Source organism: Streptomyces sp. WM6386 (genome assembly GCF_000972385.1).
Classification (GTDB): domain Bacteria; phylum Actinomycetota; class Actinomycetes; order Streptomycetales; family Streptomycetaceae; genus Streptomyces.
In genome coordinates, this window is sequence record NZ_JXTE01000073.1 from 1 (window position 1) to 41,240 (window position 41,240).

Genomic DNA, 41,240 nt, shown 5'->3' on the forward strand with positions numbered 1-41,240 from the left:
ACCCAACCCGCACCCGCCTACGGCAGCTCCCACCGCCCCTGCCGCGGCAGCCCCAACTCCACCGCCACCGCCGAGTCGCAGAACTCCCGCACCGCGCTCGTCCGCGCCACCACGCGCCCCCGATGCACGACGATCCGGCTGTACGCCAGCGACAGCGCCCCCGCGAGCCGATCCCCGCGCACCGCCAGCAACTCGGCCGGAAACCCCGCTTCCACGCGCACCTCGGGCAGCCCCAGCACGGCCCGAGCGGAGGTACTCACCGCGTCGTAGGCGTCCTCGGGGCGCAGGCCGTAGCGCGAGGCCAGCAGATAGGCGGCCTCCAGCGGGTCCCCGCGGCCCACCGGGTTCGACACGTCCCGTAGTGCGCCGCTGCCGGCCGCCACCCGCACCCCGGCCGCCCGCAGCAGCCGTACCGGAGCCGTACCGCGCCGCTCCACGCCCCCGCAGCCGCCCTGCGGCAGGCACACCACGGTCACCCCGGCCGCGGCGAGCTGGTCGGCGGTGCGGGAGGCGATCTCGGAGGGCAGCCGGCCCAGGAAGCCGCACGGGCCGATGGTCACCCCGGGACGCAGTCCGCCGGCCATCGCCGCGAGGCGGGCGAGGCGGGCCGGGTCGGTGCCGTCGGTGTGCAGATCGACGGGGCAGCCCTGCTCGGCGGCGACATCCAGCACCGCCTGCACATACCCCGTCGGATCGGGATCGAGGTCCGGGCAGCCGCCCACCACCGAGGCGCCCATCTTCACCGCGTCCCGCAGCATCGCGAGCCCCTCCGCCCCGGCCGCCCCGGTCAGCACCCGCGGCATCGCCACCGCGGTCAGCTCGGTGAGCCCGCGAAGCGAACGCCGCGCCTGCAGTACGGCGGCCAGCGCGCCCAGCCCCTGGACGTCGCCCACGCGCACGTGTGCCCGCAGCGCGGTCGCCCCGTGTCCGAGCTGGAGCAGGGCCGCCTCGGTGGCCCGGCGCTGGACGTCCTGGGGGTCGTAGGAGACCGGGCCGCCCTCGTCGGCCGACAGGGCCGTGTCGCCATGGGTGTGCGGCTCGACCGGAGCCGGGAGCAGCAGATAGCCGTTGAGGTCCACCCGCGCACCGCACGCGCGCGTGCCGTCCGCCGCCAGACTGCCCGCCGTGCCGACCGCCTCGATGCGCCCGCCGCCCAGCCGTACGTCCACGGTCCGGCCGTCGGTCAGCCGTGCCCCGCACAGCAGGAGTGAGGTGGTGTCGGCCGGGTCCGACGAGGACGAGGAGTGGGGCGGCTGCGGCTGGCTGTCGGGCATCGCGCTCCAGGGGCTCAAGGCTCGTGGCTCGGGGCTGCGGACGGGGACGCAAGATCACGCAGAGTGAGTCGAGCCTAGGGCGGTGATCCGCTCGCGGCGGGGAGGAGCGCAATAGTCGTACCGGTGTGGTTCGTCGTACGGGAGAGGCCTCAGGGGCCGGTGGGAGGGACCCTGGACAAGTCGCCCGACAGGTGGCCGGACAGCCTTCCGGACGGGCCGCGGACGGGCCATGGACGAGGGCCGGAAACGGATTTGGGTGAACGGCGGCCGAGCGTGTAATGTCTTCATCGCTCGCCCCAATAGCTCAGTCGGTAGAGCGTCTCCATGGTAAGGAGAAGGTCTACGGTTCGATTCCGTATTGGGGCTCTGGTGTGAGAGGTTCTCGTCGCAAGGTGGGAACCGATCGCATCACAGCGGTGTAGCTCAGTCGGTAGAGCAAGCGGCTCATAATCGCTGTGTCACCGGTTCAAGTCCGGTCACCGCTACTGACAGTAGCCGATTGCGGGGTCGGTCCTTCGATCGGCTACTCTTTCATGCGTTAATCGTCCCATCCGTTCGTCAAGGAGCACTCCTGTGGCTGCCACCGACGTCCGCCCGAAGATCACGCTGGCCTGCGTGGAGTGCAAGGAGCGGAACTACATCACCAAGAAGAACCGGCGTAACAACCCGGACCGACTGGAGATGAAGAAGCACTGCCCGCGTTGCAACGCGCACACCGCGCACCGCGAAACGCGATAAATCAGGCTCGTACGCGAGGCCGTCCCCTGTACTCCAGGGGGCGGCCTCGCGTCGTTTTGGTCACTTCAGCGAACGTTCGTTATCGACACCAGGAGGTGCCGAGCCCATGGCGCTCGACCAGTCCTTCGTGGGGCGGAGCTACCCGCCCACCGACCCCTATGAGGTGGGCCGGGAGAAGATCCGCGAGTTCGCGGAGGCCGTGGGGGACGCCAACCCGGCGTACACCGACCCGGACGCCGCCAAGGCGCTCGGCCACCCCGATGTGATCGCCCCGCCGACTTTTGTGTTCGCCATCACATTCAAGGCCGCCGGACAGGTCGTGGCGGATCCGCAACTGGGTCTGGACTACAGCCGCGTCGTGCACGGCGACCAGAAGTTCGCCTACACCCGCCCGGTCCGCGCCGGTGACCGTCTCTCGGTCACCTCGACCATCGAGGCGATCAAGTCCATGGCGGGCAACGACATCGTGGACATCCGGGGCGAGGTTCACGACGAGGCCGGCGAGCACGTCGTGACGGCCTGGACGAAGCTGGTCGCGCGCGCGGCAGAGGGGGCGTGACGAAGATGACGGCGAAGATCGCATACGACGACGTCGAGGTCGGCACCGAACTGCCCGCCCAGACCTTTCCCGTGAGCCGCGCCACTCTCGTCCAGTACGCGGGCGCCTCCGGTGACTTCAATCCGATCCACTGGAACGAGAAGTTCGCCAAGGAGGTCGGGCTGCCCGACGTCATCGCGCACGGCATGTTCACCATGGCCGAGGCGATCCGCGTGGTGACGGACTGGGTCGGCGACCCGGCCGCCGTCGCCGAGTACGGCGTCCGCTTCACCAGGCCCGTCGTCGTCCCCAACGACGACCAGGGCGCCGTCATCGAGGTCAGCGGCAAGGTTGCGGCCAAGCTCGACGACAACACGGTCCGCGTGGACCTCACGGCGACCAGCGCCGGGCAGAAGGTGCTGGGGATGTCCCGGGCGGTCGTACGACTGGCCTGACCTGCGTGTGTTGTAAGGGGCGTTCTCCATGGTGGGGCGCCCCTTACTTGCTCTCTGTCGCACCCTCTTGACGTAGTTAGTGATTGAGTACTAACTTACTCGTCATGGTCAGGATGAGCGCAGAGGAGAGGCGCGAGAGCGTGATCCGCGCGGCGACGATCGAGTTCGCCCGCGGCGGTTACCACGGCACTTCGACCGAGGTGATCGCCAAGCGGGTCGGGGTCTCGCAGCCGTATCTCTTCCGGCTCTTCCCTGGCAAGAAGGCGATCTTCCTGGCGGCCGCCCAGCGGTGCATGGAGGACACGATCCGTACGTTCGCGGAGGCAGCCGAGGGTCTGGAGGGCGACGAGGCCCTGCATTCCATGGCCAATGCGTACACCAAGGTCATCGCGGAGCGGCCGGAGCTGCTGATGATGCAGATGCAGGCGTACGTCGCGGTGGCGGCCGCCGAGCAGGAGGGCGACCACGAGTTCGGCACGGATGTGCGCGACGGCTGGATGCGGCTGTGGGACACGGTCCACCTGCCGCTGGGTGCCGATGTCGACGACACGACGACCTTCATGGCGTACGGCATGCTCGTCAACTGCCTGGTCGCCATGGGGTTTCCGCCCGGGCACCGGGTGTGGGAAGGGCTGTATCCGTCGGCGCGGATCAAGGGCCGACTGGAGCACTGAGCGGGACGGGCGTCATCGGCGCCTTTTTTCTTGAGCGTGAAAGTTAGTAATCAATAACTATCCAGGGAGCTCTGGGGGAGCGATGTCACAGCCAGCCGCACAGAAGACACCACGTGGGGGAGCCGTCTGGGCCCTCGTCATCACCAGCGTCGCCGGGTTCATGGCGGCCCTCGACAACCTCGTCGTCACCACCGCCCTGCCCTCCATCCGCGAGGACCTCGGCGGCGGACTGCACGACCTGGAGTGGACGGTGAGCGCCTACACCCTCACCTTCGCCGTTCTGTTGATGTTCGGCGCGGCTCTGGGCGACCGCTTCGGCCGCCGCCGGCTCTTCCTCGCCGGACTGGCGGTCTTCACCGGGGCGTCCGCCGCGGCGGCGCTGGCCCCCGGCATCGACAGCCTCATCGTGGCCCGCGCGGTCCAGGGTGTGGGCGCGGCCGTCATGATGCCGCTGACCCTCACCCTCCTGACGGCGGCCGTGCCGGCGGCCAAGCGCGGGATGGCGTACGGCATCTGGGGCGCCGTCAACGGACTGGCGGTGGCCTCCGGCCCCCTGATCGGCGGCAGCCTGACCGAACACATCTCCTGGCAGTGGATCTTCTGGCTGAACGTCCCGCTGGGCGTCGCTCTCCTCCCCCTCGCCCGCCTGCGCCTCGCGGAGTCCTACGGCACCGGCGCGCCCCTCGACATCCCCGGCACCCTCCTCGCCAGCGGCGGCCTCTTCGGCATCGTCTACGGCCTGGTGCGCGGTCCCGCGGACGGCTGGACGGACAACCTGGTCCTGACGTCCCTGTTCGCCGGTACGGCGCTCGTCGTCGGCTTCGTCCTCTACAGCGCCCGTGCCAAGAACCCCATGCTGCCGATGCGGCTGTTCCGCTCCCGGGCCTTCGCCGGCATCAACGCGGCCAGCCTTCTGATGTTCCTCGGCATGTTCGGGTCGATCTTCCTGCTCAGTCAGTACATGCAGGGTGTTCTCGGGTACTCGCCGACCGAGGCGGGGCTGCGGATGCTGCCCTGGACCGGTATGCCGATGCTGGTCGCGCCGATCGCGGGCATCCTCTCCGACCGGATAGGCGGCCGGCCCGTCGTCGCCACCGGCCTCTTCCTCCAGGCGGCAGGCCTCGCCTACCTGGCATACGTCATCACGGTGGACGCCTCCTACTCGATCCAGCTGCCCGGCCTGATCATCAGCGGCATCGGCATGGCCCTCTTCTTCGCTCCCGCCTCCAACCTGGTCATGTCCAGCGTGCGTGGGTCCGAACAGGGTGTCGCGTCCGGTGCGAACAACGCGTTTCGCGAGGTCGGTGGGGCCCTCGGTATCGCGATCATGGGGTCGATCTTCTCGGCCCAGGGTGGCTATGAGACGGGCCAGTCCTTCGTGGACGGTCTGCGGCCCGCGCTGATGACGGGGGCGGCGGTGGTGGGGCTCGCGGGTGTCGCGGCTCTGCTGATCCCGTCGAGGCGCTCCGCGCGGGTTGCGGTGGGTGCGGTGGCGGAGGAGCGGGCGCCGGTGCTGGAGGGCGTCGCCGGCTGACCTCGCACCACGAGACGGCTCTGCCCTGCGGGGCGGGGCCGTCCGTGTGTGCCCCCAACGCCGTGGCGCGCCTGGGATGTCTTCGCCCCCGCCGCCCCTACCCGTTCCCATCCCCCAGGGGCTGCCGCCCCTTCGACCCCGCCTCCAGGGGGCGCCGCCCCCTGGACCCCCGTCGGCCCGAAGGGCCTCGTCCTCAAACGCCGGACGGGCTGAAGGCGCGGGTTGGTGAGCGATCGGGACGGCAGGCACTCGTCGTCGGATGCCGGGCGGGCTGAAGGACGCGGGACCGGGAGGTGAGCCCCGTCCTCTGACACCCGCTTCCTACGACCCCAGGCGGGACGCGCCCCGCGCTTGCGCAACGGCGAGGAGGGGACGTACCGGGGGGTGCCCGCCCGCAGCGTCGGGCGACCGACCAACGGCACAGCCCCAGAGGACAGGACCGCCCGACCGAGGACGGACACCCCCGGTGAGGCACCGACCCCCGACGGCGAGCAGTGCGCAACGCGAACCCCCACCGGACCGCAACGGGCCGCCGCAGGCATCCACCCACTCGCCGTCAGAGGCGTCTCGTACTCTTGAGCCCGTGCAGGAACGACACCACGCCCCCCTCGCCCCGCTGACCACCTTTCGCCTGGGCGGTCCCGCCGCTCGGCTGATCACGGCGACCACCGACGCCGACGTGATCGCGGCCGTGCGCGAGGCCGACGACAGCGGTACGCCGCTCCTGCTCATCGGCGGCGGATCGAACCTCGTCATCGGCGACCAGGGCTTCGACGGCACCGCCCTGGTCATCGCGACCAAGGGCTTCGAGCTCACCGGCACCCACCTCGAACTCGCCGCCGGCGAGGTCTGGACCGACGCCGTCGCCCGCACCGTGGAGGCAGGACTCGCCGGCATCGAGTGCCTCGCCGGCATCCCCGGCTCCGCGGGCGCGACCCCGATCCAGAACGTCGGTGCCTACGGCCAGGAGGTCTCCGCCACGATCACCGAGGTGATCGCCTACGACCGCCGGACCCGCGAAGCGGTCACCGTCAGCAACGCCGACTGCGGCTTCACCTACCGCCACAGCCGCTTCAAGGCCGACCCCGAGCGATACGTCGTCCTGCGCGTCGCCTTCGAGCTCGAGGACGCCGACGGACTCTCGGCGCCGATCAAGTACGCCGAGACCGCCCGCGCCCTCGGCGTCGAACCCGGCGACCGCGTCCCCCTCGCCGCCGCCCGCGAGACCGTACTGAAGCTGCGCGCGGGCAAGGGCATGGTGCTGGACCCGGAGGACCACGACACCTGGTCGGCGGGCTCCTTCTTCACCAACCCGATCCTCACCGAGGAGCAGTTCACCGCGTTCCACGCGCGCGTGAAGGCCCACCTCGGCGACACCGCCGAGCCGCCCGCCTACCCGGCAGGCGAGGGCCACACCAAGACCTCCGCGGCCTGGCTCATCGACAGGGCGGGCTTCACCAAGGGCTACGGCACCGGCCCCGCCCGCATCTCCACGAAGCACACCCTCGCCCTCACCAACCGCGGCGAGGCCACCACGGAGGACCTCCTCACCCTGGCCCGCGAGGTCGTCGCCGGCGTCCACGAGACCTTCGGCATCACGCTGGTCAACGAGCCGGTGACGGTCGGCGTCAGCCTGTAGGCGGCACGGCTCCGCAGAAATCCCCGTTGCGGGGGGCCTGACCGAGCCGCCACCCTCGTCCCATGAGAGATCCCGCATGCGGCTGAGGCTGCGCCAGTTCAGGCCCCGGACCGGTCCGCACGAATACCGGATCGTCCAGCCGCGACACCCGCTGCGCCATACCTCGCTGACCGCTCCCGACCCCATCGGCCTGCTGCTCGGCGACCACGACGGACTCAACCGGCTGGCCGGACTGTTCTCCTTCGCCGCCTACTCCCGCCACACGATCGTCCATGTCCCGCTGCGCGACGGAGTCCCGCCCGACGAGGGATGGGGCGAGCGGGTCGACCTCGTCCTGGCCCACCACCATCTCGGCATGCGTGCGAGCCAGTGGCCCGAGCTGCGCCGCAAGCTCACTCACGGCACCCCGCTGACCGTAGGCACCGACGAGGCCCGCACCACGCGGGACGCGGAGTCCTGGCGTGCCCGCCAGTCGCACGCGGACGCCCGGGACGAGCTGCGGCACACCACCCACGCCCGGACGTTCTTCCTGTTCGGCACCAGGGACGTCTTCGCCCAGACGGCCACCGAGTTCGCCTATGCGGCGGGCTGGGGGCCGCGGCAGAAGCGTGTCGCCGACGGGCACATGGCGTTCATGACGGCCCTCACCCTGGCCGAGCCGCCCAACAGCGGCGGGCACCCCCTGGAGCTGGACATCTGTTACAAGCCGTATCCGCCCTACGCCCACTTCAGGCGGCCGGGCGAGCCAGCCACTCGTCCACCCCGGCCAGCATCCGCGCCTTGACGCCCTCGGGCGCCGCGGAAGCCCGGACCGACTGCCGGGCCAGCTCCGCCAACTCCCGGTCCGTGAAGCCGTGGTGCTGCCGCGCGATCTCGTACTGGGCGGCCAGCCGCGACCCGAAGAGCAGCGGGTCGTCGGCGCCGAGCGCCATCGGAACCCCCGCCTCGAACAGTGTGCGCAGCGGCACGTCCTCGGGCTTCTCGTAGACGCCCAGCGCCACGTTGGAGGCCGGGCAGACCTCGCACGTCACGCCCCGGTCGGCGAGCCGCTTCAGCAGCCGGGGGTCCTCCGCGGCCCGCACCCCGTGCCCGATCCGGTGCGCGTCCAGGTCGTCGAGACAGTCCCGCACGGACGACGGCCCGGTCAGCTCACCCCCGTGCGGCGCCGACAACAACCCCCCTTCCCGCGCGATGGCGAACGCCCGGTCGAAGTCCCGGGCCATGCCCCGCCGCTCGTCGTTGGACAGCCCGAACCCGACGACCCCCCGGTCCGCGTACCGCACCGCGAGGCGCGCCAGCGTCCGCGCGTCCAGCGGATGCTTCATCCGGTTCGCGGCCACCAGCACCCGCATCCCGAGCCCGGTCTCCCGCGAGGTCGTCTCCACCGCGTCGAGGATGACCTCCAGCGCCGGGATCAGACCGCCCAGCCGAGGGGCGTACGACGTCGGATCGACCTGGATCTCCAGCCACTGCGAGCCGTCGCGCACATCCTCCTCGGCGGCCTCCCGCACCAGCCGCTGGATGTCCTCGGGCCGCCTGAGGCACGACCGCGCGGCGTCGTACAGCCGCTGGAACCGGAACCAGCCCCGCTCGTCCGTGGCCCGCAGCCTCGGCGGCTCACCGCTGGTCAGCGCCTCGGTCAGCGCGTCAGGCAGTCGTACGCCGTACTTGTCGGCCAGCTCCAGCACGGTGGTGGGCCGCATCGACCCGGTGAAGTGCAGGTGCAGATGGGCTTTCGGCAGCTCAGAGACATCACGTACACGCTCCATTCCAGGATCCTGCCGTACGTCCCTGCCGTCCCGGTAGCGCTTTCCCCGAACGTGGTCTTGCTCGCACAAACGAAGGAGGCCATCACCTACCGGCATCGGTAGGTGATGGCCTCCTCGAAGGCGGACGTCAGTCCCGCGCCTCCGCCAGCAGCTTCTGGATCCGCGAGACACCCTCGACGAGATCCTCGTCGCCCAGGGCGTACGACAGCCGCAGATAGCCCGGCGTACCGAACGCCTCACCCGGCACGACCGCGACCTCGGACTCCTCCAGGATCAGCGCGGCCAGCTCGACCGTGTCCTGCGGGCGCTTGCCGCGGATCTCCTTGCCGAGCAGACCCTTGACCGACGGGTAGGCGTAGAAGGCGCCCTCGGGCTCCGGGCAGAGCACGCCGTCGATCTCGTTGAGCATCCGCACGATCGTCTTGCGACGGCGGTCGAAGGCCTCCTTCATCTCCTCGACGGCCGACAGGTCGCCGGAGACCGCGGCGAGGGCCGCCACCTGGGCGACGTTGGAGACGTTGGACGTGGCATGCGACTGGAGGTTCGTCGCGGCCTTGACCACGTCCTTCGGGCCGATGACCCAGCCCACGCGCCAGCCGGTCATCGCGTACGTCTTCGCGACACCGTTGACCACGATCGTCTTGTCGGCCAGCTCCGGCACGACCACCGGCAGGGAGTGGAACTCCGCGTCGCCGTAGACCAGGTGCTCGTAGATCTCGTCGGTCAGGACCCACAGGCCCTTCTCGGCGGCCCAGCGGCCGATCTCCTCGACCTGCGCGCGGGTGTAGACGGCGCCGGTCGGGTTGGAGGGGGAGACGAAGAGCAGGACCTTCGTGTTCTCCGTACGGGCCGCCTCCAGCTGCTCCACGGTGACGCGGTAGCCGGTGGTCTCGTCCGCGACGACGTCGACCGGGACACCGCCCGCGAGGCGGATCGACTCCGGATACGTCGTCCAGTACGGGGCCGGGACGATGACCTCGTCGCCCGGGTCGAGGATCGCGGCGAAGGCCTCGTAGATGGCCTGCTTGCCGCCGTTGGTCACCAGGACCTGGGAGGCGTCGACCTCGTAGCCGGAGTCGCGCAGCGTCTTCGCGGCGATCGCGGCCTTCAGCTCGGGCAGGCCGCCGGCCGGCGTGTAGCGGTGGTACTTCGGGTTCGAGCAGGCCTCGATGGCGGCCTGGACGATGTAGTCCGGGGTCGGGAAGTCGGGCTCACCGGCGCCGAAGCCGATCACCGGACGCCCGGCGGCCTTGAGGGCCTTGGCCTTGGCGTCCACGGCGAGGGTGGCGGACTCGGAGATCGCGCCGACTCGGGCGGAGACCCGGCGCGCGGTGGGAGGGGTTGCAGCGCTCATGGGGCCCATCGTTCCAGACCGGAAACGCCAGTGGCACACGGGTTTCACAGACTGAACACGCACTGAACAACCGTCCGGATTCGCGCGGTGGCCTGGGTGATCTTCGGCCGCCGTGCTGACGATCTTCCGTCGCCAAAGCCCCTACGGGCGCTTTCTGTTCGACGGGGGCCTTCGGAACACGTACACTCTCACCTCGTTGGCCTCACAACGGCCGCACTCATCCGGTGCACACCGAGCACCCGGGCGGATGCGGTACGTTTGGGGAGAACCACAAAGGGTCGTAGCTCAATTGGTAGAGCACCGGTCTCCAAAACCGGCGGTTGGGGGTTCAAGTCCCTCCGGCCCTGCTACACACACCGCCAGGATGTGTACGCATGTACGTACAGGTAATGCACCGCCGTGCGGCTCAGACCGGGCGCGGCACGGCCACGACCCGGGAACAGGTGAGGACGAATGGCGGACGCCGTGGGCTCCATCGACACGCCTGATGCCCAGGATGAGGCGTCAGAGTCGAAGAAGACCCGCAAGGGCGGTAAGCGTGCCAAGAAGGGCCCGCTGAAGCGTCTTGCCCTCTTCTACCGGCAGATCGTCGCGGAGCTTCGCAAGGTCGTCTGGCCTTCGCGGAGCCAGCTGACCACCTATACGACCGTGGTGATCGTCTTCGTGATCGTCATGATCGGCCTGGTCACCGTGATTGACTATGGACTCGACCACGCCGCCAAGTACGTTTTCGGCTGAGCAACGTTGCGAAGGGCGCCGCGGTTACCGGCGCCCCTTTCGCATGTTCCACCCCTATGTATCCAGGAAGAAGCAGCCACCGTGTCTGACCAGAACCTGAACGACGCCATCGAGCCGGACGAGTCCGTGGAAGACGAGCTCGACATCCTCGAGGGCGCGGACGAGGACCTGGACGAGGTCGAGGCTGCCGACGCCGAGGCGGGCGAGCCCGCCGAGGAAGCCGCTCTCCACGTCGAGGACGAGTCCGACGAAGACGCCGAGGCCGAGTCCGGCGGCGACGTCGAGGCCGTCGAGGACGAGGAAGAGGACGCCGAGGAGGAGCCGGCCGAGCCGGTCGACCCCGTCGTCGCCCTGCGCGAGGAACTGCGCACCCTCCCCGGCGAGTGGTACGTCATCCACACCTACGCCGGGTACGAGAACCGCGTGAAGACCAACCTGGAGCAGCGCGCCGTCTCGCTCAACGTCGAGGACTACATCTTCGCGGCCGAGGTGCCCCAGGAAGAGGTCGTCCAGATCAAGAACGGCGACCGCAAGACGATCCGTCAGAACAAGCTCCCCGGCTACGTGCTGGTGCGCATGGACCTGACGAACGAGTCCTGGGGCGTCGTCCGCAACACTCCCGGCGTCACCGGCTTCGTGGGCAACGCCTACGACCCGTACCCGCTGACCCTGGACGAGATCGTCAAGATGCTCGCCCCGGAGGCCGAGGAGAAGGCCGCCCGCGAGGCCGCCGAGGCCGAGGGCAAGCCTGCTCCGCAGCGCAAGGTCGAGGTCCAGGTGCTGGACTTCGAGGTCGGCGACTCGGTCACCGTCACCGACGGCCCGTTCGCCACGCTGCAGGCCACGATCAACGAGATCAACGCCGACTCGAAGAAGGTCAAGGGTCTCGTCGAGATCTTCGGCCGCGAGACGCCGGTCGAGCTCTCCTTCGACCAGATCCAGAAGAACTAGCTTCGTCTGGAGCACAAGCCTCCGATCAGGTCAGACAGGCTTTCGCAGCCGGTCTGACCTGCTCGGTTTTTGGCTGCACACAGATACCCGTTATCGTTGTGCGGTATGCCTCCATCCGGATCATCCGGACCGGACGGCTGAAAACTCTCACTAGGACCCGGAGAGAGCAATGCCTCCCAAGAAGAAGAAGGTCACGGGGCTCATCAAGCTCCAGATCAACGCCGGTGCGGCCAACCCCGCGCCGCCGGTCGGCCCCGCGCTCGGCCAGCACGGCGTCAACATCATGGAGTTCTGCAAGGCCTACAACGCCGCGACCGAGTCGCAGCGTGGCTGGGTGATCCCGGTGGAGATCACGGTCTACGAGGACCGCTCCTTCACCTTCATCACCAAGACGCCGCCGGCCGCGAAGATGATCCTCAAGGCCGCGGGTGTCGAGAAGGGCTCTGGCGAGCCGCACAAGACCAAGGTCGCCAAGATCACCGAGGCGCAGGTCCGCGAGATCGCCACGACCAAGCTTCCCGACCTGAACGCCAACGACCTGGACGCCGCGTCGAAGATCATCGCCGGCACCGCCCGCTCCATGGGCATCACGGTCGAGGGCTGAACCCCAGCCTCGTAGCACCTTCGTAGCACCGTGGCAGGGCCTGCTCGGCCCCTACCACGACTCCTCAAGACACACAGGAGCAGTAGTGAGCAAGCGCAGCAAGTCCCTCCGCGCTGCGGACGCCAAGATCGACCGGGAGAAGCTCTACGCCCCGCTCGAGGCCGTCCGTCTCGCCAAGGAGACCTCCACGACCAAGTTCGACGGCACCGTCGAGGTCGCCTTCCGTCTGGGTGTCGACCCGCGTAAGGCCGACCAGATGGTCCGTGGCACCGTGAACCTTCCGCACGGCACCGGTAAGACCGCCCGGGTCCTGGTCTTCGCGACCGGCGACCGTGCCGAGGCCGCGCGTGCCGCGGGCGCCGACATCGTCGGCGCCGACGAACTCATCGACGAGGTTTCGAAGGGCCGCCTGGACTTCGACGCCGTCGTCGCCACCCCGGACCTCATGGGCAAGGTCGGCCGCCTCGGCCGCGTGCTCGGTCCGCGTGGTCTGATGCCGAACCCGAAGACCGGCACCGTCACCCCCGACGTGACCAAGGCCGTGACCGAGATCAAGGGCGGCAAGATCGAGTTCCGCGTCGACAAGCACTCGAACCTGCACTTCATCATCGGCAAGACGTCCTTCGACGACGAGAAGCTGGTGGAGAACTACGGCGCCGCGCTGGAGGAGATCCTCCGTCTGAAGCCGTCCGCCGCCAAGGGCCGTTACATCAAGAAGGCCGCGGTCTCCACCACCATTGGTCCCGGCATCCCCGTCGACCCGAACCGCACCCGCAACCTCCTCGTCGAGGAGGACCCGGCCGCCGTCTGATCCTTACGGCAGTCGCGTCGCGATACGCGTTCTTGACGCGGGCCCCGCAACCTTTCGAGGTGCGGGGCCCGTCTCATTTCCCGGTACGTGTGTCAGTGCTCCGCGCTAACGTGCGGATACAGCAACCGCATTGGGGTGGGACGAATGAAGAGCACGACCATGCGCCGGACGGCTCTGGCGATCGCGACAGCGACCGCGCTGACCGGCCTGGCTGCCTGTACGTCCTCGGGTGACTCGGGAGGCTCCGGCAAGGACGACAAGGCGTCCGGCAAGGACACGAGCAACCTCAGCCCCGTAGCGGCCCTACGCTCCGCCGAGAAGTCCACCGACGCCGCCGACTCCGCCAAGGTCGAGTCCACGACCACCATGGGCACGATGATGTCCATGAACGCCGACGGAGCCCTCGGCTGGGGTGACGGCATCACCGGCACCATGACCATCGAGTACACCGGCGGCACCATGGCCGACACCATGCGCCAGCTGGGCACCACGTCGATGGAGGCCCGCTATCTGCCCGACGCCTACTACGCGAGGATGGGCGACAAGTTCGCCGAGCAGGCCGGCGGCAAGCACTGGATCCGGTACGACTACGACGACCTCGCGGACCTCGGCGGCGGCTCCGGTGCCTACCTCAGGGACCAGATGCAGAACACCACGCCCAACCAGTCGGTGAAGCTGCTGCTGGCCTCGGGGGACGTGAAGAAGGTCGGCGCGGAGAAGGTCCGCGGCCAGGAGACCACGCACTACTCGGGCACCGTCGACGTCGCCGACCTCGCAGGCAAGAACTCCAGCCTCAGCGCGAGCCAGCTCGCCGACCTCAAGAAGCAGCTCGAACAGGCGGGCGTGACCACGCAGCAGGTCGACATCTGGGTCGACGACCAGGATCTGCTGGTCAAGAAGGTCGAGAAGGGCAAGATGGCCACCGGGGACCTGACCCAGACCGCCTACTACAGCGACTACGGCGTGAAGATCTCCGCCGAGGCGCCCGCGGCCGGCGACACCCAGGACTTCAAGGAGCTGCTGGAGAAGCAGGGCGGTACCGTCGCCGGCACCACGTCCTGACAGGGGCTGGAAACCTGGGGGACGGGGGTGTCCCACGGGGGATATGGTCCTGGTCGAACTTTCCACAGACATCACTCGGTCCAGGGGGGACTCATGAGCATGTCCATACGCGGCTCGGTACGCCGTAGAGGCGCGGGGGCCGTCGCGGCGGCCATGCTGCTGACGGGTGCCGTGGCCTGCGGCGGCGGGGGAGAGAAGAACGACGCCACGGGCACGGGAGCGAAGACGGGCAAGAAACGTTCCGTCACGCAGGTCATCACCGCGGCGTACAAGAAGACGGCCGAGGCCAAGTCCGCCCGGGTCAACATGACCATGTCGGTGCCGGGCGCGGACGGCGGCGAGATGACCATGAGCGGGATCATGGGCTGGGACCCGACCCTCATGGACATGACGATGAAGGGCTCCGCTCTCGCCGCGGACGCGGACATGCCCAAGAACGCCCGCATCATCTGGCAGAACGACGTCGTGTACGTCGACGCGGGCGCTGCCGCCGCCAAGGAGATGGACGGCAAGCGCTGGATGAAGCTCGACCTCGGGGCCATGGCCGAGGAGGCCGAGAAGTCCGGGGACGACGAGCTCACCAAGGAGCTGACCGGCGGCCTGGAGGACATGAACCAGGACCCCGCCCAGCAGCTGGCGATGCTCCTCGACTCGCCCAACCTCAAGCACGTGGGCAGCGAGAAGATCGACGGGGCCGACACCGAGCACTACAAGGGGACCCTCACGGTCGAGGAGATGATGGCGACCAACAAGTCGCTGGACGTCCTGGAGCCCAAGGAGCGCAAGGAGCTCCTGGCCGGCATGAAGAAGGCCGGCATCAAGGGCTACGACACCGAGGTCTGGGTCAACGAGGACGACCTCCCGGTCCGCATGGACGTCGGCATCAGCAGCCCGCAGGGCACCGTCGAGATGAGCATGAAGCTCTCCGACTACGGTGCGAAGGCCGAGGTCGAGGTGCCGCCGGCCAACGAGACCTTCGACCTGATGGAGATGTTCAAGGAGCTCGCGGGGAGCGGCGATCTCGGCGGGAGCTGAGCACCGTAGGACCCGATTTGCCTGACGACGACGGGGTCACGTACTCTCCTACAGAAGCCAAAGACCGCTGGTCGTTGCCGTGCTCTCGCAAGAGGGTTCGGTGGCCGAAGGATCCGCTGAAAATCGCGGACGACCCGCGCAGGTGACCGTGGATGTGCTCCCGGAGTTCGCTGCTCGACAGCGTGCGAGTGCCGGTCGAGCTACGCCCCGTGCGCCTGCGCCGGGGCGTTTCGTTTTCTGTAGCCCCTTCTGAGCGGTCCTCATCACCCGGAAGGAGGCCACGCTTATGGCAAGGCCCGACAAGGCTGCCGCGGTAGCCGAGCTCGCGGACCAGTTCCGTAGCTCGAACGCCGCTGTGCTGACCGAGTACCGGGGTCTCACCGTGGCGCAGCTCAAGACGCTGCGTCGTTCGCTCGGTGACGACGCCCAGTACGCCGTGGTGAAGAACACGCTGACCAAGATCGCGGCCAACGAGGCCGGGATCTCCTCGCTCGACGACCTGTTCAACGGTCCGACGGCGGTTGCCTTCATCTCCGGTGACCCGGTGACGTCGGCGAAGGGTCTTCGTGACTTCGCCAAGGACAACCCGAACCTCATCATCAAGGGCGGTGTCCTTGACGGTAAGGCGCTGTCCGCCGATGAGATCAAGAAGCTCGCGGACCTCGAGTCCCGCGAGGTTCTGCTCAGCAAGCTGGCTGGTGCGTTCAAGGGCAAGCAGTCCCAGGCTGCCTCGCTCTTCCAGGCGCTCCCCTCGAAGTTCGTCCGCACCGCGGAGGCGCTTCGTGCCAAGAAGGCCGAGCAGGGCGGTGCCGAGTAATTCGGCTCGCGCATTGACCGCCGCCTGAGAGGCGACGGTCGCAGCGGGCCGAACGTACGCCCGCCTCACATGTACATCCGGCACCAGCCGAATTAGTGGAAGGATCGCCCACATGGCGACGAAGCTGTCCCAGGAAGAGCTGCTCGAGCAGTTCGAGTCCCTCACCCTCATCGAGCTCTCCGAGTTCGTGAAGGCGTTCGAGGAGAAGTTCGACGTCACCGCCGCCGCCGCGGTCGCCGCTGCCCCGGTCGGCCCCACCGCCGTTGCCGACGCCCCGGAGGAGCAGGACGAGTTCGACGTCATCCTCACGGGTGCCGGCGAGAAGAAGATCCAGGTCATCAAGGTCGTGCGTGAGCTGACCTCGCTGGGTCTCAAGGAGGCCAAGGACCTCGTGGACGGCGCCCCGAAGCCCGTCGTCGAGAAGGTCGCCAAGGAGGCCGCTGAGAAGGCCGCCGAGGCGCTCAAGGGCGCCGGCGCGTCCGTCGAGGTCAAGTAACACCTCACGGGTCCGCACGGACTCGCGCGAGCCACGGGCCTCGTAAGAGGGCTGTAACGCTGACGCACCGAAGAGCGATCATCCATCCGGGTGGTCGCTCTTCGGCGTTCCCGGGGGCGTCGTGGCGGCTGCCTTGCGACCGTGGTCGTGGGGAGTATGGTGATCTTCGCCGTGCCCCTTGAGCGCCCCTGGTGGCAGGCCGGAGGCAGACCGCAAGTGACGAGCGCAGCACCCCGGTTTGGGCAAGACAGGTCTTGACGAACCGCACGCAGCGCGCAATTCTCAGGACGCGTCGCCAGAACGGTCCGAATCCGAGGCATGGATCGGCGACGAAGAGGGCAGTATCAACGTGCGTTGAGGGCGAGCGTGCCGAAGGCGTTGAGGACAACGAGGGTCACAGAAAATCGGGGCTGGACATCAGTGCGCCATGTGGCTACACTGACCCTTTGCGCTGCCTGTTAGCTGCCCCCTGCCCGTCACCAGGGGTCTGCCCTCGCCTCAGCATCGATGATCAGAACTTCTCTGACCTGGCCGAACAAAGCCGGATCAGGGGGTATCTGTCTTCGTGTGCAGGAGTGGGACCGGTACGCGCGTAGTGAGTCCGAGCCCTCGGAAGGACCCCCTCTTGGCCGCCTCGCGCACTGCCTCGAACGCGAATACGAACAATGGCGCCAGCACTGCCCCGCTGCGCATCTCTTTTGCAAAGATCAAGGAGCCTCTCGAGGTTCCCAACCTGCTCGCGCTGCAGACCGAGAGCTTTGACTGGCTGCTCGGGAACACCGCCTGGCAGAGTCGGGTCGAGGAGGCTCTGGAGTCAGGTCAGGACGTCCCCACCAAGTCCGGTCTGGAGGAGATCTTCGAGGAGATCTCTCCGATCGAGGACTTCTCCGGGTCGATGTCGCTGACGTTCCGCGACCACCGCTTCGAGCCGCCGAAGAACAGCATCGACGAGTGCAAGGACCGCGACTTCACGTACGCGGCCCCGCTCTTCGTGACGGCAGAGTTCACGAACAACGAGACCGGCGAGATCAAGTCCCAGACGGTCTTCATGGGCGACTTCCCGCTCATGACCCACAAGGGCACCTTCGTCATCAACGGCACCGAGCGTGTCGTGGTGTCGCAGCTGGTCCGTTCGCCGGGTGTCTACTTCGACTCCTCCATCGACAAGACGTCCGACAAGGACATCTTCTCGGCCAAGATCATCCCGTCCCGGGGTGCCTGGCTGGAGATGGAGATCGACAAGCGCGACATGGTCGGTGTGCGCATCGACCGCAAGCGCAAGCAGTCCGTGACCGTCCTCCTCAAGGCTCTCGGTTGGACCACCGAGCAGATCCTCGAGGAGTTCGGCGAGTACGAGTCCATGCGCGCCACCCTGGAGAAGGACCACACCCAGGGCCAGGACGACGCGCTGCTCGACATCTACCGCAAGCTGCGTCCGGGCGAGCCCCCGACCCGTGAGGCCGCGCAGACGCTGCTCGAGAACCTCTACTTCAACTCCAAGCGCTACGACCTCGCCAAGGTCGGCCGCTACAAGGTGAACAAGAAGCTGGGCGGCGAGGCCCCGCTGAACGCCGGGGTCCTGACCGTCGAGGACATCATCTCGACGATCAAGTACCTGGTGAAGCTGCACGCGGGCGAGACCGAGACGGTCGGCGACCGGGGTACGAGCATCGTCGTCGAGACCGACGACATCGACCACTTCGGCAACCGTCGTCTGCGCAGCGTCGGCGAGCTCATCCAGAACCAGGTCCGTACGGGTCTGGCTCGTATGGAGCGCGTCGTGCGTGAGCGCATGACGACCCAGGACGTCGAGGCGATCACGCCGCAGACCCTGATCAACATCCGGCCGGTCGTCGCCTCCATCAAGGAGTTCTTCGGCACCAGCCAGCTGTCGCAGTTCATGGACCAGAACAACCCGTTGTCGGGTCTCACCCACAAGCGTCGTCTCTCGGCGCTGGGTCCCGGTGGTCTGTCCCGTGAGCGGGCAGGCTTCGAGGTCCGTGACGTGCACCCGTCTCACTACGGCCGTATGTGCCCGATCGAGACGCCCGAAGGCCCGAACATCGGTCTGATCGGTTCGCTCGCCTCCTACGGCCGCGTCAACGCGTTCGGTTTCGTGGAGACGCCGTACCGCAGGGTCGACGGCGACGTCGTCACCGACGAGGTCGACTACCTCACGGCCGACGAAGAGGACCGATTCGTCATCGCGCAGGCCAACGCCACGCTCGACGACAACATGCGTTTCACCGAGAACCGCGTCCTGGTCCGCCGTCGTGGCGGCGAGGTCGACTACGTCCCCGGTGACGACGTGGACTACATGGACGTCTCGCCGCGCCAGATGGTGTCGGTCGCGACCGCCATGATCCCGTTCCTCGAGCACGACGACGCCAACCGTGCCCTCATGGGCGCGAACATGATGCGTCAGGCCGTGCCGCTCATCAAGAGCGAGGCCCCGCTCGTCGGCACCGGCATGGAGTACCGCTCCGCGGTCGACGCCGGCGACGTGGTCAAGGCCGAGAAGGACGGTGTGGTCCAGGAGGTCTCCGCGGACTACATCACCACCGCCAACGACGACGGCACGTACATCACGTACCGCCTGGCCAAGTTCGCCCGCTCCAACCAGGGCACCTCGGTCAACCAGAAGGTCATCGTCAACGAGGGCGACCGCATCATCACGGGCCAGGTGCTCGCCGATGGTCCGGCCACCGAGAACGGCGAGATGGCCCTGGGCAAGAACCTGCTCGTGGCGTTCATGCCGTGGGAGGGTCACAACTACGAGGACGCGATCATCCTGTCGCAGCGCCTCGTGCAGGACGACGTCCTCTCCTCGATCCACATCGAGGAGCACGAGGTCGACGCCCGTGACACCAAGCTCGGCCCCGAGGAGATCACCCGGGACATCCCGAACGTCTCCGAGGAGGTCCTCGCCGACCTCGACGAGCGCGGCATCATCCGTATCGGTGCCGAGGTCGTCGCCGGTGACATCCTCGTCGGCAAGGTCACGCCCAAGGGTGAGACCGAGCTGACCCCGGAGGAGCGCCTGCTGCGCGCGATCTTCGGTGAGAAGGCCCGTGAGGTCCGTGACACCTCGCTGAAGGTCCCGCACGGCGAGATCGGCAAGGTCATCGGCGTCCGCGTCTTCGACCGCGAGGAGGGCGACGAGCTTCCCCCCGGTGTGAACCAGCTGGTGCGCGTGTACGTGGCGCAGAAGCGCAAGATCACCGACGGTGACAAGCTCGCCGGCCGTCACGGCAACAAGGGTGTTATCTCGAAGATCCTTCCGATCGAGGACATGCCGTTCCTCGAGGACGGAACTCCGGTCGACATCATCCTGAACCCGCTGGGTGTGCCGTCCCGAATGAACCCGGGACAGGTTCTGGAGATCCACCTCGGCTGGCTCGCCAGCCGCGGCTGGGACGTCTCCGGTCTCGGCGAGGACTGGGCGCAGCGCCTGCAGGTCATCGGCGCCGACCAGGTCGCGCCGGGCACCAACGTCGCCACCCCGGTGTTCGACGGTGCGCGTGAGGACGAGCTCGCGGGTCTGCTGAACCACACCATCCCGAACCGCGACGGCGAGCGCATGGTGCAGCCGACCGGTAAGGCGAGGATGTTCGACGGCCGCTCCGGCGAGCCGTTCCCGGACCCGATCTCCATCGGGTACATGTACATCCTCAAGCTGCACCACCTGGTCGACGACAAGCTGCACGCCCGTTCGACCGGTCCGTACTCGATGATCACCCAGCAGCCGCTGGGTGGTAAGGCCCAGTTCGGTGGCCAGCGCTTCGGTGAGATGGAGGTGTGGGCGCTGGAGGCTTATGGCGCCGCGTACGCCCTCCAGGAGCTGCTGACCATCAAGTCCGACGACGTCACCGGCCGCGTGAAGGTCTACGAGGCCATCGTCAAGGGCGAGAACATCCCCGAGCCCGGCATCCCCGAGTCCTTCAAGGTGCTCATCAAGGAGATGCAGTCCCTGTGCCTCAACGTGGAGGTGCTGTCCTCGGACGGCATGTCCATCGAGATGCGCGACACCGACGAGGATGTCTTCCGCGCTGCGGAGGAGCTTGGCATCGACCTGTCCCGGCGCGAGCCGAGCAGCGTCGAAGAGGTCTGACGGGAGTTCGGAGGCCTTCACCATGAAGGCCTCCGGCCCCAGGACCCCCGTATCAGACCCCATGACTTACAACCCTGAGAGGGATTGACGCATAGTGCTCGACGTCAACTTCTTCGACGAGCTCCGGATCGGTCTGGCCACCGCTGACGACATCCGTCAGTGGAGCCACGGCGAGGTCAAGAAGCCCGAGACGATCAACTACCGCACGCTCAAGCCCGAAAAGGACGGACTCTTCTGCGAGAAGATCTTCGGTCCGACCCGGGACTGGGAGTGCTACTGCGGCAAGTACAAGCGTGTCCGGTTCAAGGGCATCATCTGTGAGCGCTGCGGCGTCGAGGTCACTCGCGCCAAGGTGCGTCGTGAGCGGATGGGCCACATCGAGCTCGCCGCGCCCGTCACGCACATCTGGTACTTCAAGGGTGTCCCGTCGCGTCTGGGCTACCTGCTCGACCTGGCCCCGAAGGACCTCGAGAAGGTCATCTACTTCGCGGCGTACATGATCACGTACGTCGACGACGAGCGTCGTACGCGTGACCTGCCCTCGCTGGAGGCGCACGTCTCCGTCGAGCGTCAGCAGGTCGAGAACCGTCGCGACTCCGACCTGGAGGCCCGCGCCAAGAAGCTCGAGACCGACCTGGCCGAGCTCGAGGCCGAGGGTGCCAAGGCCGATGTGCGCCGTAAGGTGCGCGAGGGTGCCGAGCGTGAGATGAAGCAGCTGCGTGACCGTTCGCAGCGCGAGATCGACCGTCTCGACGAGGTGTGGACCCGGTTCAAGAACCTCAAGGTCCAGGACCTCGAGGGCGACGAGCTGCTCTACCGCGAGCTGCGCGACCGCTTCGGCACGTACTTCGACGGTTCGATGGGTGCCGCGGCGCTGCAGAAGCGCCTGGAGACCTTCGACCTCGACGAGGAGGCCGAGCGCCTCCGCGAGATCATCCGTACCGGCAAGGGCCAGAAGAAGACCCGTGCGCTGAAGCGGCTGAAGGTCGTGTCTGCCTTCCTGCAGACCTCCAACAGCCCCAAGGGCATGGTCCTGGACTGCGTCCCGGTCATCCCGCCGGACCTTCGCCCGATGGTGCAGCTGGACGGTGGCCGCTTCGCGACCTCCGACCTGAACGACCTGTACCGCCGTGTGATCAACCGCAACAACCGTCTGAAGCGGCTTCTCGACCTCGGTGCGCCCGAGATCATCGTGAACAACGAGAAGCGCATGCTCCAGGAGGCCGTCGACGCGCTGTTCGACAACGGTCGTCGTGGTCGCCCGGTCACCGGTCCCGGTAACCGCCCGCTGAAGTCCCTGAGCGACATGCTCAAGGGCAAGCAGGGTCGATTCCGTCAGAACCTGCTCGGCAAGCGTGTGGACTACTCCGCGCGTTCCGTGATCGTCGTCGGTCCGCAGCTGAAGCTGCACCAGTGCGGTCTGCCGAAGGCGATGGCGCTGGAGCTCTTCAAGCCGTTCGTGATGAAGCGCCTGGTCGACCTGAACCACGCGCAGAACATCAAGAGCGCCAAGCGCATGGTGGAGCGCGGCCGCACGGTCGTGTACGACGTCCTCGAAGAGGTCATCGCCGAGCACCCGGTGCTGCTGAACCGTGCTCCCACCCTGCACCGCCTCGGCATCCAGGCCTTCGAGCCGCAGCTGGTCGAGGGCAAGGCCATCCAGATCCACCCGCTCGTCTGCACCGCGTTCAACGCGGACTTCGACGGTGACCAGATGGCCGTCCACCTGCCGCTCTCCGCGGAGGCGCAGGCCGAGGCCCGCATCCTGATGCTGTCCTCGAACAACATCCTCAAGCCCGCCGACGGCCGTCCGGTGACGATGCCGACCCAGGACATGGTCCTCGGTCTGTTCTTCCTCACCACCGACGGCGAGCTGCGTGACACCAAGGGCGAGGGCCGGTCCTTCGGCTCCACGGCCGAGGCGATCATGGCGTTCGACGCCGGCGAGCTCGCGCTCCAGTCGCAGGTCGACATCCGCTTCCCGGTGGGCACCATCCCGCCGCGCGGCTGGACCCCGCCGGTGCGCGAGGAGGGTGAGCCGGAGTGGCAGAACGGTGACTCGTTCCGTCTCAACACCACCCTGGGCCGCGCGCTCTTCAACGAGCTGCTGCCCGAGGACTACCCCTTCGTCGACTACTCGGTGGGCAAGAAGCAGCTCTCCGAGATCGTCAACGACCTGGCCGAGCGCTACCCCAAGGTCATCGTGGCGGCGACGCTCGACAACCTGAAGGCGTCCGGCTTCTTCTGGGCGACCCGTTCCGGTGTCACCGTGGCCATCTCCGACGTCGTCGTTCCCGAGGCGAAGAAGGAGATCGTCAAGGGCTACGAGGCGCAGGACGAGAAGGTCCAGAAGCAGTACGAGCGCGGTCTGATCACCAAGGAAGAGCGCACTCAGGAGCTCATCGCGATCTGGACCAAGGCGACCAACGAGGTCGCCGAGGCGATGAACGCGAACTTCCCCAAGACGAACCCCATCTTCATGATGGTTGACTCGGGTGCCCGAGGAAACATGATGCAGATGCGGCAGATCGCCGGTATGCGTGGTCTGGTGTCGAACGCCAAGAACGAGACGATCCCGCGTCCCATCAAGGCGTCCTTCCGTGAGGGCCTGTCCGTGCTGGAGTACTTCATCTCCACGCACGGTGCCCGTAAGGGTCTGGCGGACACCGCCCTGCGTACCGCCGACTCGGGTTACCTGACCCGTCGTCTGGTGGACGTCTCGCAGGACGTCATCATCCGCGAGGAGGACTGTGGCACCGAGCGCGGTCTGAAGCTGCGGATCGCCTCGAAGAACGCCGCCGGCGTCCTGATCAAGGCGGACGACGTCGAGACCAGCGTCTACGCCCGCATGCTCGCCGAGGACGTCGTCATCGACGGCAAGGTGATCGCGCCGGCCAACGTGGACCTCGGCGACGTGCTGATCGACCAGCTCGTGCACCACGGTGTCGAGGAGGTCAAGACCCGCTCGATCCTGACGTGCGAGTCCCAGGTCGGCACCTGCGCGATGTGCTACGGCCGTTCGCTGGCCACCGGCAAGCTGGTCGACATCGGTGAGGCGGTCGGCATCATCGCCGCCCAGTCCATCGGTGAGCCCGGTACCCAGCTGACGATGCGTACCTTCCACACCGGTGGTGTGGCCGGTGACGACATCACCCAGGGTCTGCCCCGTGTCGTCGAGCTCTTCGAGGCTCGTACGCCCAAGGGTGTCGCCCCGATCTCCGAGGCCCAGGGCCGCGTGCGGATCGAGGAGACCGAGAAGACCAAGAAGATCGTCGTCACCCCGGACGACGGCAGCGACGAGACGGCGTTCCCGATCTCGAAGCGTGCCCGTCTCCTGGTCAGCGAGGGCGAGCACGTCGAGGTGGGCCAGAAGCTCACCGTGGGTGCCACCAACCCGCACGACGTGCTGCGCATCCTGGGTCAGCGTGCCGTCCAGGTCCACCTGGTCGGCGAGGTCCAGAAGGTCTACAACTCGCAGGGTGTGTCGATCCACGACAAGCACATCGAGATCATCATCCGGCAGATGCTGCGCCGTGTGACGATCATCGAGTCCGGCGACGCCGAGCTGCTGCCCGGTGAGCTGGTCGAGCGTTCGAAGTTCGAGACCGAGAACCGTCGTGTGGTCCAGGAGGGCGGTCACCCGGCCTCCGGTCGTCCGCAGCTGATGGGTATCACCAAGGCCTCGCTGGCGACGGAATCCTGGCTGTCGGCCGCCTCCTTCCAGGAGACGACCCGAGTTCTGACGGACGCGGCGATCAACGCCAAGTCCGACAGCCTCATCGGCCTCAAGGAGAACGTCATCATCGGTAAGCTCATCCCGGCCGGTACGGGTCTGTCCCGCTACCGCAACATCCGGGTGGAGCCGACCGAGGAGGCCAAGGCCGCGATGTACTCGGCCGTCGGTTACGACGACATCGACTACTCGCCGTTCGGCACCGGCTCCGGCCAGGCCGTTCCGCTGGAGGACTACGACTACGGTCCGTACAACCAGTAAGGCGTATGTCTGTCGAAGGGCGGTCACCTCTCGGGGTGGCCGCCCTTCGGCGTGTCAGCGGCCGCGGTCCAGATAGGCCTGGAGATGGTGCATACGGGTGTGGAGGTCGGACTGCGAGTCCAGCAGCCGCACCATCACCCCCTCCGGATCGGGCCGCCCGGACTCCTGCCGGTCGCACTCGGCATGCAGCACCGCCATCAGATGGGTGGCGAAACCGAGGCCCGCCGCGTGCTCGTCGGCGCGCAGGTCGGCCCGCCGGGAGACCGCGGCCACCAGGTACGGCGTGGCCAGGGGCAGGAAGATCAGGCCGTACGTCGCGGTCGCCAGGACGAGGACGACGATGCCGATCACGACGGCGGACAGCACCGCCGCATTGCCCGACGGGCGCTTGACGTGCGCGGCCAGCCGGCGTACCAGGGCGCGGGTCAGCCGGGCGGGCAGGGCGTACCAGAGGGAGACCACGGACGCCCAGGAGTGGCCCCGGGTGTGATGGCCCAGCTCATGGGCGAGCACCCCGCCGAGCTGGCCCGGGGTGAGTATCGACAGGGAGTGGCGGGTCACGCTGACGATGTGACCGGCCGTCGCCCCGGAGTTGACCTCGTCGCTGTCCTCCACCCAGAGCTCGTAGGCGTCGGCGTCCACTCCGGCACGGCCGGCCACCTCCCGCCAGACCGGCCGCAGCTTGCGCTCCTCGTCCGGGGCCGGATACCTGAGCCGCAGCAACCGGCGGGCCAGCAGCCGTTCGCAGGGCCGGCTGAAGACCAGGGCGCCGCTCAGCGCCCAGCACCCGAACGGGATCCACCATGCCAGCCCTGTCACGGTGCCGACGAGATACGACAGCACGAACACCACGGCCGCACTGGCCAGCCCATGGGGCAGGTGGAGTGCCAGATGGCCGAGGGCCGTGATGTCCATGCCGCGCTGCCGGGCGGATATGTGGACGCGGCCGGTGCGCAGCGGTAACTCCTCCTCCGGCCCGGCCGACTTCCGTGGTTTCTCCGGCCTGGGTGATTCGCCGGGTTCCTCGGGGGCGTGGAACTGGGACATGGCGGTTCCTTCCACGTGGGGGCGGTTTCAGGCGACGAGCAGGGACAGCAGGATCAGAACGGCCGAGCCGCCGAACGCGATCAGGCCGGTTCGGATCCAGAAGTGCTTGCGGGCGGCGATACGGCTGTTCTCGGCGAGGGCGGCGCGCAGCGCCCGAGCGGGGGCGCGTTCGGTGTCCGCGAGGGCCGAGCCGAGGAGGCCGGCGCGGACGGCACGGCGGGTGTCGCCGAAGTAGGTGAGCGGGAGTCCCGGGGCCCAGTGGCTTCTGCCGTACCGGGGCGTGACGGCGAGCAGCAGGGCGAAGAGCGAGGTGACCAGCAGTGCCGCTCCCGACCACCACAGGAGGGCGGCGGCCGCCGGGAGCCGGGCGGGGCTCCAGCGGAGGTTGATCAGCAGCGCGCTCAGCACCCCGGCTGTCAGGCCGAGCATGCCCACCAGGACCGTGGCTTTGGCGTCCGCGCGGGCGATCTCGGCGCGGAGGTCGGCGAGCAGCTGGACGTCGGCCCTGGGCCGCGGGGTGCGCTGGGTCCGGGTCATGGTCTGTCGTCCGGGCGCTTCTCGAGCCGGAACTCCGGGTACAGCGGCGGGGGTTCGGAGTCGGCCGGGGTTCCGTTCGCCCGCAGGATGGCGGTCATCCGTTCGACGACGAGATCGGTCGGCTTCTCGAGCTGGTAGCCCTCCAGCCACTTGCTGTCGAGTGCCTGGTCGATCAGGTGCAGCTGGGTCTTCACCAGCTCCGCCTGTTCGGCGTGCAGACGGTCGAGAACCAGGGCGGTGTCGTCCGGGTGCACCGCCAGATGCAGGGCGACTGCGGCCGTGCCGCCCCGGGCCAGGTGGCACTCGTAGAACTTGAGCTTCTCGGCCGTCCGCTGGGAGGCGTACTCCTCGCGGAGCCGCGTCGCCTCGTGCTCCGGAAGGGCGGCCTCCTGCTCGTGCCGGGCGGTGCGCAGCCGGTCCTGGTGGAGCCGCTCGGCTGCGTCGCGTCGCAGCCGCACCGAGCAGCTGACCTCCAGCCCCTCGGCGGCCCCGAGCTGCGGGGTGGCGTCCACCGCCCGCTGCACGGACTCCTCCGCCTGCGTACTCGCCCTGATGGGGTGGCCGCGGCCGGCCGCACGTATCACGGGCCGGAGCCGGCGGGTGAGGAGACCGGGCACATCACGCTCCTGGCTGCGCACGAACAGCTCCGGAGTGACGACCCGCCAGGTGATGTCGGCGGCTGCCTCGAACTCGAAGCTGTCGAGCTGGCTGGGCAGCGCCTCGTGCAGCCGGAAGGAGTGGGGGTCGGTGTCCACCTCGTACAGGGCCGTGCATCCCCATAAAGAGGTGGGGCGGGTCGGTGGCATGAAGGTCCGGTACGACCCGTTGCGGGTGACCAGGACCAGGGCGTGCTGGAGGTCTCCGCCGAAGCGGCGGCCGCCGATACGGAAGCGGGACAGCTGCCAGACGGTGCGGACCGGGTCGGCGTCCTCGCGCGGGCGCTCGGGCTGCCGGCGGAACCAGTCGGTCTGCTCCTCCGGCGGCTGTGTGCGGTCGGTGGTCGGCTCGGAGTGCGGTGCCGGCTCGGTGTTCTGCGGCTTTGGCGGGGCGGTGGGTTCCATGGTCGGTTTCCTCGGGCTAGGGAGTGGAGATGCGTGCCAGTAGTCGCTCGGCCGCCGGTGAGCCGCCTTTGTCGGCGTCGCGGACGGTGCGCAGCAGGTGGCTGACCCGGCTGTGGTTGGCGGGCGTGGTGACGAGTGCGGGGAGCAGCGAGGTGAGGGCCGCCTCGGACTCCGGATCGTGGTCGGCGGTCCGGACCCAGCCGCGCAGGATGCGCAGGGCCCGCGCGGTGCGGGTCCGGTCGACCAGCGCCGCTTGCCAGAACGTGATCAGGTGTGCCGTGTCGGTGTCGTCGATCGTCGCCGCGGCCTGGGCGTACCAGTCGAGGACGAGCGGGCGGTCGGTGTGGTCGTCGGACTGCTCGCAGGCCTGGAGGAAGGCGAGCAGTGCGTACTCGCGGACCGCGCGGTCGCCGGTGAGGCGTTCGGCGAGGGCCCTCAGCACGGGTTTGCGCAGCGCGAGGAGCAGGAGTTCGAGGGCGTCCGCGAACTGGATGGCCTCCTCCTTCACGAATTCCGCGTAGGCCTCGGCGTCGTCCTCGTCGCCCTCCTGGTCCTGCTGCCGGCGTTGCCCGCGGATGGCGTCCAGCAGGGCGTTCAGGGCGTGTTCGTAGTGCACCGGGCGCGCGCACAGCCGTCCAGCGGCGGCCCTCGTAGCCGTCGTAGTCGCCGGTGCACCAGTCGTGCAGGATGCGGAAGACAGCCGGAACGCCCACGAGTTGGGCCATGGTGAGGGCGTTGGCCGCCGTCAGCCAGGAGTTGAACTCGTCGTCGTCCGCCCAGGGTTCGATGAGCAGGGCCATGGCCGAGGACAGGTCGGCGGTGGCGAGCAGGGCGGTGGCGGAGGCCGCCCGGGTGCGGACCAGGGGGCGGCCGTCGTCGGCGAGTTCCTGGATCCACTCGACGAGAGCGGGCCGGGCGGACGGGTGGAGGTTCCACACCTCCTCCAGCAGGAGCTGGGCGGTGCGCTCGTCCTGGAAGGCGGCGAAGTACCGGCCGACGAGGGGTCCCCATTCGGTGGCCTCGGTGTCGACGTAGCCGCGGGCGTGGGCGCGGCGCAGCCGTTCCTCGCGGGAACCGCCGAAGACGGGGATCTCGGCCGGCTCACGGGGGTTGGCCGTCTGCTGCAGCCGTACGTAGAGCAGGTCGGCGAGTTCGGCGGTCACCGCGTACGGCGCCCTGTCGAACACGGCGAGCGCGATGAGGAAGGCCTTGTCGTGCAGCGAGGTCGGACGTTGTTCGTCGCGGAGCCAGCTCGAGACCTGGGCGGTCACCGCCTGCTCGCCGTGGGCGGCGAGTTTCTCCTCGTCGATCTCACCGCGGTGGAAGGCGACGAGCCGCCGCGCGAACTCCTCGATCCTGCCCGGCTGTTGCTGTCGAGCCAGGAACTCCGTCACCGGCACGAGAGCGCACAGCCCCGCCCACGCGGCCTCCCCGAGGTGCCGGGTGACATGGGTGCGCAGCATGTCCTCGGCCGAGGGAGGCTCCCAGCGCACGAACGGGACGTCCTCCAGGGCGGCCGACGGCTCGACCGTGATCACCAGGTAGCCGTCGGAGCGTTCCAACTGCTCGCGCAGACCCAGCAGATGGGGTTCGCGCAACGGGTGGCTGCGGCTGGTGGCCAGGTTGAACAGAACGTATCCGGCGGTGTCGGCCAGCTGCTCCAGGAGTACCGCGAGCGAGGCGGGCGGGTCCAGGCTGCGCACCCGTCCGGCCCGCAGCCGCAACAGGAGCATGAGGGCCGCGGAACGCCGGCCGGTGTCCTGCCCACCGGCCAGGACCACGACCCGGTCGGTGCGCAGCCGGGCGAGTGCCTCGTCGAAACTCGGGCAGCCGTGGAAGACGTACGACAACTCCTCGATCTGTTCCTGGCGGATCTCCCCGGAGAGGTGCTCCGTGCGTCCCGGGGGCCGGCCGAAGTTGTAGTTCACGTCGCCCTTGACGGTGCCGCCGCTGACGCCGAGAAGGAATGATCACGCCACGTGCCGGATAGCGCAGGGGGCGCCCGACAGCGAGCAGTGCGATCCTGTCCTCCCTTTCCAGCCGGGCGAGGAAAGGCACCCGGTCGTCGAAGCCACCGTCGTCCCACGCATGCGTCTGCCCCCCGGTCATGGCCTCTTCCCCCTAGCTCACCTGCGCTGACGTGCACGGCTTTGCAACCTGTCAACGTACTTGAAGGAAGGACGTCCGGAACGGGCGGCAATCGGCCGCGGTGGCTGATGCGCGTACCGTCGTACAAGGGCGGGCTTTGCCGCATCATGGAGGAACCTCGGGGGTTCGGGAGGTGCTCCGTGTCGCAGTCGTCGTGGCCGCCCTGGCAGGGCGAGGAAGAGCCGTCGGGCAACGGCGCGTCGAACACATGGCAGGGGAGAGGCATCCCTCCGTCCGAACCCCACCCGCACCCCCACTCCCAGCTCCATCCCCACCCTCAGCCGTGGCAGGTCGCGGGGGTGTCGGCGACGCAGCCCTGGCAGGCCCATGGCACCCCCGCCGCCATGCTCGCCTCCCACGCCGACCGTGAGCGGGCCGTGGACGTGCTCAGGGCGGGGTACGGGGAGGGGCGGCTGGAGAAGGGGGAGTTCGACAAGCGGGTCGCTCGGGCGTATGTCGCCCGTACCGTCGGGGAGCTGGCGGTGCTGGTCGGGGATCTGCCTCAGGGGCCCATGGCGCAGCCGATGGCCTTACCGCGGACGTTTCTCCCCGTGCCCCGGCCCCGGACCAATGGAAAGGCCGTGGGGGCCGCCGTGTGCGGGCTGCTGTCTCTGCCGACCTTCGGGTTCACCGGGATTCCGGCGGTCGTGCTCGGGCAGGCGGCGCGCTCGGAGATCCAGCGCACGGGGGAGAGCGGTGACGGGCTGGCACTGCTCGGGCTTGTGCTCGGGTGGATGTCCGTCGCGGCCTGGACCGTGTTTCTGACGCTGCTGCTCGCGGTGGCCATCGGGGGCGGATGAGCGGTGGGCGTTGTCGCACTCATGTGTGCGGAACATTGCAGAACGTGAAATCGAAGATCCACTACGGCGTAGGCGCTTGACATGTTCCGCCTGGTGATGCGGGCGAAGCCCATTTGTTTTGACCGCAGCGAATGAGGTAGGTACGCTCAGACCTTGTGCCTGGGGTGTGCCCTGGCTCTCGTGCGTGCCATCACCCGCATGGCGAGCCTCCATCGGCCACCGTGAATCCGCGCCCTTCTCGCCTTCGGGTGGAAGTCTGCGGGATCCGACACACCCGACCGCGTGGGTCGGAGTTGTTCCAGGTTAGCTTCACCATTCGGCACACAGAAACCGGAGAAGTAGTGCCTACGATCCAGCAGCTGGTCCGGAAGGGCCGGCAGGACAAGGTCGAGAAGAACAAGACGCCCGCACTCGAGGGTTCGCCCCAGCGTCGCGGCGTCTGCACGCGTGTGTTCACGACCACCCCGAAGAAGCCGAACTCGGCCCTGCGTAAGGTCGCGCGTGTGCGTCTGACCAGCGGGATCGAGGTCACTGCTTACATTCCGGGTGAGGGACACAACCTGCAGGAGCACTCCATCGTGCTCGTGCGTGGTGGCCGTGTGAAGGACCTGCCGGGTGTTCGCTACAAGATCATCCGCGGTTCCCTTGACACCCAGGGTGTGAAGAACCGCAAGCAGGCCCGCAGCCGCTACGGCGCCAAGAAGGAGAAGTAGAAAATGCCTCGTAAGGGCCCCGCCCCGAAGCGCCCGGTCATCATCGACCCGGTCTACGGTTCTCCTCTTGTCACGTCCCTCATCAACAAGGTGCTGCTGAACGGCAAGCGCTCCACCGCCGAGCGCATCGTCTACGGCGCCATGGAGGGTCTGCGTGAGAAGACGGGCAACGACCCGATCATCACGCTGAAGCGCGCGCTTGAGAACATCAAGCCGACCCTCGAGGTCAAGTCCCGCCGTGTCGGTGGTGCGACGTACCAGGTTCCGATCGAGGTCAAGCCCGGTCGTGCCAACACGCTCGCGCTGCGCTGGCTGGTCGGTTACTCCCGCGCCCGTCGCGAGAAGACCATGACCGAGCGTCTGCTCAACGAGCTTCTCGACGCCTCCAACGGCCTCGGTGCCGCTGTGAAGAAGCGCGAGGACACCCACAAGATGGCCGAGTCCAACAAGGCCTTCGCGCACTACCGCTGGTAGTCGCTACCCACATCGAGACCGAGAGAAGACGAAAGCCTTATGGCTACCACTTCACTTGACCTGGCCAGGGTCCGAAACATCGGGATCATGGCCCACATCGACGCGGGCAAGACGACCACCACCGAGCGGATCCTCTTCTACACCGGCGTCAGCTACAAGATCGGTGAGGTCCACGACGGCGCTGCCACCATGGACTGGATGGAGCAGGAGCAGGAGCGTGGCATCACGATCACCTCTGCTGCCACCACCTGTCACTGGCCGCTCGAGGACAACGACTACACGATCAACATCATCGACACCCCCGGGCACGTCGACTTCACGGTCGAGGTGGAGCGTTCGCTCCGCGTCCTCGACGGTGCCGTCACGGTGTTCGACGGTGTCGCCGGTGTCGAGCCGCAGTCCGAGACGGTGTGGCGTCAGGCCGACCGTTACGGCGTGCCGCGCATCTGCTTCGTGAACAAGCTGGACCGCACCGGCGCCGAGTTCCACCGCTGCGTGGACATGATCAAGGACCGGCTCGGTGCCGTTCCGATCATCATGCAGCTGCCGATCGGTGCCGAGATGGACTTCAAGGGCGTTGTGGACCTGGTCCGCATGAAGGCGCTCGTGTGGTCCGCCGAGGCGGCGAAGGGCGAGATGTACGACGTCGTCGACATCCCCGCCACGCACGTCGAGGCTGCCGAGGAGTACCGCGGCAAGCTGGTCGAGACCGTCGCGGAGAACGACGACGAGATCATGGAGCTGTTCCTGGAGGGCCAGGAGCCCACCGAGGAGCAGCTGTACGCCGCGATCCGTCGCATCACCATCGCGTCCGGCAAGTCCGACGGCATCACGGTCACCCCGGTGTTCTGTGGCACCGCGTTCAAGAACAAGGGCGTTCAGCCCCTGCTCGACGCGGTCGTGCGCTACCTGCCGACCCCGCTTGACGTCGAGGCCATCGAGGGCCACGACGTGAAGGACCCCGAGGTCGTCGTCAAGCGCAAGCCGTCCGACGACGAGCCGCTGTCCGCCCTCGCGTTCAAGATCATGAGCGACCCGCACCTCGGCAAGCTCACCTTCGTCCGGGTCTACTCGGGCCGCCTGGAGTCCGGCACTGCCGTGCTGAACTCCGTCAAGGGCAAGAAGGAGCGCATCGGCAAGATCTACCGTATGCACGCGAACAAGCGTGAGGAGATCGAGTCGGTGGGCGCCGGCGACATCGTCGCCGTGATGGGCCTGAAGCAGACCACCACCGGTGAGACGCTCTCGGACGACAAGAACCCGGTCATCCTGGAGTCCATGGACTTCCCGGCGCCGGTCATCCAGGTCGCCATCGAGCCCAAGTCCAAGGGTGACCAGGAGAAGCTGGGTGTCGCCATCCAGCGTCTCGCGGAGGAGGACCCCTCCTTCCAGGTTCACTCGGACGAGGAGACCGGCCAGACCATCATCGGTGGTATGGGCGAGCTGCACCTCGAGGTGCTGGTCGACCGTATGCGCCGTGAGTTCAAGGTCGAGGCCAACGTCGGCAAGCCGCAGGTCGCGTACCGTGAGACGATCCGCAAGGTCGTCGAGCGCGTGGACTACACCCACAAGAAGCAGACCGGTGGTACCGGTCAGTTCGCCAAGGTGCAGATCGCGATCGAGCCCATCACCGAGACCGACGGTCCGGCGTACGAGTTCGTGAACAAGGTCACCGGTGGCCGTATCCCGCGGGAGTACATCCCGTCGGTGGACGCCGGTGCGCAGGAGGCCATGCAGTTCGGCATCCTCGCGGGCTACGAGATGACGGGCGTCCGCGTCACGCTTCTCGACGGTGCCTACCACGAGGTCGACTCCTCCGAGCTGGCGTTCAAGATCGCCGGTTCGCAGGCCTTCAAGGAGGCCGCGCGCAAGGCCAGCCCCGTGCTGCTCGAGCCGATGATGGCCGTCGAGGTCACCACGCCCGAGGAGTCGATGGGTGATGTCATCGGCGACCTCAACTCCCGCCGTGGCCAGATCCAGGCCATGGAGGAGCGCAGCGGCGCCCGCGTCGTGAAGGGCCTCGTGCCCCTTTCGGAGATGTTCGGCTACGTCGGAGACCTCCGCAGCAAGACCTCGGGTCGCGCAAGCTACTCGATGCAGTTCGACTCCTACGCCGAGGTTCCCCGGAACGTCGCCGAGGAGATCATCGCGAAGGCCAAGGGCGAGTAACACACCCCGTTCACACGCTTTAGGCTTGACACCGACCGCCGGGATCCACCGGAAACGGAAATCCCGGCGGGCGGCATCCCAGCAAAGATCACCCTGGCGCCGATGAGCAAGGCGTACCAGAACCACTCCACAGGAGGACCCAGTGGCGAAGGCGAAGTTCGAGCGGACTAAGCCGCACGTCAACATCGGCACCATCGGTCACATCGACCACGGTAAGACGACCCTCACGGCCGCCATTACCAAGGTGCTGCACGACGCGTACCCGGACCTGAACGAGGCCTCGGCCTTCGACCAGATCGACAAGGCTCCCGAAGAGCGCCAGCGCGGTATCACGATCTCCATCGCGCACGTCGAGTACCAGACGGAGACGCGTCACTACGCCCACGTCGACTGCCCCGGTCACGCGGACTACATCAAGAACATGATCACGGGTGCGGCGCAGATGGACGGCGCCATCCTCGTGGTCGCCGCCACCGACGGCCCGATGCCGCAGACCAAGGAGCACGTGCTCCTGGCCCGCCAGGTCGGCGTTCCGTACATCGTCGTCGCCCTGAACAAGGCCGACATGGTGGACGACGAGGAGATCCTGGAGCTCGTCGAGCTCGAGGTCCGTGAGCTCCTCTCCGAGTACGAGTTCCCGGGCGACGACCTGCCGGTCGTCAAGGTCTCGGCGCTCAAGGCGCTCGAGGGCGACAAGGAGTGGGGCCAGACGGTCCTCGACCTGATGGCCGCCGTCGACGAGTCGATCCCGACCCCCGAGCGTGACGTCGACAAGCCGTTCCTCATGCCCGTCGAGGACGTCTTCACGATCACCGGTCGCGGTACGGTCGTCACCGGCCGTATCGAGCGTGGTGTCCTGAAGGTCAACGAGACCGTTGACATCATCGGCATCAAGCAGGAGAAGACCACCACCACGGTCACCGGCATCGAGATGTTCCGCAAGCTGCTCGACGAGGGCCAGGCCGGTGAGAACGTCGGTCTGCTGCTTCGTGGCATCAAGCGCGAGGACGTCGAGCGCGGCCAGGTCATCATCAAGCCCGGTTCGGTCACGCCGCACACCGAGTTCGAGGCCCAGGCCTACATCCTGTCCAAGGACGAGGGTGGCCGTCACACGCCGTTCTTCAACAACTACCGTCCGCAGTTCTACTTCCGTACGACGGACGTGACCGGCGTCGTGACCCTCCCCGAGGGCACCGAGATGGTCATGCCGGGCGACAACACCGAGATGGTTGTTTCGCTCATCCAGCCCGTCGCCATGGAAGAGGGCCTGAAGTTCGCCATCCGTGAGGGTGGCCGGACCGTGGGCGCCGGCCAGGTCACCAAGATCAACAAGTAAGTCTTGTTGGCTTGAACGCCTGGTAGCTCATAGAGCTCCCTGAAGGGGCCCGTACGACTTCGGTCGTGCGGGCCCTTTCGCGTTCCCCTGCGCGGGCTCGGGCTGGTGGTGGTCGCCGGTCGAGTCGGACCCGAGGCCGGGTGCGTACCGTACAAGTCGCTCATGGCTGTGGATCCGGGCCGGACTGCCCGGAGGGGAGAGGAAAGGACTCGCTCGATGATCCTGACGATCAACGTGGCGGTTCTGCTGGCCGTCGTCATCGTCCTGCGTCTGCGTCGGCGCACCCAGTCCCGGAGCCGGGCCGACGAGAGACTGACCGTGGCTCTTGTGCTGGTGTTCGGGGTGCTCGTCGCCCCGACTGCGTTCGGTCGGGGGATCCTGGACGTCGTCGGGCAGGTCGTGGAGGGGGCGTCGGGGGTGGGGGAACCGTGAGCCGGCCTGCCTAGGGTGACCGCATGAGGTACGCGAGGGAGGTCTTCGGGCCGCTCGGCGGAGTCGTGGAGGTCGGGGCCGTGAACGCCACCGGCACATGGGTCCTGGCCGAGGCGTCGGTGGGGGAGTTCCTGGCGCGGCGGCGGGACGACTTCGAGCGGCTCATGGGCGGGATCCGGGAGGTGTGCCGGTTCGATGACCCGGCGATGGGGATCGCCGAGGAGCTGGGCTGGTTCCGGGCGTACGACGAGGCGCTGGAGACGCTGCTCCTCGGGGACATGGGGCGCACCACCGTGCGGCGGACCGCCGGGTCCTGAACTTCCGTATGGGCAAACCCCCTTGACCCTGCGCGCGGGCCGTGGACCCTTGTACGTATGGACGCCACCGGGGGGAGTGTCTCCGAGTGGCGCCCCGGGCAGGTGATCCTCGACCTCTACGAAGTGCTCGGCGTCGTGCGCACCGGGGGGATGGGGCTGGTCTACCGGGTGCGTCACCCGGGGTGGGACGTCGAACTGGCGCTGAAGGTCCCGCGTACGGAGCTCATCGGGTCACCGGAGACGGCGGGCGACTTCGCGGCCGAGGCGGAGACCTGGGTCGGCCTCGGGCTGCACCCGCACACCGTGCACTGCGCCTATGTGCGCAGCCTCGGCGGGATCCCGTGCGTGTTCGCGGAGTGGGTCGACGGCGGCAGCGTCGCGGAGGCGGTACGGGGCGGGGCGCTCTACCGGAACGGGCCGGGGGCCGCGCTGCGCGGCGCGCTCGACATCGCGATCCAGACGGCCTGGGGGCTCGACCACGCGCACCGCCGCGGCCTGGTCCACCAGGACGTCAAGCCGGCCAATGTGATGCTGACCCGCGACGGCACGGCCAAGGTCACCGACTTCGGACTGGCCAGTGCCAGGGCCGCGGCGGGCGAGGACGCGACGGCCCTGCCGGGAGCCGGGCCGACCGTCACCGTCGCCGGGCTGACCCCGGCCTACTGCTCGCCCGAACAGGCACTGGCCGCCCACGGGAGCGCGGTCCGGCTGAGCCGGGCCACCGACGTGTGGTCCTGGGCCGTGAGCGTGTGGGAACTGTTCGCCGGATACCCGCCCACCCCGTACGGGCATGCCGCCGCCGAGGCGTTCGAGGACTTCGTGGCGCGCGGCGGCCCCACCGGCGCCGAGCCCGGCCTCCCGGTCCTGCCCGCCGGGCTGGTGGCGGCGCTGCGCGGATGTCTGCGCCGCGATCCCGGTGAACGGCCGGACCGCATGGGCGAGTTGGCGGACGTGCTCGTCGATGTCTACCGGCGCGAGACGGGCCTGCCGTATCCCCGCGAGCGCCCCGTGGAGGCGGCCCTGCTCGCCGACGGGCTGTCCAACCAGGCACTGTCGATGCTGGACCTGGGCCGCCCCGAACGCGCCGAGGCGCTGTGGGAGGAGGCCCTGCGAGCCGACCCGCACCATCCGCCGACCGTCTACAACCGGGGCCTGCACCGCTGGCGGGAGGGCCGGACCACGGACACCGCCGTTCTCGCCGAACTGCGCGAGACCCGGGCCGGCTGGACGACGGACTGGCTGACCGGGCTGCTGCACATCGAACGCGGTGACCCCGACGCCGCCTTCGCCGCGTTGCGCGAGGCCGCCCGCGCCGCCCCTGGCGAACCCTCCGTCACGGCCGCGGTCGCGCTCGCCGACCGGCTGCCCGCCGTCCGGCCGCCCGTGGTGCTGGAGGGGCACACCACCTGGGTCGAGTGCGTCGCGCTCACCCCGGACGGGCGGCTCGTCGCCTCAGCGGGCCGCGACAGCACCAGCCCGGCACCCCCGGGCAGCGAAGGCGGCACCGTCCGGGTGTGGGACCCCGCCCGGCAGCGGCCGCTGTGCGTCCTGCCCGGCCACCACCAGGGCACCACGGCACTGGCCCTCAGCCCCGACGGCCGTTGGGTCGCGGCCGGGGACCCGGACGGCACCGTGCTCGTCGGGGACATCCGCACGGGGCGCCCGGCACACCGGCTGACCGGGCACGCGGAGCGCGTCGAGGCCCTCGCGTTCAGCCCCGACGGCGGCCTGCTGGCGACCGCGAGCGCCGACGGGGCCGTACTGCTGTGGGAGACCCCGCGCGGCCGTCCCCTGCACACCCTGGAACGCGGGACGCATCCCGCCGGGACGTACGACGGGGCGCTCGCGTTCGCCCCCGACGGCCGGCATGTGCTGCGCTGGGAGACGGCGACCAACCGATTACGGATGTGGGACGCGCGCACCGGCCACCTCGTCCGCTCCCGTCAGCGGCGATCCGAGGCCAACGTGGTCTTCAGCGCCGACGGCGGCACGCTGCTCATGAGCCCGTACGACGGTCCCACCGAGGTCCGCGAGTCGGTCACCGGACGCCGGATCCGCATCCTCGACTGGGCCCCCGGCCCCGGTGCCCGTCTCACGGTCGACGCCCACGGCCGACGCGCGCTGGCCACCCACGCCGAGTGGGACGGCGTAAAGCTGTGGGACCTCGTCGAGGGACGCTGTCTGCGCACCCTGGGCGGGCAGCCGGACGCGGCCCTCGCGGTCGCGCTCGGCGGGGACGGCCGTACCGGAGTCAGCGGGGGCTCGGACCGGGCCGTACGGGTGTGGGAACTCGCGCCGCCGGGGCCCCGGATGGCCTGGGGGCATGTCCGGCCGCGGCCCGCGGTCGAACTGATCAGGGAGGCGGACGTCGTCGTACGGGCCCGGGAACAGGCGGTCCGCCTGGTGGCACGGGGCCGCCCCGCGGCCGCCGCCGACGAACTGCGCGCGGCCCTGCGCGTCCCCGGCTTCGAGAACCACCCCGGGCTGCTCGACGAATGGGCCGCCGTCGGCGCGCACGGCCGGCGCGACGGACTGCTCAAGGCCAGGCGCGGCCGGGAGATCGACGAGGCGGACGACGCCGCCGCGCTGAGCCCCGACGGCCGGCTCGTTCTGGTCGGTGGTCACGATCCGCGGCTCTGGGAGGCGCGCGGCGAGCAGCCGCCGCGCAGGCTCCAGGGCCATCTGGCACAGGTCAACGACGTCGCGTTCACCCCCGACGGCGGGCGGGCCGTCACCGCGAGCGAGGACGGCACGCTCCGGGTCTGGGACCTCGCGGACGGCGGTTGCCGGCACGTCCTGCGGGGACATCCGGCCGGGGTACGGACCGTGACGGTGAGCCCGGACGGGCGGTTCGCGGTGTCCACGGACGAGCAGTGGGAGCTACGCGTCTGGGACCTCGCCGGGGGCGGTTGCCGGCACACCCTCGGCCAGGGGCGCAAACCCCGGCGGATCGGGGTGTACGACCGCGTGCCCGTCGCCGCGGTGGGCGGCCGGACGGCCCTGTCCGCCGACGCCGACGGGTGGTTCCGGGCCTGGGACCTGGACTCGGGGCGCCCCTTGCCGCACCGGCTCATGGAACACGCCGGGGACGGCGGCCACCTCGCCCTCAGCGCCGACGGCCGGGTGGCCCTGGTCTGTGCCTACAGCATGCTCTGCGGCTGGGACCTGGCCAAGGGCCGGGCGAACCACCCGCTGCGCAGCGCGGCCACCGGGCGGATCACCCTCGACCGCGCGACCTCGCTGGGGCTCACCCCGGACGGCGGGACGGCGTACGCGGCCGACGAGAAGGGCGCGCTGCGGGTGTGGGACATGCGGCGGGGGCACTGCCGCCACGAGTGGACCGGCCTCGGCGTCAGCTGGGCCCTGGCCACGGACGACGGCCGTTTCCTGATCTCGTCCGGCGTGGACGGGACGCTGCGGGTGTGGGACCTGGCCGACGGCCGCTGTCTGCGCGAGCTCGACGGACGCGTCCGGTATCTCCGGCCGCGGGCGCTGAGTACGGACGCACGCACCTTGCTGTGCTCCGGGGACGGCGGTCTGCGGGTGTGGGAGTTCGACTGGGACTACGACCTCGGGCGCCGCTGACGCGAGCCGGGGTGGGGGGAGAGGGAACCATGAACGTGTCGATGCGCCGGGGCACAGGGGAGCGGCAGCCATGAGCGTGCTGATGTGTCAGGGGTGGGCCTGCGGGCGGCTGATCTCGGCCACGGACGCGCCCGCGGCGCTGAGCATGGCCGCGGCCGAGCCGGAGTTCTGGGCCGTGAGCTGGTCCGTCTGCCGGGACTGCCGGATGCCGTTCTGCGAGCGCTGCGTCGCGCTACGGCAAGGCAGGTGCGCCGACTGTACGGGTGCACTGATCGACGGCAGGCAGGACGGCTCCCTGCGGGGCGTGCCCCGGCCCGCGGCCGTCGAACACTGCGCGCGCGGAAAGGAGTTGGGCGAGGAGGGACGGTTCGAGGAGGCGCTCGCGGAACTCGACCGGGCCCTCGGGCTGCGCCCGCTGTATCCCGCGGCCCAGTTCTTCAAGGCGCTCGTGTTCATCCACCTCGAACGCCCCGCGGAGACCCTCGACGCCCTCACCGAGACGGTCCGCCAGGACCCGCGCCACGCGGAGGCCTGGTTCAACCTGGGCAACTCCCTGAGCAGCAACGGCGTACCGGACGAGGCTGTGGACGCCTACACCACCGCGATCGAGATCTCCCCGCGCTACTACGACGCCCTGGTCAACCGGGGAATCCTGCACATGCGCCGCGACCGTCTCCCGGCCGCCCTCGACGACCTGGGCACGGCGATCCGGCTGGTCGAGGCGGACCAGGCCGTCAGTCCGAACGAGATCGCCCGCCACTACGCCTATGCCGCCCGCGGCGTCGCCCTCATGGAGAGCGGCCGCGACGAGGAGGCCCTCTCCGACCTCGACAACGCCATCAGCACCGGCCCGGACAACCCCGACGTCTACCTGAACAAGGCGGAGGCCCTGGAGCACCTGGGCCGCCCCGAGGAGGCGGGCGCCGCGTACCGGCTCTACGAGGACCTGCTCGGACAGGAGGAGGAGTGGAACTGAGACGGGCCCGGGCGGGGTTCGCCTCCCACGGCACCGGTAGGAGTACGAGACCAGGTCCGCTGACCGTCCGCCTCAAGCGGGCGGCGAAGGTCACCGTGAACGCCTCGCCGGAGCCGGTCACCAAGGGCAAGGCGATCACCGTCACCGGCAAGATCAGCCGCGCGAACTGGGCGACCAAGAAGTACAGCGGCTATGGCGGCCGTTCGGTCACCCTCCAGTTCCGCGCGACGGGCACCGACTCCTTCGTGACGGTCAAGAAGGTCACGTCGAGCGGCACCGGCGCCCTGAAGGCCACGGTCACCGCCACCACCGACGGGACCTGGCGCTGGTCGTACGGCGGCAACGACACGACCGGCGCGGCGAAGAGCGGCGGAGACCACGTCGACGTCCGCTGACGGAGGCTTCGGGCGGGGTGGTGCGTACGACGACCATCCCGCCTGAGTACGAACGCTCATGCCGGCGCACGCATCGGGCGCTGAGATGGACGTATGTCGAACAACCTCCTTGTCGAGCGTGCGCCCGGGGCGTGGATCGCTCCGCTGATCTCGACTCTGGTCACGATTCCCGCGTGTCTGATCGCCTACGTCGTCGGAGGGCTCTCCCCGATGGCGTGCGACTCCTGCGGAGACGCGCAGGCCGACGCCTTCGATGCGAGCTACGGCATCGCGTTCCCCGCTCTGCTGGCCGGCCTGGGCATCGCGCTCGTCCTGCTGTTCGTGAGCTGGGCGCTGCCCTGGGAGCAGCGGTACATGGCTCGCCGCGCACTGTTCGCCCTGGCGGCGCCGTTGCTGGTGCCGCTGGCGTATCTCGTCTTTGCCGCGTTGGTCGACTGGCCCTAGGCGCAGTGTCGGCACCGGCCGGGTGCGGGGGCGCGGAAGGCGTGGTCGCAGCCGTCGCAGTTCTGGAGGGGGTGGCGTACGTCCGACGGCGGGGCCGGGGGAGGCGAACCCCGCCCGGGCCCGTCTCAGTTCCCCTCCTCCTCCTGTCCGAGCAGGTCCTCGGAGAGCCGGTACGCGGCGCCCGCCTCCTCGGGGCGGCCCAGGTGCTCCAG

General features: G+C 68.8%; 36 protein-coding genes, 3 tRNA genes and 2 pseudogenes. 32 read left to right on the forward strand and 9 right to left on the reverse strand.

From position 1 onward, the window contains the following. Positions 1-17 precede the first annotated feature (17 nt). Positions 18-1,274 carry an amidohydrolase family protein gene (locus tag TN53_RS33435; protein ID WP_046262532.1) on the reverse strand — a complete coding sequence of 419 codons (1,257 nt, stop codon included), beginning with the start codon at positions 1,272-1,274 and terminating at the stop codon, positions 18-20. Positions 1,275-1,567: 293 nt separating this feature from the next. Between TN53_RS33435 and TN53_RS33440 the strand changes: the two genes are divergently transcribed. The 9 genes from TN53_RS33440 (at position 1,568) to TN53_RS33480 (ending at position 7,636) form a co-directional block, all read left to right on the forward strand. Further along, positions 1,568-1,640 (forward strand) — tRNA-Thr (locus TN53_RS33440). Positions 1,641-1,686: 46 nt separating this feature from the next. Next, positions 1,687-1,759, forward strand: a tRNA-Met gene (locus TN53_RS33445). Between the two features lie 88 nt (positions 1,760-1,847). Continuing rightward, the gene (rpmG, locus tag TN53_RS33450) at positions 1,848-2,012 is read left to right on the forward strand and encodes a 50S ribosomal protein L33 (RefSeq protein WP_003948671.1); all 165 of its coding nucleotides are present in this window, start codon (positions 1,848-1,850) and stop codon (positions 2,010-2,012) included. A gap of 106 nt (positions 2,013-2,118) precedes the next feature. Continuing rightward, positions 2,119-2,571, forward strand: coding sequence for a MaoC family dehydratase N-terminal domain-containing protein (locus TN53_RS33455; protein ID WP_046262533.1), 453 nt, complete (start codon positions 2,119-2,121; stop codon positions 2,569-2,571). A gap of 5 nt (positions 2,572-2,576) precedes the next feature. Next, positions 2,577-3,005: a MaoC family dehydratase gene (locus tag TN53_RS33460; protein ID WP_046262557.1), complete on the forward strand. Its 429-nt coding sequence runs from the start codon at positions 2,577-2,579 to the stop codon at positions 3,003-3,005. A 104-nt stretch (positions 3,006-3,109) separates the two neighbouring features. Continuing rightward, a complete protein-coding gene (locus TN53_RS33465) occupies positions 3,110-3,679 on the forward strand; it encodes a TetR/AcrR family transcriptional regulator (RefSeq protein ID WP_199924694.1) in 570 nt (189 codons plus the stop codon). Between the two features lie 82 nt (positions 3,680-3,761). Next, positions 3,762-5,213 carry an MFS transporter gene (locus TN53_RS33470; RefSeq protein WP_046262534.1) on the forward strand — a complete coding sequence of 484 codons (1,452 nt, stop codon included), beginning with the start codon at positions 3,762-3,764 and terminating at the stop codon, positions 5,211-5,213. Between the two features lie 466 nt (positions 5,214-5,679). Beyond that, positions 5,680-6,852 carry a UDP-N-acetylmuramate dehydrogenase gene (locus TN53_RS33475; protein WP_095046875.1) on the forward strand — a complete coding sequence of 391 codons (1,173 nt, stop codon included), beginning with the start codon at positions 5,680-5,682 and terminating at the stop codon, positions 6,850-6,852. A 76-nt stretch (positions 6,853-6,928) separates the two neighbouring features. Next, a complete protein-coding gene (locus TN53_RS33480) occupies positions 6,929-7,636 on the forward strand; it encodes a hypothetical protein (protein WP_046262536.1) in 708 nt (235 codons plus the stop codon). Here TN53_RS33480 and TN53_RS33485 read toward each other — a convergent pair. After that, entirely contained in the window at positions 7,581-8,621 is a 1,041-nt protein-coding gene (locus TN53_RS33485) for an adenosine deaminase (RefSeq protein WP_046262537.1), read from the reverse strand. The two genes, TN53_RS33480 and TN53_RS33485, sit on opposite strands and share 56 nt — an antisense overlap. 127 nt (positions 8,622-8,748) lie before the next feature. After that, positions 8,749-9,975 carry a pyridoxal phosphate-dependent aminotransferase gene (locus TN53_RS33490; RefSeq protein ID WP_046262538.1) on the reverse strand — a complete coding sequence of 409 codons (1,227 nt, stop codon included), beginning with the start codon at positions 9,973-9,975 and terminating at the stop codon, positions 8,749-8,751. 274 nt (positions 9,976-10,249) lie between these two features. Between TN53_RS33490 and TN53_RS33495 the strand changes: the two genes are divergently transcribed. The 11 genes from TN53_RS33495 to TN53_RS33545 all read left to right on the forward strand — a co-directional run bounded on the left by TN53_RS33495 (position 10,250) and on the right by TN53_RS33545 (position 24,594). Next, positions 10,250-10,322: transfer RNA gene (locus TN53_RS33495), tRNA-Trp, on the forward strand. A 106-nt stretch (positions 10,323-10,428) separates the two neighbouring features. Further along, positions 10,429-10,713 carry a preprotein translocase subunit SecE gene (gene secE, locus TN53_RS33500; protein WP_046262539.1) on the forward strand — a complete coding sequence of 95 codons (285 nt, stop codon included), beginning with the start codon at positions 10,429-10,431 and terminating at the stop codon, positions 10,711-10,713. An 81-nt stretch (positions 10,714-10,794) separates the two neighbouring features. Continuing rightward, positions 10,795-11,664: a transcription termination/antitermination protein NusG gene (gene nusG, locus TN53_RS33505; protein ID WP_046262540.1), complete on the forward strand. Its 870-nt coding sequence runs from the start codon at positions 10,795-10,797 to the stop codon at positions 11,662-11,664. A 169-nt stretch (positions 11,665-11,833) separates the two neighbouring features. Next, positions 11,834-12,268 (forward strand): 50S ribosomal protein L11, encoded by a 435-nt coding sequence (gene rplK / locus TN53_RS33510; RefSeq protein WP_020132675.1) that lies wholly within the window; start codon positions 11,834-11,836, stop codon positions 12,266-12,268. A gap of 85 nt (positions 12,269-12,353) precedes the next feature. Further along, positions 12,354-13,079, forward strand: coding sequence for a 50S ribosomal protein L1 (gene rplA / locus TN53_RS33515; protein WP_046262541.1), 726 nt, complete (start codon positions 12,354-12,356; stop codon positions 13,077-13,079). A 144-nt stretch (positions 13,080-13,223) separates the two neighbouring features. Next, positions 13,224-14,141: a lipoprotein gene (locus tag TN53_RS33520; RefSeq protein WP_046262542.1), complete on the forward strand. Its 918-nt coding sequence runs from the start codon at positions 13,224-13,226 to the stop codon at positions 14,139-14,141. A gap of 93 nt (positions 14,142-14,234) precedes the next feature. Continuing rightward, positions 14,235-15,176 (forward strand): hypothetical protein, encoded by a 942-nt coding sequence (locus tag TN53_RS33525; RefSeq protein WP_234441759.1) that lies wholly within the window; start codon positions 14,235-14,237, stop codon positions 15,174-15,176. A gap of 286 nt (positions 15,177-15,462) precedes the next feature. Next, the gene (rplJ, locus tag TN53_RS33530) at positions 15,463-15,993 is read left to right on the forward strand and encodes a 50S ribosomal protein L10 (protein WP_046262544.1); all 531 of its coding nucleotides are present in this window, start codon (positions 15,463-15,465) and stop codon (positions 15,991-15,993) included. 112 nt (positions 15,994-16,105) lie between these two features. Next, the gene (rplL, locus tag TN53_RS33535; protein ID WP_046262545.1) at positions 16,106-16,489 is read left to right on the forward strand and encodes a 50S ribosomal protein L7/L12; all 384 of its coding nucleotides are present in this window, start codon (positions 16,106-16,108) and stop codon (positions 16,487-16,489) included. Positions 16,490-17,114: 625 nt separating this feature from the next. Further along, positions 17,115-20,600, forward strand: a complete 3,486-nt coding sequence (gene rpoB, locus TN53_RS33540) for a DNA-directed RNA polymerase subunit beta (protein ID WP_046262546.1) — start codon at positions 17,115-17,117, stop codon at positions 20,598-20,600. A gap of 94 nt (positions 20,601-20,694) precedes the next feature. After that, positions 20,695-24,594, forward strand: coding sequence for a DNA-directed RNA polymerase subunit beta' (locus tag TN53_RS33545; RefSeq protein WP_046262547.1), 3,900 nt, complete (start codon positions 20,695-20,697; stop codon positions 24,592-24,594). Positions 24,595-24,648: 54 nt separating this feature from the next. Here TN53_RS33545 and TN53_RS33550 read toward each other — a convergent pair whose 3' ends face one another. The 4 genes from TN53_RS33550 to TN53_RS48575 are packed head-to-tail and all read right to left on the reverse strand — an operon-like array spanning position 24,649 to position 27,855. Beyond that, the gene (locus TN53_RS33550; protein ID WP_046262548.1) at positions 24,649-25,641 is read right to left on the reverse strand and encodes a M48 family metalloprotease; all 993 of its coding nucleotides are present in this window, start codon (positions 25,639-25,641) and stop codon (positions 24,649-24,651) included. A gap of 27 nt (positions 25,642-25,668) precedes the next feature. Then, entirely contained in the window at positions 25,669-26,178 is a 510-nt protein-coding gene (locus TN53_RS33555) for a Pycsar system effector family protein (protein ID WP_046262549.1), read from the reverse strand. After that, a complete protein-coding gene (locus TN53_RS33560; protein WP_046262550.1) occupies positions 26,175-27,239 on the reverse strand; it encodes a hypothetical protein in 1,065 nt (354 codons plus the stop codon). Before TN53_RS33560 ends, TN53_RS33555 begins: the two co-directional genes overlap by 4 nt. Positions 27,240-27,255: 16 nt before the next feature. Continuing rightward, on the reverse strand, positions 27,256-27,855 hold the full coding sequence (locus TN53_RS48575) for a hypothetical protein (protein WP_234441760.1): 600 nt from the start codon (positions 27,853-27,855) through the stop codon (positions 27,256-27,258). Between the two features lie 64 nt (positions 27,856-27,919). On the opposite strand from TN53_RS48575, the gene TN53_RS48580 reads away from it, so the two are divergent. Next, entirely contained in the window at positions 27,920-29,209 is a 1,290-nt protein-coding gene (locus TN53_RS48580) for a hypothetical protein (protein WP_234441761.1), read from the forward strand. Here TN53_RS48580 and TN53_RS48585 read toward each other — a convergent pair. Continuing rightward, a pseudogene (locus TN53_RS48585) lies at positions 29,181-29,348 on the reverse strand (Crp/Fnr family transcriptional regulator); the annotation flags it as partial. The gene TN53_RS48580 and the pseudogene TN53_RS48585 sit on opposite strands and share 29 nt — an antisense overlap. Positions 29,349-29,686: 338 nt before the next feature. On the opposite strand from TN53_RS48585, the gene TN53_RS33570 reads away from it, so the two are divergent. From TN53_RS33570 to TN53_RS33620, 11 genes are all read left to right on the forward strand, one after another. Beyond that, on the forward strand, positions 29,687-30,187 hold the full coding sequence (locus TN53_RS33570; RefSeq protein WP_420719150.1) for a DUF1707 and DUF4190 domain-containing protein: 501 nt from the start codon (positions 29,687-29,689) through the stop codon (positions 30,185-30,187). Between the two features lie 341 nt (positions 30,188-30,528). Then, positions 30,529-30,900 carry a 30S ribosomal protein S12 gene (gene rpsL, locus TN53_RS33575; protein WP_003948652.1) on the forward strand — a complete coding sequence of 124 codons (372 nt, stop codon included), beginning with the start codon at positions 30,529-30,531 and terminating at the stop codon, positions 30,898-30,900. Positions 30,901-30,903: 3 nt separating this feature from the next. Continuing rightward, the gene (gene rpsG / locus TN53_RS33580; protein WP_003992340.1) at positions 30,904-31,374 is read left to right on the forward strand and encodes a 30S ribosomal protein S7; all 471 of its coding nucleotides are present in this window, start codon (positions 30,904-30,906) and stop codon (positions 31,372-31,374) included. A gap of 39 nt (positions 31,375-31,413) precedes the next feature. Further along, on the forward strand, positions 31,414-33,543 hold the full coding sequence (gene fusA, locus TN53_RS33585; protein ID WP_046262551.1) for an elongation factor G: 2,130 nt from the start codon (positions 31,414-31,416) through the stop codon (positions 33,541-33,543). A gap of 142 nt (positions 33,544-33,685) precedes the next feature. Then, entirely contained in the window at positions 33,686-34,879 is a 1,194-nt protein-coding gene (gene tuf, locus TN53_RS33590) for an elongation factor Tu (RefSeq protein WP_046262552.1), read from the forward strand. Positions 34,880-35,095: 216 nt separating this feature from the next. After that, the gene (locus tag TN53_RS33595) at positions 35,096-35,311 is read left to right on the forward strand and encodes a hypothetical protein (protein WP_199924695.1); all 216 of its coding nucleotides are present in this window, start codon (positions 35,096-35,098) and stop codon (positions 35,309-35,311) included. A 23-nt stretch (positions 35,312-35,334) separates the two neighbouring features. After that, on the forward strand, positions 35,335-35,628 hold the full coding sequence (locus TN53_RS33600) for a hypothetical protein (RefSeq protein WP_046262553.1): 294 nt from the start codon (positions 35,335-35,337) through the stop codon (positions 35,626-35,628). Between the two features lie 57 nt (positions 35,629-35,685). Further along, complete coding sequence (locus tag TN53_RS33605; protein WP_046262554.1) at positions 35,686-39,213, forward strand: protein kinase domain-containing protein; 3,528 nt, start codon at positions 35,686-35,688, stop codon at positions 39,211-39,213. A gap of 70 nt (positions 39,214-39,283) precedes the next feature. Then, on the forward strand, positions 39,284-40,189 hold the full coding sequence (locus TN53_RS33610) for a tetratricopeptide repeat protein (protein WP_046262555.1): 906 nt from the start codon (positions 39,284-39,286) through the stop codon (positions 40,187-40,189). Then, a complete protein-coding gene (locus TN53_RS33615) occupies positions 40,180-40,584 on the forward strand; it encodes a hypothetical protein (protein WP_420719149.1) in 405 nt (134 codons plus the stop codon). Before TN53_RS33610 ends, TN53_RS33615 begins: the two co-directional genes overlap by 10 nt. Positions 40,585-40,677: 93 nt before the next feature. Then, the gene (locus TN53_RS33620) at positions 40,678-41,028 is read left to right on the forward strand and encodes a hypothetical protein (RefSeq protein WP_046262556.1); all 351 of its coding nucleotides are present in this window, start codon (positions 40,678-40,680) and stop codon (positions 41,026-41,028) included. Here TN53_RS33620 and TN53_RS48590 read toward each other — a convergent pair. Further along, positions 41,025-41,129, reverse strand: a pseudogene (locus TN53_RS48590) (helix-turn-helix domain-containing protein); the annotation flags it as partial. The gene TN53_RS33620 and the pseudogene TN53_RS48590 sit on opposite strands and share 4 nt — an antisense overlap. Positions 41,130-41,240: the final 111 nt, after the last annotated feature.

What these genes read in the sequence shown, in the direction of transcription:
- TN53_RS33605 (WP_046262554.1), top strand. Translation starts at nt 35,686, where the DNA reads ATGGACGCCACCGGGGGGAGTGTCTCCGAGTGGCGCCCCGGGCAGGTG.
- TN53_RS33610 (WP_046262555.1), top strand. Translation starts at nt 39,284, where the DNA reads ATGAGCGTGCTGATGTGTCAGGGGTGGGCCTGCGGGCGGCTGATCTCG.
- TN53_RS33620 (WP_046262556.1), top strand. Translation starts at nt 40,678, where the DNA reads ATGTCGAACAACCTCCTTGTCGAGCGTGCGCCCGGGGCGTGGATCGCT.
- TN53_RS33480 (WP_046262536.1), top strand. Translation starts at nt 6,929, where the DNA reads ATGCGGCTGAGGCTGCGCCAGTTCAGGCCCCGGACCGGTCCGCACGAA.
- TN53_RS33550 (WP_046262548.1), bottom strand. Translation starts at nt 25,641, where the DNA reads ATGTCCCAGTTCCACGCCCCCGAGGAACCCGGCGAATCACCCAGGCCG.
- TN53_RS33435 (WP_046262532.1), bottom strand. Translation starts at nt 1,274, where the DNA reads ATGCCCGACAGCCAGCCGCAGCCGCCCCACTCCTCGTCCTCGTCGGAC.
- TN53_RS33470 (WP_046262534.1), top strand. Translation starts at nt 3,762, where the DNA reads ATGTCACAGCCAGCCGCACAGAAGACACCACGTGGGGGAGCCGTCTGG.
- TN53_RS33595 (WP_199924695.1), top strand. Translation starts at nt 35,096, where the DNA reads ATGATCCTGACGATCAACGTGGCGGTTCTGCTGGCCGTCGTCATCGTC.
- TN53_RS33460 (WP_046262557.1), top strand. Translation starts at nt 2,577, where the DNA reads ATGACGGCGAAGATCGCATACGACGACGTCGAGGTCGGCACCGAACTG.
- TN53_RS33600 (WP_046262553.1), top strand. Translation starts at nt 35,335, where the DNA reads ATGAGGTACGCGAGGGAGGTCTTCGGGCCGCTCGGCGGAGTCGTGGAG.
- TN53_RS33525 (WP_234441759.1), top strand. Translation starts at nt 14,235, where the DNA reads ATGAGCATGTCCATACGCGGCTCGGTACGCCGTAGAGGCGCGGGGGCC.
- TN53_RS33490 (WP_046262538.1), bottom strand. Translation starts at nt 9,975, where the DNA reads ATGAGCGCTGCAACCCCTCCCACCGCGCGCCGGGTCTCCGCCCGAGTC.
- TN53_RS33455 (WP_046262533.1), top strand. Translation starts at nt 2,119, where the DNA reads ATGGCGCTCGACCAGTCCTTCGTGGGGCGGAGCTACCCGCCCACCGAC.
- TN53_RS33485 (WP_046262537.1), bottom strand. Translation starts at nt 8,621, where the DNA reads ATGGAGCGTGTACGTGATGTCTCTGAGCTGCCGAAAGCCCATCTGCAC.
- fusA (WP_046262551.1), top strand. Translation starts at nt 31,414, where the DNA reads ATGGCTACCACTTCACTTGACCTGGCCAGGGTCCGAAACATCGGGATC.
- TN53_RS33560 (WP_046262550.1), bottom strand. Translation starts at nt 27,239, where the DNA reads ATGGAACCCACCGCCCCGCCAAAGCCGCAGAACACCGAGCCGGCACCG.
- rplJ (WP_046262544.1), top strand. Translation starts at nt 15,463, where the DNA reads ATGGCAAGGCCCGACAAGGCTGCCGCGGTAGCCGAGCTCGCGGACCAG.
- rplK (WP_020132675.1), top strand. Translation starts at nt 11,834, where the DNA reads ATGCCTCCCAAGAAGAAGAAGGTCACGGGGCTCATCAAGCTCCAGATC.
- TN53_RS33555 (WP_046262549.1), bottom strand. Translation starts at nt 26,178, where the DNA reads ATGACCCGGACCCAGCGCACCCCGCGGCCCAGGGCCGACGTCCAGCTG.
- TN53_RS33520 (WP_046262542.1), top strand. Translation starts at nt 13,224, where the DNA reads ATGAAGAGCACGACCATGCGCCGGACGGCTCTGGCGATCGCGACAGCG.
- rplL (WP_046262545.1), top strand. Translation starts at nt 16,106, where the DNA reads ATGGCGACGAAGCTGTCCCAGGAAGAGCTGCTCGAGCAGTTCGAGTCC.
- TN53_RS33465 (WP_199924694.1), top strand. Translation starts at nt 3,110, where the DNA reads ATGGTCAGGATGAGCGCAGAGGAGAGGCGCGAGAGCGTGATCCGCGCG.
- secE (WP_046262539.1), top strand. Translation starts at nt 10,429, where the DNA reads ATGGCGGACGCCGTGGGCTCCATCGACACGCCTGATGCCCAGGATGAG.
- rpsG (WP_003992340.1), top strand. Translation starts at nt 30,904, where the DNA reads ATGCCTCGTAAGGGCCCCGCCCCGAAGCGCCCGGTCATCATCGACCCG.